Below are 57,671 nucleotides of genomic sequence, written 5' to 3'. Positions count from 1 at the left end.
AGAACTGTGCAATGACCTCGGCTTGGAGGAAGCCCGCTTCGTTTACCGCCTCCTTGACAACGAAACGGCAGCGGACGTACTGGTTGAAATGGACGAAGACATCCGGAAAGAATTCCTGGAACTTCTTCCTTCGGAGACCATTGCCAAGCGTTTCGTGGATTATATGGACACGGACGATGCCGTAGACCTGATGCGCGAACTTGATGAAGACAAGCAGGAGGAAGTACTTTCGCACATCGAAGATATAGAACAAGCCGGTGACATCGTTGACCTGCTGAAATACGATGAAGACACTGCCGGTGGTTTGATGGGTACGGAAATGGTGACTGTCAATGAAAACTGGAGTATGCCGGAGTGTCTGAAGGAAATGCGCCTGCAAGCTGAAAAGCTGGATGAAATTTACTACGTATACGTCATCGACGACGAAGACCGTCTGCAAGGGGTATTCCCATTAAAGAAAATGATAACTTCCCCTTCTGTCTCCAAGGTAAAGCATGTGATGCGGAAAGATCCTATCTCCGTCCATGTAGATACCCCCATTGACGAAGTGGTACAAATCATCGAAAAGTATGACTTGGTGGCAGCTCCTGTTGTAGACAGCATCGGGCGTCTGGTAGGCCAGATTACCGTAGACGACGTCATGGACGAAGTCCGCGAACAGTCGGAACGTGATTACCAGTTGGCATCCGGTTTGTCCCAAGATGTAGAAACGGACGATAATGTCATGCGCCAAACTTCCGCCCGTCTTCCATGGTTACTTATCGGTATGCTAGGCGGTATAGGCAACTCCATGATATTGGGTAACTTCGACACGACTTTCGCCGCCCATCCGGAAATGGCCCTTTATATTCCGTTGATTGGCGGTACGGGGGGAAACGTGGGAACCCAGTCGTCTGCCATCATCGTACAAGGCCTTGCCAACAGCTCACTGGATGCCAAAGACACCTTCAAGCAGGTAGCCAAGGAAGCAGTAGTGGCGGTCATCAATGCCACCATCATTTCCCTGCTGGTATACATCTATAATTTTATCCGGTTCGGAGCTACGGCTACGGTCACTTATTCCGTCTCCATCAGCCTCTTTGCAGTCGTCATGTTCGCCTCTATTTTCGGAACGCTGGTCCCCATGACTTTAGAGAAGCTGAAGGTTGACCCGGCCATTGCCACCGGCCCGTTTATCTCCATCACCAATGACATTATAGGCATGATGCTGTACATGGGTATCACTGTCTTACTGTCATAAAAACAAGAAAATAGAAAAAAATCAAGGCAAATTGTATGAAGTAATCATTTTATTTCATTAATTTGTAGCCTAATGTAACCCGAACGGGAGGAACCCGTTTCTAAAAAAGTAAATACAATGACGGACACTCATGACACTAATCTCCCCGAAAAGCCGGTGGAATTAGAAGAAGAAAAGAAGACAGCAGAGGTTTCTGAACCGGCAACAACAGAAACTCCCGCTGAAGAAATCGTTTCGGAAAAGCCGGTAGAGCCAGTTCAGAAGCTCACGAAAGAGGAAATACTTGCCAAACTCAAAGAGGTGGTTGCAGACGTGGAGAACGTGGCAAAACCTGAAATAGACGGTTTGAAGCAATCTTTCTACAAGCTGCACAATGCTGAGCAGGATGCGGCCAGAAAACTGTTCATTGAAAACGGAGGCGCCGCGGAGAACTTTGTTCCACAAACAGACTGTGTGGAGGAAGAGTTCAAGAATATCATGTCCGTCATCAAAGAAAAAAGAAGTGCACTCACAGCCGAACTGGAGAAGCAAAAGGAAATGAACCTGCAGGTAAAGCTTTCCATCATCGAAGAGCTGAAGGAGCTGGTTGAATCTCCAGATGACGCCAACAAGAGCTATACGGAGTTCAAGAAACTACAGCAGCAATGGAACGAAGTTAAACTCGTTCCGCAAGCTAAGGTCAACGAGCTTTGGAAAAACTACCAATTGTATGTTGAGAAATTCTATGACCTTCTGAAACTGAACAATGAATTCCGCGAATACGATTTCAAGAAGAATTTGGAAATCAAGACACATCTCTGTGAAGCTGCCGAAAAGCTGGCGGATGAAGCGGATGTAGTTTCAGCTTTCCATCAGTTACAGAAGCTACATCAAGAATTTCGTGATACAGGGCCGGTAGCCAAGGAACTACGCGACGAAATCTGGGCACGTTTCAAAGCTGCCTCTACAACCGTAAACCGACGTCACCAGCAACATTTCGAAGCGTTGAAGGAAGTGGAACAACACAATCTTGACCAAAAGACCGTAATTTGCGAAATCATAGAAGCCATCGACTACAAAGAACTGACAAACTTTGCTTCTTGGGAGAGCAAAACGCAAGAAGTCATCGCACTTCAAAACAAATGGAAGACCATCGGTTTCGCTCCGCAAAAAATGAACGTGAAGATTTTCGAACGTTTCCGCAAAGCGTGCGACGAGTTCTTCCGTAAAAAGGGAGAGTTCTTCAAGAGCCTGAAGGAAGGTATGAACGAAAACTTGGAAAAGAAGCGCGCCTTGTGCGAAAAAGCAGAAGCTCTGAAGGACAGTACCGACTGGAAAGCAACCGCCGATGAACTGACCAAACTTCAGAAAGAATGGAAAACCATTGGTCCGGTAGCAAAGAAATATTCGGATGCCGTATGGAAACGTTTCATCTCCGCTTGTGACTACTTCTTCGAACAAAAGAACAAAGCCACTTCTTCACAGCGCAGCGTAGAGCAGGAAAATCTGGAAAAGAAAAAAGCCATCATCGAAAAACTGAATGCTATCGATGACCAAATGGATACGGAGGAAGCTACCCAACTGGTACGCGACCTCATGAAAGAATGGAACGGCATAGGACATGTACCTTTCAAAGAGAAAGACCGAATCTATAAGCAATACCACAGCCAGGTAGACAAATTGTTTGAACACTTCAACATCAGCGTCTCCAACAAGAAGCTAAGCAACTTCAAGTCGACTATCAGCTCCATTCAGGAAGGTAGTCCACAAGCCCTTTACCGGGAACGTGAGAAGCTGGTACGTGCCTTCGACAATATGAAGAACGAGCTCCAGACATATGAAAACAATCTCGGCTTCCTGACCACTTCTTCCAAGAAGGGAAATAGTCTGCTGACAGAAATCAACCGCAAGGTGGAAAAGCTGAAAGCAGACATCGAGCTTGTGAAAGAAAAGATAAAAGTGGTGGACGAGAACATCAAAAACCAAGGATAACGTAACAAGATAAGACTTAATAAAAAAGGAACCCGCCCCTACAGCTATGCAGCCGTGGGAGCGGGCCTATTTTTATACCCCTTATCAATGATGGAACAGACGGATACCCGTGAACGACATGGCAATGCCATATTTATCGCAAGTTTCAATCACATGGTCATCGCGTACAGAACCACCCGCTTGGGCAATGTAATCTACTCCACTCTTATGGGCACGCTCAATATTGTCTCCAAAAGGGAAGAATGCATCCGAACCCAAAGAAACACCTTTCAATGTATCCAACCAAGCCCGTTTTTCTTCACGGGTCAGCACTTCAGGTTTCTCCGTAAAGAACTGCTGCCAAACACCGTCAGCCAGCACATCGTCATGGTCTTCACTGATATAGACATCAATCGTATTATCACGGTCGGCACGGCGGATTTTCTCTACCCATGGCAAATTCAACACCTTCGGATGCTGGCGTAAATACCAAATGTCGGCCTTGTTGCCCGCCAAGCGAGTACAGTGGATACGGCTCTGCTGGCCGGCACCAATACCGATAGCCTGACCGTCCTTCACATAGCATACAGAATTCGACTGCGTATATTTCAAAGTGATAAGGGCTATCATCAAATCACGTTTCGCTGCTTCCGGGAAATTCTTATTCCGAGTAGGAATATTCGCAAAGAGTTCATCTCCATTCAGCTTTATCTCATTACGTCCCTGCTCAAACGTGATACCAAAGACATCCTTATGTTCAATCGGGGCAGGCTTATAGCCGGGACTTATCTGAATCACATTGTAAGTTCCTTTACGCTTTTCCCTCAAGATAGCCAGTGCTTCGTCCGTATACCCCGGAGCAATAACGCCATCCGAGACCTCGCGGTTAATAAAACGTGCAGTAGCCTCGTCGCACACATCACTCAAAGCGATAAAGTCACCATAGGAAGACATACGGTCGGCACCGCGGGCACGCACATATGCGCAAGCAAGCGGAGAGAGCGGAAGATTATCCACAAAATAAATCTTCTTCATTGTCTCGTTGAGTTCCAAGCCGATGGCGGCACCCGCCGGACTGACGTGTTTGAATGAAGTTGCAGCAGGCATACCGGTCGCCTCTTTCAGTTCCTTTACCAACTGCCATCCATTCAAGGCATCCATAAAATTAATATACCCCGGACGTCCATTCAAAACCTCAATAGGTAACTCCCCCTCCTGCATGAAAATGCGAGCCGGCTTCTGGTTAGGGTTACAGCCGTACTTCAGTGCTAATTCTTTTGCCATAAAATTCTGCTTTAATGTTGAAATGCTACAAATTTACAGAATATTTCCGGCTTACAGAAGCCTTGTCACTGAATTTGCCACCGAATGCCTACACTGAAATTTTCGTACATGGTCGAAAAGCAACAAAAAACCACTAAAACTTGCGATTTTAGTGGTTTTTTGACTTAAATAAGGTAAGTTCGTTGGGCTACCTGGATTCGAACCAGGAATGACAGGACCAGAATCTGTAGTGTTACCATTACACCATAGCCCAATTGTTATTATTTCCGTTTTGCGGTTGCAAAGATACAAAGATTTCTATAAATCAAAACAAAAACGAGTATTTTTTTCGCAAAAAACTGATAAGATACCGTAATCCAAAGGATTATATAACTAAAAAAAATCAAAAATTGAAAGAGTTTTCCTCTTTTGCGTGTTTGATATGAGAAATCAACGTATATTTGTCAACTGTTTTAATATAATAATGTATAATGAACGAAACGAAGAAACTGATTCAACAGATAACAGAAGGTATTCAAGATAAAAAAGGAAAAAAAATCGTCATCGCAGATCTGACAAAAATCGACGATACAATATGCAATTATTTCGTCATCTGCCAAGGAAACTCTCCCAGCCAAGTGACAGCCATTGTAGAATCCATCAGGGACTTCACACGCAAGGGTGCCGATACCAAGCCCTTTGCCGTAGACGGGCTGCGCAATGCCGAATGGGTAGCTATGGACTACTCGGACATATTGGTGCATGTCTTCCTGCCTGAAACAAGGGAATTCTACAATCTGGAGCACCTATGGGCAGACGCCAAATTAACTCAAATTCCTGACCTCGATTAATCAAAACGTATGGACAATAATACCAACAAGAAACCCAATAAAGTGAATATGCCCAAGTTCAACCTGAACTGGCTGTATATGATTATAGCGATGATGTTGCTGGGGTTGTACCTGACCAATGAAAGTGGTACGGCAACTAAAAACATCTCTTATGATGAATTCCAGCAATATGTACGAGACGGTTATATAAGCAAAGTCATCGGCTACGACGACAATTCCGTCGAAGCATACGTCAAACCCCAGCACGTAGGAAACGTATTTCGTCAGGACTCCAGCCGCGTAGGCAAGAATCCGCTTATTACGACCGAGGCCCCCTCACGCGAGAGCCTAGGTAATTTCCTGCAAAAGGAAAGAGACGACGCCCACTTTGACGGCTCCATTAACTACGAAAAAAAGCGGAACTACTTCGGTGCCATTTTGTGGCAGATTCTCCCCTTTGCATTCCTTATCGGTTTCTGGATTTTCATGTCCCGCCGCATGAGCGGTGGTGGAGGCATGGGCGGAGGTGGAGGCATCTTCAGCGTAGGAAAGTCCAAGGCCCAATTGTTTGAAAAAGGTTCCCCCATCAAGATTACATTCAAGGATGTGGCAGGACTTGCTGAAGCCAAGCAAGAGGTAGAAGAAATTGTCGAGTTCTTGAAAGAGCCCCAGAAATATACCGATTTGGGAGGTAAGATACCCAAGGGCGCCTTGCTGGTAGGCCCTCCGGGAACCGGAAAGACCCTGCTTGCAAAGGCCGTGGCCGGAGAAGCCAACGTACCTTTCTTCTCTTTGGCAGGTTCCGACTTTGTGGAAATGTTTGTCGGCGTGGGAGCTTCCCGTGTCCGCGATTTGTTCCGCCAAGCAAAGGAAAAAGCACCTTGTATCGTGTTCATCGACGAGATTGACGCTGTAGGGCGTGCCCGTGCCAAAGCAGCCGCTATGGGTGGCAACGACGAGCGCGAGAACACATTGAACCAGTTACTGACCGAGATGGACGGTTTCGGCTCCAACAGTGGTGTTATCATCTTAGCCGCCACCAACCGTGTGGATGTTTTGGATAAGGCATTGCTGCGCGCCGGACGTTTTGACCGCCAGATACATGTAGACCTACCCGACCTTAATGAGCGTAAGGAAGTATTCGGTGTACACCTGCGCCCCATCAAGATAGACAATAGTGTGGATGTAGACCTTCTGGCACGCCAGACTCCCGGATTCTCGGGGGCAGACATTGCCAATGTATGTAACGAAGCAGCTTTGATAGCCGCCCGCCACGGCAAAAAGTTTGTCGGAAAGCAAGACTTCCTGGACGCTGTAGACCGCATTGTGGGTGGGTTGGAAAAGAAAACCAAAATCACTACCGAGGCCGAACGCCGTTCCATTGCCATACACGAAGCCGGCCATGCCAGTATCTCCTGGTTACTGGAATACGCCAATCCGCTGATTAAAGTAACCATTGTACCCCGTGGACGCGCTTTGGGCGCGGCTTGGTATCTGCCGGAAGAACGGCAAATCACCACTAAGGAACAGATGCTCGATGAGATGTGTGCCACCTTGGGAGGACGTGCTGCCGAAGACCTATTCTTAGGTAGAATATCCACCGGAGCCATGAATGACTTGGAACGCGTGACCAAGCAGGCGTACGGTATGATTGCCTATCTGGGTATGAGCGAAAAACTCCCCAACCTCTGTTACTATAATAATGAGGAATATTCCTTCAACCGCCCGTATAGCGAAAAGACTGCGGAACTGATTGACGAAGAAGTGAAGCAGATGGTCAACGAACAGTACGAACGTGCCAAGAAAATATTGTCCGAAAACCAAGAAGGGCACAACCGGCTGGCACAACTGCTGATTGACAAAGAAGTAATCTTTGCCGAAGACGTTGAACACATCTTTGGGAAACGTCCATGGGCTTCCCGCTCGGAGGAAATCAGTGCAAACAAGACTGCTGCCGAGCTGAAAAAAGCGGAGCAAGAAGAAGAGCAAAAAGCCATAGAAGCAGAAAAGGAAGTCAAGGAAGAAGAAGAAAAGCATGAAAAATAACTTTATCCAACGTGCCGTTACCGGCGTGTTATTCGTCATAGTATTGGTGGGCTGTATTATTTACAGCCCCCTTTCGTTCGGTATACTGTTCACCATTATCAGCGCACTGAGCGTACATGAGTTTGCCCAATTAGTCAGCAAAAGCGGCGAAGTAAGCATTAACAAGACCATCACTGCATTGGGGGGAGCCTACCTTTTCCTTGCATTAATGAGTTTCTGTACCCAGCAGTCTGTAGGAGCACGGGTATTCCTTCCTTATTTGGGACTATTGCTCTACATGATGATTACGGAACTTTACCTCAAGAAAAAGAATCCGACGGGTAACTGGGCCTACTCCATGCTAAGCCAATTGTACGTGGCACTCCCCTTTGCCCTGCTGAACGTACTTGCTTTTCAGAATTCCCCGGAAACGGGCAGTGTGACCTACAACCCTATTCTACCGCTTTCCATTTTCGTATTTATCTGGTTGAGCGATACAGGTGCCTATTGCGTAGGTTCGCTGATAGGCAAACACCGTCTGTTCGAACGCATCTCACCTAAAAAATCCTGGGAGGGCAGCATCGGCGGCGGAATATTCTCCATCGCTTCCTCTCTTGGCTTTGCACATTTCTTTCCTTTTATGCCAGGATGGCAATGGGTAGGTCTGGCAATCGTTGTCGTCATTTTCGGCACTTGGGGCGATCTGACCGAATCACTCATGAAACGCCAATTGGGCATCAAGGATTCCGGTAACATTCTGCCGGGGCATGGAGGGATGCTCGACCGTTTCGACAGTGCACTGATGGCAATTCCTGCAGCAGTTGTTTATCTATATGCCTTGACGATGTTCTAACGACGACTCACATGACCAAACTTACATAAAACAAATATAAAAAGAGCACCCGGGCAAGATGAATAACATCAAAATCCCGGGTGCTCTTTCTAACTATATACTCTCGCAAACTCTTTCTTACTTCAACTGCATATTGGACAAATCCACATTAGTAGTCAGCTTTTCATTACTCCCCGCAGTTTTCAAATCAAAGGTTACTTCCACCTCTCCATTCTCTTCTGAATTGAGTTTCAACTTGATGCCTTTGGTTTCAGAAGGGATGTCCAGACTGTTCAAGTTATAGGAGACAGCACCAGGACTACGACGTCCCGTCAGGTCATCATAGTCGTTATAGCGGAGTTCCAAATGGACGTATCCATCTTCGCCATACAAAGTATCATCTTCTTGCGGACGCACCAGGCTGATACGGTGTTTATTATCAGTCGAAGATGGCAGGTTCTGCATGAAAAAAATGTTCATATAGCCACCACTGATGGTAATATCACCTTTATATATACGCACGGGGTCATTACCGAATTCCTCTTCGGTTTCGGGAATCAGCATCTCCACCTCTTTCGTCAAGACGTTCTGCAGACGCAGCAGCTTCACAGCATGGTCATATCCTGCATAGTTGTCCCACAAAGGATTGAACACGGTAATCACACGCTGCCCATCCACAGCATCATACCACCCAATGTCCGTATTTACCGGCCAGAGTGTCCCCCAGACATCGCAGTTTAAATAAAAGGCATTTCCCGTAACACGCACAGTAGCCCACAAAGGCGGGGTAAAATTACCCAAAGAATATCCGTCGTTATCATCACATGATTGCAAAGCGGGCATCACTGCCAAACATATTGCCATAAATAACCAATGTAGCTTTTTCATAATCAAAGTTCTTTTCATTTGTTTCTGTATAGAAAATACAAAAGCCGGGCATTTACTGCACCGGCTTTCCCCATTTTAACAAATTCTTAATTTTTCGACTATTCCTCCCTGCTCCTCCTCAACAATGCCACCATCTTGCGGGCAGCATGTTTGGGTGCCCCTGCCTCTCCCAGACGGGATGCCATATACTCATATCCCTCGAGCATCTGACGGCGGTATTCCTTATCGTACAAAATGCGGTTCAGCTCCGAGCGTACCTGCTCTACCGTCATGGTATCTGCAACCAGCTCTTTCACCACCTCCCGGTTGGCTATGAGATTGACCAGGGAAATGTACTTCACTTTCAGTACATGCCGTTTCAGGAAAGCGATAACCTTCCCTATCGGAGTATGGTAGCACACCGCTTGCGGCACACGGAACAGAGCAGTTTCCAGCGTTGCTGTCCCCGAAGTGACCAGTGCAGCCTCTGCCTGCCTCAACAAAGGAAATGTCTTGTTGAAGATAATCTTCACGTCCGCCCCACCCACATAACGTTTGTAATACTCGGGAGAAATGCCCGGAGCACCGGCCAGCACCAGTTGATAATCGGGAAAAGAAGCTGCCGCACGAAGCATGTCGGGCAGATTGTCCTTGATTTCCTGCTTGCGGCTACCGGCCAGCAGAGCAATGACGGGTTTGGCCGAAAGTCCGTTTGCCCGGACAAAGTCGTCGAATGTCTCTGAGCTGGAAGCAAGAAAAGCCGTCACTTCATCCACTGTCGGATTGCCGACATAATGTATCGGATACCGGTGCTTCCCTTCAAAAAACTCCACCTCGAACGGTAGGATGGAGAACAGCTCATCCACATCCCGTTTAATATTCTTGATGCGGTATTCCTTCCATGCCCAAATCTTGGGAGAAATATAATAAAAGACAGGAATCCTTGTGTTGGCATGGACAAACTTGGCTATATCCAGGTTAAAGCCCGGATAGTCCACCAAAATCAGCACATCCGGCTGCCACGCAACAATATCCTCCTTGCAGCGCTTCATATTGGCAAAGATGGTGCGCAGATGCAGCAATACGGGAATGAACCCCATATACGCCAACTCTTTGTAATGCTTCACCATCACACCGCCCACTGCAGCCATGAGGTCGCCTCCGAAGAAACGGAACTCCGCTTGCGAGTCCTCCTCCTTCAATGCAGCCATCAGATGGGAGGCATGCAGGTCGCCGGAAGCTTCACCGACAATCAAGTAATACTTCATATCAATTGATAATTGTCAATTAATTCAGAACCATGCTTTCAGTTCATCAATCAAGCCGTATGCCGTTGCATCCACCGTGGTCGGGGTGATTGCCACATAACCGTTATCAAGCGCCCAATGGTCATTCTTCTCATTTTCGGCATCGTTGTTCTCAAACTCGCCGGTCAGCCAGTAGTAATGGGCATCTCCTCTATGGGCAAAGTTTTCCCATTCATTGGTCCATTGCCCCTTGGTTTGTTCGCAAATCTTCACGCCCTTCAGTTCTTTGGCATCAGGAAAATTGACATTGAGGCACGTCAACGGAGGAAGCCCTTTCTCCAATACCAGCCGGGCTATCTCGCGGATGTAAGGACCTGCGGGCTCAAAATCAGCGTTCGGCTCATGGTTGCAAAGGGAGAATCCGATGGAAGGCACTCCTTTCAGGCATCCCTCTATCACAACGCCCATCGTACCGGAATAATGCAGGTTTACAGAAGAATTGTCGCCGTGGTTGATGCCGCCTACCACCAAGTCGGGCTTGCGGTCGAGCACCGTATGAAAAGCCAGCTTCACACAATCGGTCGGCGTACCGGAACACTTGTATACCGTCAGCCCAACATCCTTACGGACCAACTGGTAGTGGATAGGTTCCGTTACAGTCAGCGCACACGCACTTCCAGAGCGGGGTGCATCCGGCGCCATTACCACAATCTCGCCCAGCGGACGGAGGAATTTGATTAACTCGCTAATACCTTTCGCAATGATGCCGTCATCATTGGAAATCAATATCAAAGGTCTCTGATTTTCCATAACTTTCTTTTTTATTATCGTGCAAAAGTAGCTAAAAAGGCTTTAAACAGAATACTACAAAGATAATAATTCTTTTGTATTCAAAGATATTTTCAGAAAAGGCTAACTTTGTACCGACAATAATTGGAATATAATCATTCATAAAATCCATGCTATAATGAACACTTTTTGCCATTCTACCATTGCTGCACGCATCGAGACGGCAGCTGCCGCAATTATTCTGTTTCTAACAACCCTGACAAGCTGTGGCAGGAGCAGTTCTCCCGAGCCACTTGACCAATGGAATGACGGGACATCTACGCTTCACACGGCAGACCCGGTCATTGCAGAAGGCCGGAAGCTCTTCAACGACAAAGAATACCAAAATTTCCGACTCACCGGAGAAGCCCTCACACAACCCGGCTCCGAAGCAGGCCTCCTCTTTCATACGGACGGCGAGTCCGGTTATGAAGTGATATTCCGTAACGGAGACATCGACGGCACACGCAAGAGCGGCTCACTCGCCTCGGTGCGCAACCTCTATCGCTCACTCGCAAAAGATGGAGAATGGTTTGACTTCGAGATAACCGTACGCGGACAAAACATCATTGTCTGCATTAACGGAACCGAAGTTGTCTGCTATACCGAACCCGAACATCCATATCGCACAGAGGAGCACGCCCGGCAACTGCTGAGTCAAGGTTCCATTGCCCTGCAAGGCATACACGGCGAAGTGTCATTCCGGAATCTCGCCATCGAACGGCTTGCCAAGGAAGCACGCAACGAAGCCGACACACTTGCTCCGGTAGACGAGCGCACGGATGAGATAATCAGGCTACAGCAGCACGATTTCCCAGTTATAGACTATCACGTTCACTTGAAAGGAGGGCTGACGAAGGAAATGGCACACGCCATGTCCATGAATTACGGTATCAACTATGGTGTCGCCCCCAATGCTGGAGAAGGAGGCGTAGGACGTATGCTGGCCGATGACAAAGAAGTGTACGACTATTTTAATGAAGTAAAAGGGATGCCATTCCTGTGCGGTGTACAAGGTGAGGGACGCAAATGGACGGCAACTTTCTCGCAGGAAGCCTTGGGGATTTTCGATTACCTGTTTACCGACGCCATGACCATCATAGACCACAAGGGACGTAATTCGCGCATCTACCGGGCCGAAGAAGCACTCTTTGATGACATTACGCTTGAACAGTATATGGACCACCTTGTCGACCAAACAGTCCTGATTCTGACCAACGAGCCTGCCGACATTTATGCCAACCCTACCTTCTTGCCCGATACTATGGCGCATGATTACGACAAGTACTGGACGGACGGACGCATTGAACGCGTATTGGATGTATTGCAACAACATGGAATCGCTCTGGAAATCAATGCACGCTACCGGATTCCCAGTTTCGAGATTATCCGTCGCGCCAAAGCACGTGGAATCAAATTCACATTCGGTACAAACAATGTCGATGCCGACTTCGGACGACTGGAATACTGCGCCGAAGCCATCAAGCAATGTGGCCTCACAGCCGACGATATATGGTTCCCGTCGATGAGCACACGCCGCTCCCGCCCCATTGTCATATACAACCGATTCGAGTAGCAGGGAACAACCGCTGTCATCTTCACCAACAGAAACGATACACCTATGGAGATTCTTCTCATCATCTTGGGCATCCTCTGCCTGATTGTCGGATTGGCAGGCTGCATCCTGCCTATGATTCCGGGACCGCCCGTAGCCTATGCAGGCTTGTTGCTTCTACATTTCACGGACAAGGCGCAGTTTTCCACCACGCAGTTACTTTTATGGCTGGCAGCAGTCGTCCTTGTACAGATACTGGATTATTTCGTCCCGATGCTGGGCAGCAAATACAGCGGAGGCAGTCGGTGGGGAACGCGCGGCTGCCTCATAGGCACCATCGTAGGGTTGTTCTTCATGCCTTGGGGCATCATCCTCGGCCCCTTTCTCGGAGCCTTTGCCGGCGAACTGATGGGAGGCAGCAAGACAGACCAGGCCTTGAAATCGGGGCTGGGCTCGCTGCTTGGATTCTTGCTGGGCACAGTAGTGAAATGTGTGATGTGTGCGTACTTCTGCTGGGAGTTCGTCAAAGCCTTGGTCTGACACCAGCTCCTCTCCTTCTGCCCGGGAACAACTTATCCCCCGACCATCTTCCACACGGTAGTCCATCTGCATGAGATGTACATCTCGAGCAACATGAGATGCACGTTTCAAACAACACGAGATGTACATCTCATGCAAGTAGAGAGAATAGTCCAAGCCAATGTCTTCCATTGGTTTACAAATCTTAATCTTCTGCAAGCGAGACAAAAAATCAGCTTCATTTCAAGATAAATACGTATATTTGCCCACTAAACAGAGAAAGAACGCTTTACGCGCAATTTACAAGAAGAAAAACAGCGGTAAACGTCTGTGAGTTATTAACAAAACAGCCGACTTATCAACCGTTTTTGCAATCTTTCTCCAAATTTGTAGGCGCTATCCGGAATTATCACTTATTTCGCTGCCAATAAATATTGAGATTATGGGAAAAATAATTGCTATGGCTAACCAAAAGGGTGGTGTAGGCAAGACTACGACGACAATCAACCTCGCAGCCTCACTCGCCACGCTTGAAAAGAAAGTGCTCGTTGTAGATGCCGACCCGCAGGCCAATGCCTCCTCAGGATTGGGTGTGGACATCAAGCAGTCGGAATGTACTATCTACGAGTGCATTATTGACCGTGCAGACGTACGCGAGGCCCTTCATGACACGGAGATAGACACACTGAAGGTAATCTCCTCCCACATCAATCTGGTAGGTGCCGAAATAGAGATGCTCAATCTGAAAAACCGCGAAAAGATACTGAAAGAAGTACTCGCTCCGCTGAAGAATGAGTTTGATTATATCTTGATAGACTGTTCCCCGTCTTTGGGTCTGATTACGGTCAACGCACTGACTGCCGCCGATTCGGTAATCATCCCCGTACAAGCGGAATATTTTGCACTGGAAGGCATCAGCAAATTGCTGAATACCATTAAAATCATCAAGTCCAAGCTGAACCCTGCCCTCGAAATCGAAGGCTTCCTGCTGACGATGTACGACTCGCGTCTGCGCCAGGCCAACCAGATTTACGATGAAGTGAAACGCCACTTCCAGGAATTGGTATTCAACACCGTCATCCAGCGCAATGTGAAACTGAGCGAAGCTCCCAGCTACGGCCTGCCCACCATTCTCTATGACGCAGACTCAACCGGAGCCAAAAACCACATGGCACTTGCCAAGGAATTGATAAGCAGAAACGAAAAGAAGTGATTATAGTGGTTAGTGATTAATGATTAGTGATAAATACCATATTTACAATGCACAAACAAATCATCCCGTATGGTTAAATTGTAAATCGTCAAATAGTAAATAAACAGATGGCACAAAGAAATGCATTAGGACGCGGGCTAGACGCCCTCTTCTCCATGGATGAAGTAAAGACCGAAGGCTCCTCCTCTATCAATGAGATAGAGCTGTCGAAGATTACGGTCAATCCCAACCAGCCCCGTCATGAATTCGACCCGGTTGCGTTGCAGGAGTTAGCCGATTCCATCTCCGAAATCGGCATCATACAGCCCATCACCCTGCGCAAGCTTAGCGACGACGAATACCAGATTATCGCCGGCGAGCGTCGTTTCCGTGCTTCGCAGCTTGCCGGACTGACAAGCATCCCTGCCTATATCCGCACTGCAGATGACGAGAACGTCATGGAAATGGCGCTCATCGAAAACATACAGCGCGAAGACTTGAACTCCGTAGAAATAGCCCTCGCTTACCAGCATCTGTTGGAACAATACGGACTGACGCAGGAACGCCTCAGCGAACGCGTAGGTAAGAAGCGTACCACCATTGCCAACTACCTGCGCCTGCTCAAACTGCCCGCCCCCGTCCAGATGGGACTGCAGAACAAGCAGATAGACATGGGACATGCCCGCGCGTTGGTAACGCTTGGCGATCCCAAACTGCAAGTGAAGATTTTCGAAGAAATCCTGGAGCACGGGTATTCCGTACGCAAAGTGGAAGAAATCGTAAAGTCACTGAGTGAAGGCGAAAGCGTGAAGAGCGGTGGTCGTAAGATTGCCCCCAAGCGCGCCAAACTGCCCGAAGAATTCAATATGCTGAAACAACAGCTCTCGGGCTTTTTCAGTACCAAGGTGCAGCTAACCTGCTCGGAGAAAGGAAAAGGTAAAATCAGTATCCCGTTCAATAACGAAGAAGAATTGGAACGTATCATCGGCATTCTTGATACGCTGAAGAAATAAATGAGGAAAAAAGGAAGAATATATCAGTTAGCCATTGCCCTGCTGCTCTGTTTTTTACAGATGGCAGGGATTGCTATGTATGGTCAGGACCGTCCACGTGCCGCTTCCAAGCGTGCGCAGCGGCATCAGGCCGATACACTCAACACCGTGGTGAACCGGGACAGCCTCACTGTTGCCGACAGTCTTGCAGCCGAAAACAAGCGGAAGATGCTGGAAATGACTGCCAGCCCCGACCTGAAGGAACAGCCCGTGCCTACAGACAGTCTGCAAAAGGCCATCGACCCCAAAAGGTGGGTACCTAATCCCACAAAAGCCACCTGGCTTGCCCTCGTCATTCCCGGCGGTGGACAAATTTACAACCGCAAGTATTGGAAACTGCCCATCTTCTATGGAGGATTTGCCGGTTGTGCCTATGCCCTTACGTGGAACAGCAAGATGTATAAGGACTATTCGGCCGCCTACAAGGATGCCGTAAATGGTAATTTCAACTCCAGTACCATTACCGACCTGCTGCCTCCCAACTATAACTATACCGAAAGCCAGCTGACGGAGACACTACGGAAGCGTAAGGATACCTTCCGACGATACCGCGACTTGAGCATCTTCGCCTTTATCGGTGTATACCTGCTGTCCGTTGTCGACGCATACGTAGACGCAGAGCTGTCCAACTTTGACATCACCCCCGACCTCAGCATGAAAGTGGAACCTGCCATAATCAACAGCCAGATGACTGGTTCCTCTAATAAGAACGTCGGCGTGCAATGCAGTTTCCGATTCTAAAAACGAAAATTAAAGCATAAATTATTACCTAATGACACACAAGGCCATATATATGAAAAGAATTATTCTCGGTTCCTCGCTTCTGTTTTGCGCCCTCTTCACCGCTCCGGCCATGCATGCGCAAGAAAGCGTGGAAGTGCTTATCCGCGAAAACGGCACGGAACGCCAGGAATCCATCGAGCTGCCCAAAAGCATGACCTATCCGCTGGACAGCCTGCTCAATGACTGGAAAGCCAAGAATTACATAGACTTGGGAAAAGACTGCAGCACCTCTACCGTAAACCCGATGTTCAGTGACTCTGTATACATAGACCGGTTGTCGCGCATGCCGACCGTCATGGAAATGCCATACAACGAGATTGTGCGCAAGTTCATCGACATGTATGCCGGACGTCTGCGCAACCAGGTTGCCTTCATGCTGAGCGCCTGCAACTTCTATATGCCCATCTTCGAAGAAGCGCTGGATGCCTACGGCCTGCCGCTCGAGCTGAAATACCTGCCCATCATAGAATCCGCTCTCAACCCTTCTGCCGTATCCCGCGCGGGAGCCTGCGGACTATGGCAGTTTATGCTCGCCACCGGAAAGATATACGGACTGGAAAACAACAGCCTCGTAGACGAACGCCGTGACCCGATAAAGGCGACCTGGGCGGCAGCACGCTACCTGAAGGACATGTATGACATTTACAAAGACTGGAACCTGGTGATTGCCGCCTACAACTGCGGTCCGGGCACCATCAACAAAGCCATCCGCCGCTCGGGAGGGAAAACCGATTATTGGGAAATCTACAACTATCTGCCCAAAGAGACACGCGGCTACGTGCCCGCCTTCATTGCCGCCAACTACGTAATGACCTACTACTGCAAGCACAACATCTGCCCCATGGAAACCGACATTCCGGAAGCAACCGATACGGTGCAAGTAAGCCGTAACCTTCATTTCGAGCAGATTTCCGACCTATGCGGCATCAGCCTGGACCAGATAAAGAGCCTGAATCCCCAATTCAAGAAAAGCATCATCCCCGGAGAGAGCAAGCCGCAGACGCTACGCCTCCCCATCAACTACATCAGTGCCTTCATTGACAAGCAAGACACCATCTATGCCCACCGCAGTAACGAGCTGTTCAAGAACCGCAGAGTCGTGGCCGTTTCCAATACACGCTCGACGGCACGTAGCAGCAAAGGCAGTACCGCTACGGGGAATGTCACCTACCACAAGATACGCAGTGGCGAGAATCTCGGCAGCATTGCACGGAAATACGGCGTCACTGTCAATCAGTTAAAAAGTTGGAATGGATTGCGCAGTACCAGAATCTCCGCAGGAAAGCGCTTGAAGATTTATAAATAAAGACATAAACGCTTGCCCGGTGTTGAAAATTGCTTATTTTTGCAAAAAGTGAAGTGAAGAAAGGAGAAAGCAGTATATGGAAGAAAATATAAGTCAGAAGGAAAAGGAAAAAGCCGAAGAGGAAATGATTGAACAGGCATTCCAAGAACTGTTGAACGACTATTTGGCCACCAAGCACCGCAAGCGCGTCGAAATAATAACCAAAGCATTCAACTTTGCCAACCAGGCGCATAAGGGCATTAAGCGTCGTTCCGGCGAGCCCTACATCATGCACCCTATTGCTGTGGCAAAGATTGTCTGTAATGAGATAGGACTGGGGTCTACTTCCATATGCTCGGCATTGCTGCATGATGTGGTGGAGGACACCGACTACACCGTAGAGGATATTGAAAACATCTTCGGTCCCAAAATCGCCCAGATTGTAGACGGGCTGACAAAGATTTCCGGCGGTATCTTCGGCGACCGTGCCTCGGCGCAGGCAGAGAACTTCAAGAAGCTGCTGCTCACCATGTCCGACGATATCCGAGTTATCCTCATCAAGATAGCCGACCGTCTGCATAACATGCGTACACTCGGCTCCATGCTGCCCAACAAGCAGTTCAAGATTGCAGGCGAAACACTCTATATTTATGCCCCGCTCGCCAACCGCCTCGGCTTGTACAAAATCAAGACAGAACTGGAAAACCTGAGCTTCAAGTACGAACATCCGGAAGAGTACCACGAGATAGAAGAGAAACTGGAAGCCACCGCCGTGGAGCGCGACAAGGTATTCAATGAGTTCACCGCTCCGATACGGGCGCAACTGGACAAAATGGGACTGAAATACCGTATCCTTGCCCGTGTAAAGTCCATCTACTCCATCTGGAACAAAATGCAGACCAAGCATGTCCCCTTCGAGGAAATCTATGATTTGCTTGCTGTCCGCATCATCTTCGAGCCCCGCAATATAGAGGAAGAGCTAAACGACTGCTTCGACATTTACGTCTCCATATCCAAGATATACAAGCCCCACCCTGACCGCCTGCGCGACTGGGTGAGCCATCCCAAAGCCAACGGCTACCAAGCCCTGCACGTCACCCTTATGGGTAACAACGGGCAATGGATTGAAGTACAAATCCGCAGTGAACGCATGAATGACGTTGCCGAACAAGGCTTTGCCGCCCACTGGAAATACAAAGAAGGCGGAGGCAGCGAAGATGAAGGCGAACTGGAGAAATGGTTGCGTACCATCAAGGAAATTCTGGACGACCCACAACCGGACGCCATCGATTTTCTCGATACCATCAAACTGAACTTGTTTGCATCGGAAATTTTCGTCTTCACCCCGAAAGGCGACCTCAAGACCATGCCGCAGAACTCTACGGCACTGGACTTTGCCTTCTCCTTGCATACCGACATCGGCAGCCACTGCATCGGCGCCAAGGTAAACCACAAACTGGTTCCCCTAAGCCACAAACTGCAAAGCGGTGACCAGGTAGAGATATTGACCTCCAAATCGCAACGCGTACAGCCGGAGTGGGAAGTGTATGCCACCACCGCCCGCGCCCGCGCCAAGATTGCCGCCATCCTGCGCAAAGAGGCGAAAGCCTATCAGAAAGAAGGTGAAACCATACTGAACGAATTCTTCAAAAACGAGGATATACGTATGGATGATGCTGCTCTGGACAAGCTGACCAGGCTGCACGGCTTCCACACCCGCGACGAGCTGCTCGTTGCCATCGGCAACAAACGGGTTGTGCTGGGCGATGCCGACAAGAACGTGTTCAAGGAAAAGCAGAACAGCAACTGGAAGAAGTTCCTGACCTTCTCCTTCGGTAACAAGGACAACAAGGATGCCAAAGAACAACCGGAAGAGAAAACACCGCAAGAGAAAATCAACACTAAGCAGATTCTGAAGCTGACGGAAGAGACCATCTCAAAGAACTATATTATGGCCGACTGTTGCCATCCCATTCCGGGTGACGACGTACTGGGATACATCGACGAGCAAAACCGTGTTGTCATCCACAAGCGCCAATGCCCCGTTGCCACCCGCCTTAAGAGTAGCTACGGAAACCGTATCATCGCCACCGAGTGGGACACTCACAAGGATTTGTCGTTCCTCGTCACCATATATATAAAAGGTATAGACAGCATGGGATTGCTGAACGAAGTAACTCAAGTCATCTCCCGCCAGCTCAACGTGAATATCCGTAAACTGACCATCGAAACCAACGACGGTATCTTCGAAGGAAAGATACAACTCTATGTACACGATGTGGACGACGTGCGCACTATCTGCAATAACCTGAAGCAGATACAGAATATAAAACAAGTGACGAGAGTAGAGGAATAAACGGAGTGGTATTTATTCTACTTCAGTCCTTGAATATTTTCCTTCAAGCTCTCCACATCCTCGTAAGTAAACTCATCCAATGCCAGTTTCATGCCTACCAGTTCTTCGCGGATAGCTCTCAGGCGATCTACGATTTCAAAGTTGCGTATCGTAGCTTCTTTATTGTCTTTCATCCGTTGGCGGGCGCCGGGCAAGGTCATTCCGCGCTCCTTCACCAGATGATAGATAAGTTTCACTGTCTCAATGTCCTCCTTACGGTACTGGCGTATTCCCCGCCCCCCCTTCTTCGGATTGAGTTGCGGAAACTCCTTTTCCCAGAAACGGAGCAGTGATTCGTTGACATCGAACATGGCAGCCACCTCGCTGATGGAGTAATATAACTTTAAATTCTTATCTGTATTCAGCATGATGTAATCCTTTCTCTATAAATCATCCGTCAATCAAGCACCTTACCATGGTTCGCCGCAATCTGTATCATGCGGTCATAATCCTCGGCACTGAGATCCATGAAGTAGTAGTTGACGGGATTCACAACTTTTCCCTTAACGTGTACTTCGTAGTGCAAGTGCGGACCAGTACTCTTGCCCGTACTGCCTACCCCGCCAATGACCTCACCACGTACCACTTTCTTGCCCAACTTCGTCCGGAAATCGCGCAAGTGTGCATACACCGTCTGATAACCGAAGCCGTGGTCTATCACAATTCTGTTGCCATAGCCCGATTGCCAGCCCATCTGCACCACGGTGCCATCTCCCGTGGCATAGACATCCGTGCCCTGGGGAGCCGAAAAGTCCATACCCTCATGGAACTTGCTGGTACCATAAATGGGGTCGATACGCGTACCGTAACCCGAAGCGGTCTTACGGAGGTCTTTATTGGAAACCGGCTGTATGGCAGGAATGCAGCGCAGCATTTCATCATGATTCTTGCACATCTCCACCACATCGTCAAAGGAGCGGGACTGGATATAGAGTTGCTTGCTAATCATATCCATTTTCTGCGTGGTATTGATAACCAAGTCGGAGTTAGCCATATCCATCAGATGCTCATAGCGGTTGGTACCGCCGTATCCAGCCTGACGGATGGCAGAAGGAATAGGGTCGGCCATGAAAATCACCCGGTACAGATTGTCATCACGCTGCTGTATGTCTTGCAGCACTCCCATAGCCTCGTCCAGCCGGCGGGAGAGGACGTTGTACTGCGCCTGCAGTTTGCTGTTCTCCTTTCGCAACTCCTTCTCCGACGGAGAGCCGAAGATAAGCAGCAATACGATGAAACTGCCTGCACCCAGCCCCATACCGATGAACAAACGGCGGAGAATGCTCAGCGCCCGCTGCCTCACGGTAGGATAAATACGGTCGTACGTCTGCGTCTGGGGATTATAAATGTAGTAAACTTTGCGCATCTTAGGAAATATTTCGCTTGTCAATGCGACAAAAGTAATAAAAACAAGCTATCTTTGCACAGTTTTTTCAAGAATATTAAGACTAAGTAGCAAGTAGTTAGTAGTAAGAAACGGGCAAAAAACGACAAGAGAAGGTAAATCAAATTAGAATCAGATAAATCAATAGAGAGTATGTTGACTGCAAACGAAATCAGAGACTCTTTCAAGAGTTTCTTCGAAAGTAAAGGTCACCAGATAGTGCCTTCGGCCCCGATGGTGATTAAGGATGACCCCACGTTGATGTTCACCAATGCGGGAATGAACCAGTTTAAAGATATCATTTTGGGCAACCACCCGGCGAAATACAAAAGAGTTGCTGACTCGCAGAAATGCCTTCGCGTAAGCGGAAAGCACAACGACCTGGAGGAAGTGGGTCACGATACCTACCACCACACCATGTTCGAGATGCTGGGCAACTGGTCGTTTGGCGACTACTTCAAGAAGGAAGCCATCTCCTGGGCATGGGAGTATCTGGTGGATGTATTGAAACTCGACCCTAAAGACCTCTACGCCACCGTATTCGAAGGTAGCGCCGAAGAAGGACTGGAACGCGACAACGAAGCCGCTTCTTACTGGGAGCAGTTCTTGCCGAAAGACCACATTCTGAATGGCAACAAACACGATAACTTCTGGGAAATGGGTGATACGGGACCGTGCGGTCCGTGTTCGGAAATCCATGTGGACTCCCGTTCGGAAGAAGAGAAGGCCAAAGTACCCGGCAGCCAGCTGGTGAACAAAGACCACCCGCAGGTGATTGAAATCTGGAACCTCGTGTTCATGCAGTTCAACCGCAAGGCGGACGGTAGCCTGGAAGGACTTCCCGCCAAGGTTATCGACACCGGCATGGGCTTCGAGCGACTGGTGCGCACACTGCAAGGAAAGACCTCCAACTACGACACCGACGTATTCCAACCGATACTGAAAGCCATCGGAGACATGGCAGGCAAGAAGTATGGCGAAGATGAGAAGTCGGACATCGCCATGCGTGTAATTGCCGACCACATCCGCACCATCGCCTTCTCCATCACCGACGGACAGCTTCCGAGCAATGCCAAGGCAGGTTACGTCATCCGTCGTATCCTCCGCCGTGCCGTGCGCTACGGTTACACGTTCCTCGGACAGAAGCAGGCATTCATGTACAAGCTCCTCCCCGTACTCATCGAGAACATGGGCGCCGCTTATCCCGAACTGGATGCACAGAAGGAACTGATTGCCAAAGTTATCAAGGAAGAAGAAGACTCCTTCCTCCGCACCCTGGAGACGGGTATCCGCCTGCTGGAAAAGACCATGGCAGACGCCAAAGCCGCCGGCAAGAACGAAATCAGCGGAAAGGATGCCTTTACCTTATATGATACCTTCGGTTTCCCGCTCGACTTGACGGAACTGATTCTCCGCGAAAACGGCATGACTGCCGACATCAAGGAGTTTGACGCCGAAATGCAGCAGCAGAAACAGCGCGCCCGCAATGCCGCCGCCATAGAGACCGGTGACTGGATTACGCTAAAGGAGGGTACTACCGAATTCGTAGGATATGACTATACGGAATACGAAACATCCATTCTGCGCTACCGCCAAGTGAAGCAGAAGAACCAAACCTTGTATCAGATTGTACTGGACAAGACTCCGTTCTATGCCGAAAGCGGCGGTCAGGTAGGTGACACCGGTGTATTGGTGAACGAGTTTGAAACCATCGAAGTGGTAGACACCAAGAAGGAGAACAACCTGCCTATCCACATCACCAAGAAGCTGCCCGAACACATGGAAGCTCCGATGATGGCATGCGTGGATACCGACAAGCGTACCGCTTGTGCCGCCAACCACTCTGCTACCCACTTGCTGGATGCTGCGCTGCGCGAAGTATTGGGCGAGCATGTAGAGCAGAAGGGCTCTTTGGTTACACCGGACTCCCTGCGTTTCGACTTCTCACACTTCCAGAAGGTGACGGACGAGGAAATCCGCAAGGTGGAACACATCGTTAATGCAAAGATTCGCGCCAACATACCTTTGAAGGAATACCGCAACATTCCTATCGAAGAAGCCAAAGAACTGGGCGCCATCGCTCTGTTCGGCGAGAAGTACGGCGACCATGTACGCGTTATCCAGTTCGGTTCTTCCGTAGAATTCTGTGGTGGTACGCACGTGGCTGCAACCGGAAACATCGGTATGGTGAAGATTATCTCCGAAAGCTCCGTGGCTGCCGGTGTGCGCCGTATCGAAGCCTACACGGGTGCACGCGTGGAGGAACTGATGAACACCATCGAGGACACGCTGCACGACTTGAAGGCGCTCTTCAACAACGCACCCGACCTTGCCGGAACCATCCGTAAGTATATTGACGAAAACGCCGGACTGAAGAAGCAGGTAGAGGACTTCATGAAAGAGAAAGAAGCACAGCTGAAAGAAAGACTGCTGAAGAACGTACAGGAAGTCAATGGCGTTAAAGTCATCAAGTTCTGTGCTCCCCTGCCGGCAGAAACAGTGAAGAACATCGCCTTCCAGCTGCGTGGCCAGATTACGGAAAACTTGTTCTTCGTGGCCGGAACAGAAGCCGAAGGCAAGCCGATGCTGACCGTCATGCTGAGCGACAACCTTGTGGCAGGTGGACTGAAAGCCGGTAACCTGGTGAAAGAAGCCGCCAAACTTATCCAAGGCGGTGGCGGTGGCCAGCCCCACTTTGCAACTGCCGGCGGTAAGAATGTTGATGGACTGAACGCTGCCATTGACAAAGTATTGGAATTGGCAGGATTATAATCGAAAATAATTGGCGAAACACTTGACATCGCCTCTGCGATGTTGTATATTTGTAACGTCATTTTTTAGATATTTAAAAATTAAACTACCGGGAAAGGAGGAGCATTGCTTCTCCTTTTCTTTTTACCCTCCACAGTATTCCATTTGAAATGCCACATGCCGGCTCCCCAAACTCCACACCTTACCATCCTAAATGCCACACCTTAGCAAGTGAAATGGCTGGCATTTACCCTCCAAAGCCCTGGGGTTTCCGTGAAAAGCCCTGAGGTTTGGGACAGTGAAGTGGAGGGAACGGATGATTAGTCCAGAACAAACAGACAATACATTCGAAGCAAACGAATGATGCATACAGAACAGACAGATGATGCACAACAGAAACAAAAACGGGAAGCCTAAGCCTCCCGTCTGTTAATCTTTCGTAAATCTACTCTTGACAAGATTTCCACTAAAACCTTATTCCATCCGAAGTATAAACATTTCGCGATAAACTACCAGTGCACCTTCGGGCAGCAAACTGGAAGGACAGAAAGGAGTTACATTTTCCGCAAGTACACATTTACCATTTCCCGAGACCGTCCGCGTAAAGAGCCTCTTCTCTCCATTATAAGTAAACTGCCACAATGCATATGTATCTCCGTTCTCATCTTCCACTGGAACTGTCTCGTATATCCCCATTAGCGGTTCCTCCTCTTTTCCCGTCGGATAGATTTCCAATACACCTTTCCACATACTATTGGAGAAATCTTCGGGCACCAACACATAATACCCGCCATCCTTCACCCAAGGACGCTCGGCAAGTGCCTTAGAAACATCACCCAGCAGTTCCGTCGGTGCACCACTACTGATACCATACTCGAAGCCCATTTTCGTCAACGTATATTGCCTACGACCTTTCACCGTGATGCGCAGTTGTGTTTCCTCACCGGAACCATCCATCACCTTCACAATCGTCTCCCCCTCTGCCAGCGGATGAATCTTGATACGCTGATACCCGTTGACATCATCGGTAAAAGTCACGGAAGCCACCGACTCGTGCTCGTTAATCACATTATAGGAACCGTCGCCGCCGTCAATGCCCAGCACTGTATCTTCGTTTGTTTCAGAAAGATAATAAGAAAGATTGGACACCAGATTGTCACATGTCCCAATCTGGTAGATAGGCTCCACACCTTCGAAAAGTACCATGCTTCGGTAATCGTCCTCGCAACCGGAAGCGGTAAACAGCAGTGCTATCAAGGCAAAGAGAGAGTATAGCTTCTTCATACTTGTTCAGTTATAGTTGTTCTATCTACAAAAATACAAAAAATGCCGGAATACTGCATCGGTACCCCTCTCTTTTTCAAACTATTTGTTCTTCCGGATAGTTCACCAAGTAGAGCGTTCCCGTGACACGGGTAAAGGCGGTGTAGAGCCAACGGAAATAATCGGGTGTCAGGTATTCATCCGTCATATACCCCTGGTCCAGAAAGACATTCTTCCATTGCCCGCCCTGCGCCTTGTGGCAAGTCACGGCATAGGCATACTTCACTTGCAAGGCGTTGTAGTACGGGTCTGCCTTCATCTTCTTCATCCGCTCGCGCTTCACGGTGATGTCGGCATAATCTTCGAGGACGGAGTAGAAAAGCCGGTCGTTTTCTGCCTTGGGCAGCGCAGGCGAGTCGGTATGCAGCGTATCGAGCAGCATGTTCACTTCCAGTTCAAAGTCGTTATAGTCGGGAAAGACCAGCGTCACGTCTGCAAAGCGGAAGCCATACAGCTCTCGCGTACGGCGCACGCGGCGCACCACGGCAGTCTCACCGTTGGCAATGAAATCCATCTCCTTCTCCTTTTCCGTCCAGAAGTAGTTATTTTTCGCCACCATCAACAAATCACCGGTGTTTAATTCATCCTCACGCCAGAGAATCTGCGCACGGATGCCTTTGTTGTAGATGTTCGCCCTCTTGTTGGAGCGGCACACCACGATAGTTTCATCCAGCCCGTCATGGTCGTAGCAAGAGCTCAGCGTTTCTATCAGCTCATTTCCGGGCAGAACTTTAATGTCGGCAAACCCCGAAACCTTTATCTTTGGCAGGCTGTAGCAATCGTCTTCCGCTATCAACTGCCTCAGGCGGGTGGCATTCCACAAAATGCCCGACTGCTGCTCCTGGCGCACCACCTGCGTCAAGTCCACCTCCACCACTTCCAGCCCGTAGCCTTTCAAGGCATCGGCAAAGAGGGCAGGGCTCTGCTCCTCCCCCACCGGCGGCAGCTGTGCCGTATCGCCCATCAGCAGCAGGCGGCATCCCTGGCCGGAATAGACAAACTGCACCAGGTCGTCCAGCAACCTGCCCGTGCCGAACATGGAACCGGACAGTCCCTCATTGGAAATCATTGAGGCCTCATCCACTATATATAAAGTGTGAGTTGTCAAATTATCGTTCACAGAAAAATTGCTCAGCTCATTGGAGAAAGATTGCTGTCTATAAATTTTTTTATGAATTGTAAACGCCGGATGCCCCGCATACGCCGAGAAAACTTTTGCCGCCCGTCCGGTCGGTGCCAGCAATACCGACTTTTGTTGCAACTTATCCAACGTCCGCACCAAGGCACCGACCAACGATGTTTTACCCGTCCCCGCATAACCACGAAGCATAAAAACCACCTCGCTACGGGGTGACAGAAGGAACTCCGATAAAGATTTTACAGCAATTTCTTGCTCAGGAGTTGGTTGGTAAGGAAAATTTTCCTTAATTTGCCTTTCTAAATAGTTATTTATCATTTTTGTAACAGAAAAAAGTAAAGGGAACTATCGTTTTTAAATTAATTTCTTTTATTTTTGCGGTGCGAATATAACAACTAAAAAACATATTTATCATGAAAACAGTATTTAATGTCATTTTAGGCTTATGTGCTTTGGTGCTAATTTATATTTGTTACACCAGCATTATGGGTCCTATCAACTTTGAAAAAGCAAAGAAGCACAGAGACGCAGCCGTCATTGCACGTCTGATTGACATCCGTAAAGCACAATTGGAATATCGTACTTTACATGACCAGCAATATACTGCAAGCTTCGACTCTCTGATTGACTTTGTTAAAAACCAGAAACTTCCGTTCATCTTCAAGCAAGGAGAACTGAACGATAAGCAGCTGGAAGACGGTCTGACTGAAAAGAAAGCCATCAACATCATCAATAAGGCAAAGAAGACAGGTAACTATGCTGACGTCAAGAAATGGGGATTGGAAAACTTCAAGCGTGACACTATGTGGGTAGCCGTATTGGATACTATCTTCCCGAAAGGCTTCAACCCCGATTCTATGAGATATGTTCCCTTCGGAAACGGTGCACAGTTCGAAATGGCCATCAAGAACGATACAGCTAAATCCGGTGCTCCTTTCTGTCTGCTCGAAGTGAAGACTCCGTACGAAGTTTATTTGAACGGTCTGGATGCACAAGAAATTGCCAACATCAAGGACGTACAAACCAAACTTGGCAAGTACTGCGGTCTGATGATTGGTAGCTTGGAAACAGCTAACAACAACGCCGGTAACTGGGAATAATCTCACCCCGACAAACGTATGATAGAAACGACTGATTTTAATAAATCGGAACAGTATACATTATCCATCCGTCTCAGTACGGATGGATTTTCTTTTTCTGTGTTCAACCCTTTGGGCGACGGCGAGTTCTCTTACTACGACCGTGCAGTGGACGAGTCCTTCTCCCTCACTGCCAATCTGAAACAGACCTTCCGCGAACTGGCATGGCTGGAACGCCCCTTCCGCCGTGTCAATGTGCTCATGGCAGACAAACGCTTCACGTTCATTCCCCTGGAGTTCTTCGAGGACGAACAAACGGAAATCATTTTCTATCACAACCATCCTAAACGGGAAAACGAAACCGTACAATACAACATACTGCATAAGAACAGCACTGTCGTACTGTTCGGCATGGATAAGAGTGCCTGCTCCTTCCTTCGCGAACAGTATCCCGATGTCAAGTTCTATTCCCAAGCCAGCCCCTTCATTGAGTTCTTCTCCTCAAAGAGCCGCTTGGGCAACAACCGGAAGATGTATGCACACTTGCGAAAAGATGCCGTAGACGTATACGGCTACGAGCGCGGACGCCTCCTTCTTGCCAATTCCTTTGAATGCAGAAGCACACCCGACCGTGTCTACTACCTATTATATACATGGAAACAACTCGGCTTCGAGCAGGAGCGCGATGAGCTGCACCTGACCGGTGACCTGAACGACAAAGAACTGCTACTGCCCGAACTGCGAAAATTCATCCGGCAGGTATTCATCATGAATCCCGCCACTAATCTTGACCTGCAAGCCATAACCCTATGCGAGTAATCAGCGGAATATACAAAAGAAGACGTTTCGACGTGCCCCACTCCTTCAAGGCACGCCCCACCACAGACTTTGCCAAAGAGAATCTGTTCAATGTGCTCTCCAACTACATGGACTTTGAGGACGGCATCCGTGCCCTCGACCTATTTGCCGGTACGGGCAGCATCAGCATCGAGCTTGTGTCCAGAGGCTGCGACCAAGTAATCAGCGTGGAAAAAGACCGCGACCACTATGCCTTCATCTGCAAAATTATGCAGGAATTAAAGACGGACAAGTGCCTACCCATACGCGGTGACGTATTCAAATACCTCAAAAGCGGACGCGAGCAGTTCGACTTTATCTTTGCTGACCCTCCCTACGAGCTTGCCGGGCTGGAAACCTTGCCCGATCTCATCTTCGAGAACAACTTGCTGAAAGAAGACGGACTCTTCGTCTTGGAACACGGGAAGAAAAACAGTTTCGAGGAACATCCGCACTTTGTGGAGAGAAGGGTATACGGGAGCGTGAACTTCACGATATTTAAATGAAGAATGGTACGATATGAATACACTTCAAGAAATTCTTCATTCATCATTCTTCATTATAACAGCGGCGCCATCAGCCGCACCACACTCTCTGCAGCCTTACGATACCAGGGGCGCTTCACCCAGTTCTTCAGGAATACTTGTACGCAGTCGCGCTGGTCTTGAAGGAAGATTTCGCGCATCTGAAGCGCTGTTTCTGTGTCATAGATGAAGGCATTCACCTCAAAGTTATGTTCAAAACTGCGGAAATCCACATTCGTAGAGCCTACCGTGGACAACTCATCATCCGAAACCATCAGTTTGGAGTGCAAGAAGCCTTTCTTATAGAAATAGACCTTGACTCCCGAATAGAGCACATCTGCCAGATAAGAGCAGGAACCCAGATGCGTCAAGCGGTTATCAGCACGCATGGGCAACATCAGACGCACATCGACACCTGACAAGGCGGCTGTCTGCATAGCAACAAGTACGGCTTCGGTGGGCAGGAAGTAGGGAGTCTGGATATAGAAATATTTCTTTGCGCTGGAAATGGATATGACAAGTCCCTGCATAATGTCTTTCCATGGGCCTACGGGCTCACTCGTTACAATCTGCGCCAAGGAAGTACCGCAGTTTTCTATTTTCGGGAAATAGCGGGTAGACGTAATCAGTGTACGGTCCACAAAGTACCAATCGAGTAGGAAGGCGGTCTGCAATCCGTGAACAGCCTTGCCCTCCAACAGCAGATGTGTGTCCCGCCAGATGCCCCATGAGAATCCGCGCATATAGCGTTCGGCAAGATTCATACCCCCCACAAAGCCGATGCGCCCGTCAATGACAACTATTTTCCGATGATTACGATAGTTCACCTTACTGGTGAAAAGCGGAAAACGTACCTTCAGAAAGCTGCGTACCTCGATACCGGCCTCGCGCATCTCTTCAAAAAAACGGTTGGGAACATGCCAGCAACCCACATCATCATAAATCACACGTACCTCTACCCCGGCACGCGCCTTTTCCATCAGGACATCACGCACCAAGCGCCCAATGGCATCGTCCTCAAAGATATAGAATTCCATGTGGATATGCTTCGTTGCTTTCCCCAGTTCGCGCAGCAGGGATTGCAGCATGGAGAGCCCCAGGGTATAGGCTTCCACCCGGTTTCCATCGAAGGGGAAAGCCTGGTTGGTATTACGGAACAAGGATATGAGACGACTGTAATTGATGGGAAGCGCACATGAGTCCTGCGCCAGATATTCCGCCATAGGTTTCTTCAACAAGCGGCTGTAACTCTTCTTCCCTATCATGCGCACACGGCGCTGACTACGCCCGAAGAAGAAGTAAAACACCAGCCCCACGATGGGAAGGAACATCAGTATCAGTATCCATGCCATGGTTTTCACCGGATTGCGGTTGTCGAGGATAATGACGACAATCGTTCCGATGATGGCACCGAAATAAACAATGTCGAAGGCTATCGTAGCAATCTGGCTGGCAATGAAGTTCCAATCAAGCATGTTCACAGACAATTAAGTGTGAAACAAATGTAGGAAAAACACAGAAACTTTCACCGAAGATTACAGAGATTAACATAAAAGTCCCTCTTCCCCCAACTTGTCTGAAAACTTATACTTGCTATCGCTTTGACGCGGATGACGCAGATGACGCAGATTTTTAATATTCTTATCTGCGTCATCCGCGTCTGAAAAATAATCAAAAAGAAACCTGCCACAGAATTGAGAGTGTATCAGAATGACAAGCTGATTAGGGGGCTGATCCCCTCCGCTTTAGAACGGCCTGCGTCCTCCGAAACCGCCAGGACCATGACCCGGACCGAAGCCCGGACCGCCGAAGCCGCGTCTGCCCTGCATCTTATCGCGGGCGGCCTTGCTGCCGAAAATATTCAGACGATAGATGAAGTGAAGCATGCAATAGCTGTTCACGCCGTTATATTCGTACACCGAGCGGCCGCTTGCAGTCAGCGAACGGCTGATGTTACTCTGCTTCTTCAGAATGTCGTACATCTCGAAGCTGACGGTGGCATTCCCTTTCAGGAAAGTCTGCGACAACTGTGCATTCCAGATAAGCTCGTTACGGTTCATACTGCTGTCCGTATATCCTCGACGGCTCTGGTTGGCAATGTTGGTAGAGAGCGTCATGTTCCACGGCATGGAAATCTGCGTATTGGCACCGTAGGAGAAGGTATAGGGCTCCTGATTATTGTCAGGCGTCAGTTTATCCTTCTCTATTGAATAGGAGATGCTTCCGTTCAAGCCGAATTCAAACCAGTCATTACGATAGGCGGCATTCAGACGTTCGCCCAGCGTCAGGTTGGTGGTTGTATTCTTCCGTTCCACGGCATCTGCTCCCTTACCGGACGTCAGATAAGCCACATTGTTCTGATAGTTGGCATTGGAGAAGGAGTTGATGGTATACTTCTTATTGGGCAGTGCCGTATTGAAGCCAAACATGCCGAACGCATTCCAATTACCGTTGATATTCTTCGGAGTTGTAGTCCATCCACCAGTCTCCGAATTGTACACACGGCTATTGCTGATGCTATTCTGCGTTGCCGAGAAGTTGACGTGCGACATAATACCGCGCTGCTTTTCGGCATTATACGTATTATAGAAGAATCGCATGTTGTGCGTGAAGGAAGGCTTCAAGCCCGGATTACCGATACGTACATTCTGCGGATTGGAGTTGTCCACAATCGGCAACAGATTCTCCATACTCGGTTGGCTGCTACGCCCGCGGTATGTCATACGCAGCTGGCTCACCTTGGAGAAACGGATGCGCAAGTCCAGGTTCGGAGCGAAGTTGAACACATTGCGGGTGGTATCAATCATATAGTCGCCGCGCTTATAGGACAATACAGAATGCTGCGGCTGGAACGACATACCTGCGCTCAACTGATACTTCTCGCGGATAAAGCGCAAAGACACGGATGCATCGTGGTTGTAGTAGCGGTATTCCGCATACTTACCCAGACTATCCACCGCATGCTCTTCATATCCCGTGGGAAGCTGGGTTGACAATCCCCAATCCGGAAAGCCCTGCAAATCATACGTCGTCTTGTCGCTCTCGCTATACTTGTACTGGAACTGATAGCTGAATTGCAAGAAAGTGGCGCGGGCTATCGGTTCGCTGTAAGTCAGCTGTGCACTGTAATTGTAGTTCTTGGTAGGAGTAGTGATGTACTGGTTACGAACCAAGATGGAGTCTCCTCCCAAAGCATTCAGTAACTGGAAGTAATGTGTTTCCGACTCCGTATACTGGTTGTTGTCATTATTGGTATAACCGAATCTTCCACGGAACGTGACATTGCGTCCTTTGTCATTCAGCTTTCTGTTCAACTGCAAGGTTGCATCCGTAGACACACTCTTGTTGTCGCTCAGCGAACCGCTGTTGATAGCATTTATACGGATACTCCTCAACGGGTCATCGTCCGGATTAAAAATCTTCTCCAGATTCAGCCAGTTATTGGGGTCACTCACCAGACTGTAAGGGTCGGAATTGAACGTACCGCTCTCAGAATTGGAGAGATTGTCCGTTTTGCCGTACGAGAAGTTGGGACGGAAAATGATATTCGTCATCGAGTCCGGCTTCCACTCCATACGGAAATCGGCATTGAAATTCTTGGCTTTGTTACGTTGCCTGCTGTTCGAGTTGGAGTAAGAGTTGCCGTTCGGCAGAAAGTCCTCGGTAGAACCGATACTTGCAATATCCCCATCCTGATAGTTGTAGCGTGCACTACCGCCCAGTTCCAGCTTATCGGTTTGGGTAGCGAAGTTCACACCCAGCATTTTCGTTGCAGTAAGTCCGTTGTTCCTGCGCCAGCGCGGAGGACCGCCACCACCCGAAAAGCCCTGGTCGTTCACGTTATTGGCAGAACCCACTACCGACACCTGGGTTTTGTCCACGAAGCGGTTCAGCATAAAGCGGCCCATATAGCGGTCTTCCGTCCCTCCGGCCACGTCGGCATTACCGAACCAACCCTGGTTCATGCCTTTCTTTACGGTCAGGTCGAGCACCGTCTCCTCCTCACCGTCGTCAATACCGGTGATACGTGCCAAATCGGACTTCTTATCGTAGGTTTTCAGCTTCTCTATCATATCTACCGGCAGGTTCTTCAAACCGGTCTTTACGTCTCCACCGAAGAACTCCTTGCCGTCGACCATAATCTTCGACAAGTCCTTACCGTTGATTTTCACATTACCCTCGTCGTCAATCTCCGCACCGGGCAGCTTCTTCACCAACTCCTCGAGCATGGCTCCCTCGGGGGTACGATAGGCAGATGAAGTATATACCAGTGTATCTTCCACCACCTGCACTTGCGGCGCTTCTGCCGTAACCACAGCCTCGGCCAGCATCACCGCATCCGTTTCCAATGTCAGTGTACCCACGTTCTTGGCAGTTGTCGTAGCATAAAGGTGTAAAGGGATGTACTGGCTCTTGAATCCGATGTAGGAAACCTTCAGCACGTATTTACCCGCACTGACTTTGGGAAGAGTGAAATAACCTTGTGCCGTAGTGGCCGTACCCGATGCCTGAACACTGTCTGGCAACAAAAGCAACTGCACGGTAGCTTGTATCGCAGGCTCCTTGGTGTCCTCCACGACACGGCCCGATACCGTAATGTTTTTGGTCTGTGAAAATGCAGACAGCGTTGTTACCAACAGCAACGCCATCCCCGTGATAATTTTCTTCATGTGTCTATTCTTTGTCTATTCTAAATGAACAATGCCTTTTATTCACTGTTTCATTTGACAGACTTCCGGGCAAAAGGTTTAATGCCCCACATGACGATTTGCTTTATTTATCGACTATTCCGCTTAAATAATCTATCAACTGTCGCTTTCTTTATACCAAATTCCAAGCAAAGCACATTCAATATAAGAAATATGAGAAAAGAAGAAGAATCGACCGAAAGGAGGTCACCCTGCGCCACCCGGTAGAGCATACCGCCGAAGATAAAAAGAACGGTCAGAAAGATGGCATTGCGCGTGGACTTGTTGCGCACCTGCTCTATCTCCTTATTCTCGTTCTTCGTCAAGGCAAAGATTATCATCAGTGCCCCCATCATCATCAGGAGTTTGGAGCATTCCTTGTAAAACAGCAAGTTGGCATCTGTCACTTTTCCCCACAATAGGAATATGAAAGGAAGGAACAACGCCAGAGCTATGATGAAATAACCCAGCGGACGGCAATAAACGGGAAGTAATGCTCTCATTTCTATCAATCAATTACAAATTACTAATTACAAATAGCGGGAGGCAGATGACGGAAACACCTTGCCACCCATAGAATTTCGCAGGACAAAGATAACGTTTTATTGCCAAAAGAGCTATCTTTGTGCCACAATATAATGAAGAAGGCTCCCTTTCCTTCATAATCCGTAACATCAGTAATTGGTAATTCGTAATTTGTAATTAACAAGATGAGTAAACAAGAAGTAATCCTTTGCGAAGGACTGGCAAACAGCCTGACGCATGCCATAGCGAAGTGTCCCCATGACAAGCTTTTCATCCTTACCGACGAGCATACCCACCGCCTCTGCCGCCCGCATCTGGACGGTATCCCCGCCCTGGAAGAAGCGGAAGAGATTATTATCGGGGCAGAAGACGTGCACAAGAATCTGGAAACGCTGGCTGCCGTATGGCAAGCCTTGAGCGAGAAAGGGGCCAGCCGCCACTCCCTGCTCATCAATCTGGGCGGCGGCATGGTGACCGACCTTGGCGGTTTTGCCGCTTCCACCTTCAAGCGGGGCATCGCCTACATCAACGTTCCCACCACGCTGCTCGCCATGGTCGACGCTTCCGTGGGAGGCAAGACGGGCATCAACTTCAACGGTCTGAAGAATGAAATCGGCGTCTTTGCTCCCGCCGCCTGCGTGCTGCTGGAAACCGAGTTCCTGCGCAGCCTCGATGCTCATAACTTCTTCTCCGGCTATGCGGAGATGCTGAAGCACGGCCTCATCAGTACCCCGGAACATCTGGCAGAACTGCTGGCCTTCGATACGGAGAAGATAGATTATGCCTTGCTGAAGTCCATGGTAGGACGTTCCGTGCAGGTAAAGGAACGCATCGTAGAAGAGGACCCACTGGAACATGGCATCCGCAAAGCCTTGAACCTGGGGCACACCGTGGGACACGCCTTCGAAAGCCTCGCCCTTGCCGAAAGGCGTCCGGTGCTGCACGGCTATGCAGTGGCATGGGGGCTGGTCTGCGAACTCTACCTTTCTTATATAAAGACCGGATTCCCGAAAGACAAGATGCGCCAGACCATCCAATTCGTCAAAGAGAATTATGGCAGCTTCACCTTCAACTGCAAACAGTACGACCAGCTGTACGAACTGATGAAGCATGACAAGAAGAATACCGCCGGAGTCATCAACTTCACCCTATTGAAAGAAGTGGGTGACATCTGTCTCAACCAGACGGCAGACAAGGAGACTATCTTCGAAATGTTCGACTTTTATAGGGAGTGCATGGGGGTATAACGCTCCCGCTCCCTCTTCGGCAGGCTCTCCACAACCAGCCGATAGGAGCGTGCCACCAGTTCTCGGATAATGCTGTCCGGTACATCCTGATTAAAATACACACTGTTCCAATACTTCTTGTTCATGTGCCACCCCGGCTTCACCCCCTCGTACCTTGCCCGCAGCTCCGTTGATTCCTCCGGGCGGCACTTGATGCAGCAGAAGTCGAACACTTCGATATTGACAAAGCAGAACCACTTGTCGCCCACATAAAAGCAAAGCACATCGCGGCTGTATCTGTCGGCCACATTAGGAAAAGGCATCTTCTCGCTCACTCCCGGCAAGGAGAGACAGTATTCTCTGAATTCTTCCACATTCATCGCTCACTCCTCCCCCACAAAGTCCTCCGTATCATTTTCCATCCCAACTGGGTCTTCATCCGGAATTCCCGTCTTTCCCTCGGCCCGCTCCTTTCGCAGCGTTTCCGGTCGCAACATATCGTGAGGGAAATATCGGCTAAGCGGATAACGGTAGAAATCCATCCCGCTGTTCAGCCTCGCCACCAGCGACTTATCCGGACGAAAATAGACACGGGATAAGCGTACCTTGCCCGGCATCACATCGTCGGGATGCTCAAACCCGTCACTCGTCACCGCCACATGGAAGGAACCCAGCCCCTTAATGGTCACCGACTCTCCCTCCATCAGCGCTTCCTCTATAAACTTCGGCAAATCTATCAATACACTCTGCACGTCTCCCGAACTCATCCCTTTTCTGGATGCCATACGCTGCGCCAGCAGCTCTGCCGTCACACCTCCACGCCGCTGTAACACACGCTGCACAGCATAATAGAGTTGCTTCACCCCTTCTGCCGTGCGGAAAACCTTCTTTCGAACCAAATAGACTATACTCATACTCTTTTCACAATGAACATAATGTTTCTTACTGCAACCAGACCGCTGACACCCCACCCGAAGGTTACTTCCCCTAAACAGAAAGCCAGTTTCCATACGGCCGGACAGCTATTCCCCAACATGCACGAGATGCACATCTCATGCAGTTCGAGACATACATCTCAACACACGCGAGATGTGCATCTCATACAGCAAAGGTAATCATATTCCACCTGATATACAAATATCTTTCATGTATCGGGGAATAATATTCCGCACCAGCTTACTCCGGCTCTTATCATTAATTAACAATGCTGCATGCAGGGTTTTCGCAAATATGCTATTTCTATAAAAGCAAGACCTATTCCAAATGTTTAATTTAAAAGAGTACACTATGAAAATGAAGTCAATCTTTAACAAGAAAATTTTAATCGCTATTGCAACCATCAGCTCCTTAAGCCTCCAATCGTGCCTGGACGACGATGATAATTATGCCATGAGATTCCCCAATGCCCTGGTAACGGTAAAGACCGATGCAGACCAGACAGTCTTTCTGCAATTGGATGACAAGACCACTCTGCTGCCTACCAACATGACGAAATCTCCCTACGGCGAGAAGGAAGTCCGCGCTTTAGTAAACTACAAGGAAGTGGACGAGCCCAGCGATATCTACACCCAAGCTGTACATATAAACTGGATAGACAGTATCCTTACCAAACCCATCGCCCCGGATTTGGGTGAAGAGAACGATACCGTATACGGCACCGACCCGGTGGAAATAGTGAACGATTGGGTAACCATCGCAGAAGACGGTTATCTGACCCTTCGCTTTAGAACTCAGCAAGGAGACTATCAAACAAAGCACTTTGTCAATCTGCTGCTGAGCGAGAATCCGGAAAACCCGTATGAAGTAGAATTCCGCCACAATGCCAAGGGCGACATTTACGGCAGGTATGCGGACGGACTGGTTGCTTTCAAGTTGGATGCCCTGCCTGATACAGAAGGCAAGACCGTTAAATTGAAACTGAAGTGGAAATCATTTAGCGGCGAAAAATCTGCGGAATTCGATTATTGTACCCGGAAATCCGTAACGCCCGAAAGTCCGGCTATCACTTCCGTAAGAAACAGCCTAAACCTGCAATAACTTCATTCAAAGTATGCCTGCCCGCTCAAAGCCATTGCCTTGCGAAGCAGGCATACAAGTAAAAAGAGAGCAGGACACGTTGACCGAAAGCCTTGAAACTGCAAAATATAGGTTCATTCAATAAAAAAAGCACTATAAATATTTGCTATTTTAAAATAAAGCCGTACATTTGCACCCGCAATTCGGGATGTAGCTCAGCCCGGTAGAGTACGCGTCTGGGGGGCGTGTGGTCGCAAGTTCGAATCTTGTCATCCCGACTGTTGAGCATTGAGGAGTTAAGTCTAAAACTTAGCTCCTTATTTTTTTACATTAACTCAATGTCCGATATTCATTCGGAGAACATCCTACAACTCTTTTGAAAGCCTTGCTGAAATACTGTGGATATTGATATCCTAAGGCATAAGCAACGTCACCGACAGATTTAGCGGGGTCAGTAAGCAACTCTTTTGCCCTATCCATTATTTTGGTTAATATATATTCTTGCGCAGAAACACCTGTCTCCTTTTTAATCAAGTCTCCGAAATAATTTGCAGACAGGTTCAGTTGGTCTGCACAATAAGCCACAGTCAGCGTACCCCGCTCAGCGGGTTTATCCGATACGAAATAGTCGTTCAGCAATGCTTCAAAAGAGCCGAGCATGCCCTTGTTCTCCTTTTTACGGGTAGTAAACTGTCTATCATAGAAACGAATGCAATAGTTGAGCAGCAGCTCGATGGCAGAAGCGATAATCAGGTTAGTGTGACGGTCTGCCTGGTTGTATGTTTCCTCGTCAATCTTTGTCAAACAATCAATGATGGTCTGTTGCTCTTGTTTGGATAGATGCAATGCTTCGTTAGCGGCGTATGAGAAAAACGTATAATCCTGCATATGCCGACCGAGCGGCGTACCGCGTAGCAGGTCGGGATGGAACAACAGACACCATCCGGAACCGGTAAAAGTCGACCCGTCGGCTTCATGCCCGAATACTTGCCCCGGAGCGATAAACACCAGCGTGTTCTCCTGAAAATCGTAAGAGCGACGACCGTAGGTCAAATCGTCCGTACATCGTAGTTCTTTCAGAAAAATCACATACATCCCCACGTGCTTGCGTGCATGGGGTACGGGGTGCGGCATACGGCTTCCCTCTATGACACTGACCAGAGGATGCCTTGTTTCCACACCCATATAGTCATTGTACTCCTTTATCGTTTTCAGTTGCATAACCTTCTCCATAACAGTCTATTTCAGTGGTTTCTATGCAAATGTAGAAAATATCTTCAGGTTATCTCTCCAATCAGTAAAAATTATCCTTTAAACCGTAATTCATGACCGGTCGAAGTGGAAAATCCAGCCTAATTTTGCAGCAAGTAAAACTTGATACATAATAATAAAGATTATGAAACTAAAAATGAGAATCATGACAACGCTACTCGGACTTGTCTTTGGATGCGGCATCGCAGCTTCGCAAACACCGAGAGCAGAACAAACCATGAACAGTAAACGACAATACATCGCAGAGGTCGCAGCCCTTACAAGCATGGGACACCTCGACCAATTAAGAACAGTCCTTATCGGTGGACTGAATAGCGGTATCACCGTCAGCGAGCTTAAAGAAGTAATGGTCCATTCCTACGCCTATTGCGGTTTTCCGCGTGCCCTGCGCGGACTGCAAACATTGGTTGCGGTACTTGACGAGCGTAAGGCAAAAGGCATCAGAGACAACCAGGGGCGCGAAGCGTCACCGATAACCGATACCCGCAGCAAGTACGAACGCGGACGTGACATTCTTGCAGAGATTTCGGGCACCCCGGCAGATGCGCCGAAAGCCAACTATGCCGTCCTGGCCCCGGAAATCGAAGTATTCCTTAAAGAACATCTCTTTGCCGAGCTTTTCGAGCGGGACGTGCTGACCTATGCCGAACGGGAACTGGCAACCGTTGCCATAATAGCTTCTTTGGGCAAAGGCGTGGAACCGATGCTGAAAGGGCACATGGGTATTGCGCTGAATGTAGGCATAACACCGGACGAATTACGCGGTGTGCTGGCTATCATTGAAAAGAATATCGGACGTAGCGAAGCCGATAATGGCAAACAAGTATTGAACGAATTATTGCAAAGCAAAGGGTTGACTACCAAACCGGAAACCCCGATTGTAGCAGTGGAGAATGACGTGAAGAAACAGAAAGTGACATTCCACAACCGTTTTTTGATTGATATAGTTGGCGACCTCTATTTCCCTGCAGACTATGATGCCACAAAGAAATATGCCGCCATCATCGTCGGTCATCCCTTTGGTGGCGTCAAAGAACAGACTTCGGGACTCCATGCCCGTAAGTTGGCGGAACTCGGCTATGTGGCATTAGCCTTCGATGCGTCCTATTATGGCGAGAGTGGCGGTTATCCGCGTCGTATGGAATCGCCCGAAGTGCGGGTAGAAGACTTCAGTGCGGCAGTCGATTTCCTCACGAACCATCCGGCTGTCTATGCTGATAAGATAGGAGTAATCGGCATCTGTGGCGGAGGCTGCTACTCTGTCAGTGCTACGCAGATAGACCATCGCATCAAGGCACTTGCCACCATCAGTATGTACGACATGGGCCGCGCCCGCCGTCAGGGTGTAGGCGACTCGCAGACTTACGAACAGCATATGGCTATCCTTGATGAAATCGGCCGCCAGCGTACGGTGGAATATGGTGGGGCTGTACGCAAGGATATCCGTGCCCTGCCCGAAAAAGTGGATGAGAACACACCGAAGTTTGCCATCGACTTCCTCGATTATTACGACAATCCACAACGCGGTCAGCATCCCAACTCTACGGGCTATTACTCCTACACGAGCCTCGCACCGATGATGAACTTCTTCCCCTTTGCGCAAATCGAGACTATATCGCCACGTCCTATGCTTTTCATCGTGGGAGAAAATGCAGTATCGAAATATTTTTCTGAGGACGCATACGCGAAAGCCGCCGAACCGAAAGAACTGTTTGTCGTACCCGGAGCTACGCACGTGGATTTATACGACCAGCCGGAATATCTGAAAATCACGCTTCCCAAACTGGACTCTTTCTTTAAACAACATTTAAAATAACTCTTCAAGATGAAAAAGATAACTTACTTATTTCTACTGGCTGCAACACTTGGTGCTTGCAGTCCGAAACCGGAAAACAAGATTGAAACACCCCCAAAAGCATCAGCCTCTCTCTTTCCCCAAGGAGATGCCATCGAGGGCAGCAATTTCAACGGAACGGCATACCTCCAACGGCTGATGACCGACAGTGAAACATTCGATGTGGTAGTCTCCGACGTGATATTCGAGACGAAAGCCCGAAACAGCTGGCATTCGCATCCGGGCGGACAGATTCTGATTGCCACCGCCGGAAAAGGTTACTATCAGGAAAAGGGGAAGTCTATACAAGTGTTGAATCCCGGCGATGTAGTCGCTATTCCGGCAGATGTGGTGCATTGGCACGGAGCGGCTCCCGACAGCGGATTCACGCATATAGCTATCAATACAAAAGTTCATTTGGGTGCTACACAGTGGTATGAACCTGTAAGCGATGAAGAATACACTAATCAATAAATATCTAAAAACAACTCGAATATGAAAAAGTTACTTCTTATTCCGCTCTTGCTCCTCTCTCTAACGACAATGGCAGCATGCTCTACCACCGACGACACTCCCGATACTCCATCCGGAAACGGCAATATGCTTGTGCTCTACTATTCTGCCGAAGGACACACCCAGGCCATTGCCGAACGTATCGTGAAACTTACAGGCGCAGATATCCATCGCATTGAGGCTGCCGAACCGTATGCTGCAAATCCTTACGATGACAGCGACCGCATTCAGCATGAAGCCTATAATGACCTGCGCCCCGGAGTAGCGAATCTGCTTGATAAAGAGGCATTGGCGAAATATGATACAATTTTCGTCGGTTCGCCTTGCTGGTGGCATCAACCCGCAATGGTAGTCTGTACATTCCTCGAAGCATACGACCTGAAAGACAAGGTAATCATTCCTTTCTTTACCTACGGGGCTACTACCTATCTGAACGAGTCCATGCAGAAAATTTACAAGGTAACATCCACTTCAAGACATATTCCGGAAACACTTCCCGAAGACCTTGATGCGGAGGATATTACGACACCAGGACGCCCTGATGATGCAGATATCGACATGCCGGGCAACGCTAATGGTACAGAAGGATGGTTACACCGAATCGGAATAGCAGTGCGTTCGGGAATATTCAATACATCTGCCGACTAATTGATAATATCTTTTTCTTCTTCGAGCACTCCGTCTGCCAATGCAATATCTTCCCCCATCTCCCAATACTTCATCCACTTTTACTGGAATTCTCGTAAGAAATCTCTATTTTTGCACTTTAAACAAGAAAAATTATGGGAGCAGCTAAATGGATAGGCGGCATCATCGGCTTCATGGCCGGAGGACCGCTGGGAGCCTTGGCAGGTTTTGTATTCGGTTCATTGTTCGACACCGATTCAAATGACGCAGGCAGTTATTATGGAGAAGCACCAACGCACAGCACTACCTATACCGGGCAACGGAACAGTTTCCTCTTCTCCATGCTCGTGATGGCTTCGTACATTATCCGTGCAGACGGGCGCATCATGCATAGTGAAATGGAATTCGTCCGCCGCTTTCTGAGAAGCACATTCGGTGAGGCTGCCGTGGGCGAGGGAGAACGGATACTGCTCAACCTCTTCGAACAGCGCAAGCAGATGGACAGACAAAACCCACTGGCATTTAAAAACACCATCCGTGACTGTGGAACGCAGATTGCCGCCAACCTGACATACGAGGAACGCTTGCAACTGCTGGTATTCTTGGTAGAAATTGCCAAAAGCGACGGACACGTCTGCAACGAGGAGATAGAAGCCTTGAAAGAAGTGGCCATGTACATGGGACTATCCGTCAAGGAAGTGGAATCCATGCTTAACCTAGGCGGTAGCTCACTGAACGAGGCCTACAAAGTACTTGAAATTGAACCCACTGCCACCAATGACGAAGTGCGTGCCGCTTACCGCCGCCTAGCCTTGAAACACCATCCCGACCGGGTGGCAACGCTGGGCGAAGACATCAAGAAAGCCGCAGAAGAGAAGTTCCAAAGCATCAACAATGCCAAAGAACAGATATACAAGGCACGAGGTATGAAATGACGTACCTCGCTCCTTGCCTTGTGGACAGCATCATGACGTTTATAAACATTCTATAATTAACATCAACCCACACACTTATGAAGAAAACCCTTGCAATCCTTGCACTAGGCCTTACTGCCATTGCCGGACATGCCGCCACGCCGCTCTGGATGCGCGATGTGCAAATCTCTCCCGACGGTACGGAAATCGCATTCTGCTACAAAGGAGACATCTACAAGGTGCCCGCCAAAGGTGGAACCGCCACACAGCTTACTACCCAAGAGAGCTACGAATGTACCCCCATATGGTCACCGGACGGCAAACAGATTGCCTTTGCCAGCGACAGATACGGCAACTTCGACGTATTCGTGATGCCGGCAGACGGCGGAACCGCCCAACGGCTCACTACCCACTCCACCGGTGAGATACCCTCCACATTCACTCCGGACGGAAAGTATATCTTGTTTTCCGCCTCCATCCAGGACCCGGCAAGCAGCGCTCTTTTCCCCACTTCGGCCATGACCGAGCTTTACAAAGTACCTGCAACGGGAGGGCGTACGGAGCAAGTGCTGGGCACCCCTGCCGAAGCGGTCTGCTTCGACAAGGCGGGCCATCAGTTCCTCTACCAAGACCGCAAGGGATTTGAAGATGAATGGAGAAAGCACCACACCTCCTCCATCACCCGCGACATCTGGCTGTATGATGCAAAGACGGGTATCCATACCAACCTCACCGACCGCGCGGGCGAAGACCGCAACCCGGTGTTGTCACCCGATGGAAGAACGGTTTACTTTTTGAGTGAGAGAAACGGCGGCTCATTCAACGTGTATGCCTTCCCGCTGGCACAGCCCCGAGAGGTAAAGCCCATCACCAGCTTCAAGACACATCCCGTGCGCTTCCTCTCCATGAGTGACGGCGGGACGTTGTGCTACAGTTACGACGGCGAAATCTATACCCAGCAGCCGGATGCCACCCCGAAGAAAGTCGCCATAGAACTGGTGCGCGATGACCGGCCGCAATTCGCCAACCTGCAGTCTTCCGACGGAGCCACCTCTGCCGTTGTGTCCCCGGACGGAAAACAGATTGCCTTCACGCTGCGCGGAGAAGTCTTTGTCACTTCGGCAGACTATGCCACTACCAAGCAGGTGACGCACACACCGGCACGCGAAGCGGGCCTCTCCTTTGCGACGGACAACCGCACCCTGGCCTACGCCAGCGAGCGAGGCGGCAACTGGCAGCTCTACCTTGCCAAGATAGCCCGCAAGGAAGACCCTAACTTCCCGAACGCCACGCTGATTGAAGAAGAAGTGCTGCTGCCCTCCACCACCGTGGAACGTGCCTATCCGCAATTCTCGCCCGACGGCAAGGAACTCGCCTTCATCGAAGACCGCATCCGGCTGATGGTGCTCAATCTGGAGACGAAGAAGGTGCGCCAGATTACGGACGGCTCCACCTGGTACAGCACCGGCGGAGGATTTGACTACGCATGGTCACCGGACGGTAAATGGTTTACACTTGAGTTCACGGGTAACAAGCACGACCCCTACTCCGACATCGGCCTGGTCAGCGCAGAGGGAGGCAAAGACATCATCAACCTCACCAATAGCGGCTACATGAGCGGCTATCCCCACTTTGCGCTGGACGGCAACGCCATCCTTTTCACCACCGAACGCTACGGCATGCGTGCCCATGCCTCATGGGGCTCGCTGAACGACGCCATGCTCGTCTTCCTCAACCAAGACGCCTACGACAAATACTGCCTGAGCAAAGAAGACTACGAACTGCGCAAGGAGCTGGAGAAGGAACAAAAGAAGTCTGCCGGAAAAGACACCCCCCAAGACAAAAACAAGGATAAAAAGAAGAAAGACGACAAGAAAGACAGCAATGCTGACGAAAAAGATGACCAGCCGAAAGACATCGTCGTAGAGCTGAAAGGCATCGAAGACCGTGTGGTGCGCCTCACCCCGAATTCTTCCGACATGGGCAGCACCATCATCTCCAAGGATGGCGAGACACTCTACTACCTGGCAGCCTTCGAAGGCGGCTACGACCTCTGGAAGATGAATCTGCGCAAGAAAGAGACCCGCCTGCTGCACAAGATGGATGCCGGATGGGCGGACATGCAGCTGGACAAGGACGGCAAAAGCCTCTTCCTGCTGGGCAGCCGCAAGATGCAGAAAATGGACACTTCATCCGACGCGCTGACCCCCATCACCTTCCAGGTAGATGCCAAGATGGACCTGGCTGCGGAGCGCGAATACATGTTCGACCACGTGTACCGCCAACAGCAGAAGCGATTCTACAATACCAATATGCACGGAGTGGACTGGGACAAGATGACCGCCGCCTATCGCCGCTTCCTGCCCCATATCAACAACAATTATGACTTTGCCGAACTGCTGAGCGAATGGCTGGGCGAGCTGAACGTATCTCACACCGGCGGCCGTTTCTATCCCAAAGGGCAATCCGAACCTACTGCCAGCCTGGGACTGTTCTTCGACTGGAACTACACGGGCCGGGGCATGCTCATTGCCGAAGTAGTGGAGAAAGGCCCCTTCGACACAGCCAACACCCGGGTGAAAGCCGGCACAGTCATCGAGAAGATAGACGGCGTGGAAATCACCCCCGATGCGGACTATTACACGCTGCTCAACAACAAGGCACGGAAGAAAACACTTGTTTCTCTCTTCGACCCGCAGACCAAGGAGCACTGGGAAGAGGTCATTATCCCCATTACGAACGGTGCGTTCAGCGATTTACTCTACAGCCGCTGGGTGAAACAGCGTGCGGCAGACGTTGACCGATGGTCGGGTGGCCGATTGGGTTACGTGCACATCGAGTCTATGGGAGACGACAGTTTCCGTTCCGTCTACTCGGACATCCTGGGAAAATACAACAACCGCGAAGGCATCGTCATCGACACCCGTTTCAATGGCGGTGGACGCTTGCACGAGGATATAGAAATACTTTTCAGTGGACAAAAATACTTCACCCAAGTGGTGCGCGGTCGCGAGACGTGCGACATGCCCAGCCGCCGCTGGAACAAACCCTCCATCATGGTGATGTGCGAGGCCAACTACTCCAATGCGCACGGCACGCCGTGGGTTTACAGCCACCGCGGACTGGGCAAGCTGGTAGGCATGCCCGTGCCGGGAACCATGACCAGCGTGTCGTGGGAACGCCTGCAAGACCCGTCATTGGTATTCGGCATCCCCGTCGTGGGCTACCGCCTGTCGGACGGCAGCTATCTGGAGAACTCGCAGCTGGAGCCGGACATCAAAGTAGCCAATTCACCCGAGACCATCGTGAAGGGAGAAGACACACAGCTGAAAGCTGCCGTAGAGGAACTGCTGAAGGAACTCGAAAAATAAGTACCGCCCTGCCCCACGCAGGAATACCGGTCATATAGGCCGATATATATATTAAGATGATGTGTCAAAACGGTTGATGGCACATCATCTTTTTTTATATGCCACAAGGAAGCAATACTTTTTCTATCTCACTTTTTTGCACTATCTTTGTGACATAAATTCCTAACTCTTTAACTGATTATGTTTGCTGACTTGTTAAACTCCTCCTATTTCGCGCTCTTTCTCATTGTGGCTTTAGGCTTCATGTTGGGAAGAATCAAGATTAAAGGGCTTTCGCTCGACGTCTCCGCCGTCATCTTCATTGCCCTGCTGTTCGGACACTTCGGTGTCATCATCCCCAAAGAATTAGGAAACTTCGGACTGGTGCTCTTCATCTTCACCATCGGCATCCAGGCCGGTCCCGGATTTTTCGACTCCTTCCGGAGCAAGGGCAAGACGCTTATCATCATCACCCTGCTCATCATCTGCTCCGCCGCCCTGACGGCAGTAGGACTGAAATATGCCTTCGACATCGATACTCCCAGTGTCGTGGGACTGATAGCCGGTGCCCTGACCAGTACGCCGGGACTCGCCGTTGCCATTGACAGCACCCATTCCCCACTGGCATCCATCGCTTACGGTATTGCCTATCCTTTCGGCGTTATCGGCGTGATTCTCTTCGTTAAGCTGCTGCCCCGTATCATGCGCATCGACCTCGACAAGGAGGCGCGCCGGTTGGAGAAGGAACGCCGCAGCCAGTTCCCGGAACTGACAACCTGTCTGTTCCGCGTAACCAACCCCGCCGTCTTCGACCGGAGCCTGATGCAAATCAATGCGCGCGCCATGACCGGAGCCGTCATCTCACGCCACAAGCACAACGAGCAGATAGCCATCCCCACCGCCCAGACCATCCTGCACGAGGGAGACTACATACAAGCCGTGGGTAGCGAAGAGGCCTTAAACCAGCTCGCCGTCCTCGTGGGCGAACGCGAAGAAGGCGAACTGCCACTCGTAGACATGCAGGAGATTGAATCCCTGCTGCTCACCAAGAAGGATATGATAAACAAGCAGCTGGGCGACCTCAACCTGATGAAGAACTTCGGCTGCACCGTCACCCGCATCCGCCGAAGCGGCATCGACCTCTCCCCCTCGCCCGACCTCGCCCTGAAATTCGGCGACAAGCTGATGGTGGTGGGCGAGAAGGACGGCATCAAGGGAGTGGCACGCCTGCTGGGCAACGACACCAAGCAACTGTCCGACACCGACTTCTTCCCCATCGCCCTGGGCATCGTGCTGGGCGTGCTCTTCGGCAAGCTCAACATCTCCTTCTCGGACAGTCTGTCGTTCTCTCCGGGACTGACGGGAGGCATCCTGATGGTCGCCTTGTTCCTGAGCGCCATCGGAAAGACCGGCCCCATTCTGTGGTCCATGTCCGGCCCTGCCAACCAACTGCTGCGCCAGCTGGGACTGCTGCTCTTCCTTGCCGAAGTAGGGACATCGGCAGGACGGAATCTGATGGCCACGTTCCAGGAAAGCGGCTGGCTCTTGTTCGGCGTAGGCGCCGCCATCACGCTGGTGCCCATGCTGGTGGCAGTATGCGTAGGCCTGTTCGTGTTCAAGATAAACATTCTCGACCTGCTGGGCACCATCACCGGCGGCATGACCAGTACGCCCGGCCTTGCCGCCGCTGACTCCATGACGGACAGCAACATACCGAGCGTGGCCTATGCCACGGTATATCCCATTGCCATGGTGTTCCTCATTCTGATAATCCAGGTGATAGCCTCCGCAGTCTATTGACGCATGAAGACGTACAGCCGGACAGAAACCATCGCCCGCATGAACGCACTGGCCGGAGCCAATGTGCCCTTCCTCTTCATCGTAGACTACGCGCAAGAGCAGTCGCACATTGAGCCCCTCGACCGGATAGACCCCGCCACCTGCCTTTTCCAATTCCCGAAGGCAGGCAACACGGAGACGGCTGCAACAGCCCTTGCCAGAAGCACAGCCGCCCGATGCGCCGGCCCTATCCAGTGGGACATCACTCCCCCTTCCCCCGCCGCATACAGACATTCGTTCGACCTCGTGAAGCAAAACCTGCTGGCAGGCAACAGCTACCTGACGAACCTCACTTGCCGGGTACCCGTCACCACCAATCTGACACTGGAAGAAATATTCCTCCACTCCGAAGCCTTGTACAAGCTGTGGCTGAAAGACCGGTTCGTCTGCTTCTCCCCCGAAATCTTTGTCCGCATAGAGAAGGGCAAGATAAAGTCCTTCCCCATGAAAGGCACCATCGACGCTACCCTGCCCGATGCGGAACAGCTCTTGATGCAGGACACCAAAGAGGCAGCCGAGCACGCCACCATCGTCGACCTGATACGCAATGACCTCAGCATGGTTTCGGAACACGTCGAAGTGACCTCCTACCGCTATATAGACCGCCTGCAAACCAATAAGGGCCCCATCCTCCAGACCAGCTCCGAGATATGCGGCACCCTGCCCGAAGACTACACCGCACACCTGGGCGACATCATCTTCCGCCTGCTTCCTGCCGGCTCCATCACCGGCGCCCCCAAGCCCAAAACCGTAGAAATCATCGCCCAGGCCGAAGACTACCGCCGGGGCTTCTACACCGGCATCATGGGGCATTATGCCGACGGACAGCTGGACAGCGCTGTCATGATACGCTTCATCGAGCAGGAAAACGGCCGGCTCCACTTCAAGGCAGGAGGCGGCATCACCGCCAAAAGCCGGTGGGAAAGCGAATACAACGAAGTAATACAGAAAATATATGTGCCTATTTATTGAAACCATACGCATCGACCACGGAAGGGTCTGCAACCTTTCCCGCCACAACCGGAGGCTGAACGATACCCGCGCCCACTTCTGGCCGGAAAGCACACCGCTGCAACTGTCCGATTATCTGTCGTCTCCCGGCTGTGGAGCAGGCATCACCGGGGCGGGCATCGTCAAGGCACGCGTAGTGTATGGTGAAAAAGGTATTGAAGACCTCAGCTACTCCCCCTACGCCGTGCGGCACGTGCATTCGCTGGCACTGATGCAGGCCGATACCATCGACTACACCTACAAAAGCGCCGGACGCGAACCGCTGAACTGCCTCTTTGCCCTGCGCGGCGCATGCGACGACATTCTGATTGTGAAACAAGGCCTGCTGACAGACACCTCCATCGCCAACATCGCCCTTTCCGACGGTACCCACTGGTACACGCCGGCACATCCCCTGCTGAAAGGGACCAAACGGGCAGCCTTGCTGGAAGAAGGAATCTTGCAGGAAAAAGATATCAGACCGGAAGACTTGCCTTCATTCTCTACTGTCAGGCTGTTCAATGCCATGATTGACTGGGGAGAACTGGAACTCCCCGTACGGAACATCATCCCGTAGAGCCTCTACTCGTGCATATCGTTGAGATGTATCTCCAAAGACTTCACCGATATATATATTTCGTACACCGATATGGCCAGCGAAATAATCAGCAATATCAGCGCCAAACCGAAGATATAGGCCGAAAGCAGATGGAGACGGATATAGACAAAGAACATGCTGACCACGCACAGCAGCAGGCTGCCGATGCCCGCCACCTGCATGGCACGCGTCAGGTAGAGCCGCTTCCTCAGGTTGGCAATCTGCGCCGCCTTCACCGAAGACGGGTTCTCCATGTACTGTTCCTTCAAGGTGCGCACCAGTTGGGCATAGGACAAGAAACGGTTGGTATAGGCCAGCATAATCAGCGATATGGCCGAAAACAGCAAGGCGGGGGTGGTTAAATCTATTTCCATAAGAATGATGCTTAATTATATCTATCCGTCCCGATAGCAGGACTTACCTCCGCAAAGATAAACGAAAGATTGAAACCACAGAAACAAGTTTCCTTTTTTCCATTTCCCAAAGATTTATCCTACTTTTGCAGTGACAATAAAAAAACTCCTTACCACCGTAACTTAACAAATACGACCATGCGATATACCATTTCTGCCCCTATCGCCCTGCATGCCGCCATACAACTCCCGGCATCCAAAAGCATCAGCAACCGCGCCCTCATCCTCCACTCCCTTGCCCATGGCAATATCCTGCCCTGCAATCTGAGCGACTGTGACGACACCATGGTGATGACCCGTGCCCTCGACGGAAATCCCGGACATATAGATATCCTTGCCGCCGGCACCGCCATGCGTTTCCTCACCGCCTACCTCAGCGTAACTCCGGGCACCCGCATCATCACCGGTACACAACGCATGCAGCAACGCCCCATCCGCATACTGGTAGACGCCTTGCGCGAACTCGGTGCTCAGATTGAATACGTCGGGAACGAAGGTTTCCCCCCACTACGCATCACCGGCACAGCATTGAAAGGCGAAGAAATATCCCTTGCCGGAAATGTAAGTTCCCAATATATATCCGCCCTGCTGATGATTGGCGCCGTACTCCCCCAAGGATTACGCCTGCACCTAACGGGCGACATCATCTCCCGCCCTTACATCAACCTGACCCTGCAACTGATGCGCGACTTCGGTGCCCAAGCCGACTGGGCCTCCAAAGATTGTATCACCGTCAGCCCCGGCGGATACACAGATACTCCTTTCACCGTGGAAAGCGATTGGAGCGCCGCCTCTTACTGGTATCAGATGATGGCAATAGAAGGAATTAAAAATGAAAAAATAAAAATGAAAGGGGGAGACAGAAGTAGCGCGAAAGAAAGTGAAGACAGCACGAAGGAAGAAGCGCACACGGCAGAAATCGAACTGCTCGGTCTCTTCGCCCACAGCTATCAAGGCGACAGCCGCGGCGCGGAAGTCTTTGCCCGCCTCGGCGTCCATACCGAATATACAGACCGGGGAGTAAAACTGATCCGTAAGGGTACTCCCGCCACCCGTCTCGACGAAGACATGGTGGACATCCCGGACCTGGCGCAGACCTTTGTCGTCACCTGCTGCCTGATGGACATCCCTTTCCGCTTCACTGGACTGCAAAGCCTCAAAATAAAGGAGACCGACCGTATCACCGCCCTCATTACGGAACTGCGTAAACTGGGTTACGTCGTGCGCTCCGAGCAAGACAGCATCTTGTTGTGGGATGGCGAACGCTGCCCGGCAGACGCTGACCCCGTCATCGCCACCTACGAAGACCACCGTATGGCCATGGCATTTGCCCCCGCCTGCCTTGTACTGCCCCAAATACGGATAAATGAACCACAGGTCGTTACCAAATCTTACCCTGCTTACTGGCAAGACTTGCAAAAGGCGGGATTTAAAGTCTGCCAAGATGCAATGCAATCTTAGAATAAAGCTTTTATTCCAAGAAATACAGCCTTTATTCTTAAGAATATAACCTTTATTCTTAGGAATAAAGGATACATTCTAAGATTAGGATGCATCCAAAGTAGTTTTATACTGCGTTCCAAGCAAGTAATGCCTGCGTCGGGTGGAAGTAATCTACTACCTGCAATCTGAATCATTATTTTGTCGTACAAAAAACAATATGTATCTTTGTCCGTTCTATTAATGGAACATGTTTTTCAAGAAAAGGAAGCCCATGTGGATATTGATTATTAGCCTGATTGCCCTTGCCCTCGTGGCAGCCACAGCCGGAATTATACGCAACCGGAAACTGCAGAAGAAGATAGACCGCGGCGAACTGGACGCCATGCCCGAAGTGCAGGAAGTGGATGCCGAGTGCTGCGGACAGCATGAAATCTGCGAACGTGACAGCCTGCTGGCAGCCGTCAGCAAGCAAATAGAATATTACGATGACGAAGAACTGGACAAATACATCGGCACCGCTCCCGATGCCTATACTCCCGAGCAGGAAGACGAGTTCCGCGACGTGTTCTACACCATGCAAGACACGGACGTAGCCGGATGGGTGCGCAGCCTGCAACTGCGTGGCATAGCCTTGCCGGACAACATCAAGGATGAAGTGTTCCTCATCATCGGCGAACGCCGTCTCACCCCCCATTCCTAACACTCCACATCCAACTTTTAATTTTTAATTCTTAATTTTTAATTGAATAAATGGAGCTACTGCAATACACTTTTTTCCAACATGCCCTCATCGGCAGTTTGCTGGCAAGCATTGCTTGCGGGCTGATAGGCACGTACATCGTCACCCGGAGACTGGTGTTCATCAGCGGCGGATTGACGCATGCCTCCTTCGGCGGTATCGGCCTGGGATTGTATACCGGCATTTCCCCCATTCTGTCGGCAGCCTTGTTTGCAGTCTTGTCCGCTTTCGGTGTAGAGTGGCTCAGCAAACGGAAGGACATGCGGGAAGACTCCGCCATTGCCGTATTCTGGACATTGGGCATGGCACTGGGCATCATGTTCACTTTCCTCTCGCCGGGATTCGCACCCGACTTGTCCGCCTATCTCTTCGGCAACATTCTCACGATTACCTGGAGCGACATCGCTCTATTGGGAGGGCTTGCCCTGCTGCTGATACTGTTTTTCGCGCTGTATCTCCATCCCATCATCTACGTAGCCTTCGACCGGGAGTTTGCCCGCTCGCAAGGTATTCCGGTGCAGGTATTCGAATATGTACTGATGATGTTCATTGCGCTGACCATCGTGGCATGCCTGCGCATGGTGGGCATCGTGCTGGTCATTTCGCTGCTCACCGTTCCGCAGATGACCGCCAACTTGTTCTCGCACCGGTTCCACCGCATCATCTGGCTTTCCATCGGCATCGGTTACCTCAGTTGCCTGGGCGGGCTGATGATTTCTTTCTACTTGAATGTCCCCTCGGGTGCATCCATTATATTCTTTTCCATCATTATCTATGCCATTTGCAAGACGGGAAAAAGTTTTTGGCTATATTTGCAACGCTAAATCAAAAGACACAATGGAAATCAAAATTCAGTCATTAGACCAGATTCACGAAGCCGCCCGCCAGTTCATCGCTGAAATGGGTGACAATACCGTCTTCGCCCTCTATGGAAAAATGGGGGCGGGCAAGACGACTTTCATCAAAGCCGTTTGCGAGGAATTGGGCGTTTCCGACGTCATCACCTCCCCTACCTTCGCCATTGTCAACGAATACCGTTCCGACACTGCCGGCGAACTGATTTACCATTTTGACTTCTACCGCATCAAGAAACTGGAAGAAGTGTATGACATGGGGTACGAAGATTACTTCTACAGCGGCGCCCTCTGCTTCATAGAATGGCCGGAGCTGGTAGAGGAGCTCTTGCCGGGTAACACCATTAAGGTCACCATCGAAGAAGTGGAGAACGGAGAGCGGAAAGTCACGTTAGAGAGCTTTGAATAAGGCATGCTTTTCCCCCGCTTTAATTTTTAATTCTTAATTGTTATTTCTGATGAGCCAATACATCGTTCAAGGAATTTTTGCCGTCGCGGGCATCACCGCCTTGCTGGCAGCCATATTGGACTGGAACTGGTTCTTTACTGCCCGAAACACCCAGTTTATCGTACAAAATGTAGGGCGGCGACAAGCCCGCCTGTTCTACGGTGTATTGGGTGTCATCCTCATCGGCACGTCCATCTTCTTTTTTCTGAATACGCCACCGGTTACATAAAAACAAAAAATCGCGGATGAAGCCATGCTCATCCGCGATTTTCCTATACTTTTGATACAGACTATTCTTCGTCCAAAGATTCCGTATATTCCATCTCACCTTGTACGATGAAAAGGATTTCTTCCGGATCATAGTCACCCATCTCATCCTTATGGGCTTCCTTGACAATATAGTCCACGATTTTCCCCAAATCAATTTCGATGTACCCATCCGCATCCGGCTGTGCATCAAGGATGCCGCTCTCGGAATAGTACTCGTCAATCAAATCGAGAAAATAATAGAACTCGTCGTCAGAGAACTTCTCTTTCAACTCCTGCGGCAAATAATTCTTGATGTACTCGATGGTCTTTTCATCATCGACATCATTCTGCAAAAAATCGTCTTCCATTCCCATACTTACTATTGCTTAAAGGGTTAATGTTATTGACTATTTGACGATTTACGATTTACTATTTGGCTGCGCTATGATGCCGAAAGGGTAAATCGTAAATAGTAAATCGTCAAATAGTACCTTATAATATCGCTTCTATCTTGGCCACGTAAGCAGATTTCGGAGCAGAACCTACTTGCTTGTCCACCAGCTCTCCATTCTTGAAGAACAAGACTGTAGGGATGTTGCGTATACCATATTCGGCAGCCACGTCGCCGTTCTCATCCACGTCACATTTGCCAATGATTACCTTTCCTTCATATTCAGTAGCCAATTCATCGATGATTGGTCCCACCATCTTACAAGGGCCGCACCAAGGTGCCCAGAAATCCATAACTACCGGTTTTCCCTCTGCCAGGATTTCTTGAAAATTGCTGTCTGTAATTTCTAAAGCCATTTCTTTTAATATTAAATGTCAACTATAATTATTAATTTACTGTCAATTGCGTTTTATCAACCTTCGCTTTCGAAGCAAAGATAGTGCAAACCGAATGCAAAACAAAATGAACTAGTTCATTTTTTATGCTGAGATGCAGCCTATCTTCGTTTTCCAACAAAGATAACTAATTAATCCTGAACTCAAGATCCGAACGCTCTTTTAAATAAGTAATCAGTTCACGCCCCACGGAAAGCTTCACGGGACGGGAAATCAAATCGACCGTCATCTTGCTATCCTCATCTCTGACTTTGAAATAAAGCTCCGTACTGCCCGGACGTTCCTTGGTCAGTTCCGCCAGTTCAGTTATCAAAGCCTTGTTCAGCACACTCAGCGGAATGAGAATGGTTATCTTCTCAATCAGTTTCTCCTTGACGTCAGGCAACAGTTCCATGGAGGTTATCTTCAGCTCCAACTCATCCTGCCGCCATTGCTTGGGCTGGCAACGGGCTTTGATGAACAAGAAGGTACGTTCACCCAGATACCCCTGATAGGTCACCCAATCATTTCCGAAGAAAGGAAGCTCTGCCGAACCGGAATAGTCTTCAATCTTGGCTATGCCGTAAGGATTTCCATTTTTGCTGATACCGCGACGCACGGCGGTCACGATGCCACCCATTGTTATTTCGCGTCCCACAAGTGCCGTCTTATCTTCCAGCTCTGCCATGTGAGTGTTGCAAACATGCTCCAGAACTACGGAATACTCATCCAACGGGTGTGCGGACAGATAGATACCTACCAAATCGCGCTCCCGGTTCAAACGGTCGAGGTCGCTCCAACGTTCCGCTACCGGTATTTCCGGAGTGGCGATATCCACCACATTCTCACCGCCGAACAAGGAGTTTGCAGCCGCAGCCTGGTCGGCCTGGTAACGGTTACCATACCGCACCAAGGTTTCGAGGAAGACCTCGTTCTTGGAATTTACGGCAAAATACTGCTCTCGCTTCAGCTCCGGGAAGCTGTCGAACCCGCCCGCCAAAGCAAGACATTCCAGATTCTTCTTGTTGCAGGCTGTCAGATTGACACGCTGCACAAAATCAAATATACCCTTGAAAGGACCATTCTTCTCGCGTTCCTCCATGATGCTCTGCACAGCACCCTCGCCTACCCCTTTCACCGCGCCAAGACCAAAACGGATATTGCCTTCCTTGTTCACGGTGAACTTCAGGTTACTTTCATTCACATCCGGCCCCAATGTATTGATGCCCATTGCCTTGCATTCGTCCATCAGTTTGGTTATATCGGTAATATTCGCCAAACTTCGGCTCATGACCGCCGCCATGTATTCGGCCGGATAGTTGGCCTTGAGGAAAGCCGTCTGATAGGCCACCCACGAATAGCAAGTGGCATGTGACTTGTTGAAGGCATAGGATGCAAACTTTTCCCAGTCGGCCCAGATTTTCTCAAGCACTTTCGGGTCGTGGCCGTTCTTTTGTCCGCCCGAAATGAATTTCGGCTTCATGTGGTCCAGCTTGTCACGCAGTTTCTTACCCATCGCCTTACGCAAGGCATCGGACTCACCACGGGTGAAGTCCGCCAGCAAACGCGACAGAAGCATGACCTGCTCCTGGTAGACCGTAATACCGTAGGTATCCTTCAGATACTTCTCCATGATGGGGATGTCATACTCGATGGGCTTGCGTCCCCACTTACGGTCGATGAAGTCGGGGATATAATCCATAGGTCCCGGACGGTAGAGGGCGTTCATGGCAATCAAGTCCTCGAAAGTGCTCGGTTGCAACTCACGCAGATATTTCTGCATACCGGCCGATTCAAACTGGAACGTACCGATGGTGCGGCCGTCGCAATAGAGTTTATAGGTAGCAGGGTCGGAAATGGATATCTTGTCGATGTCGAGTTCCAAGCCGCGGTGCAGACGTACATTGGCAACGGCTTCCTTAATGATGGACAAGGTTTTCAGTCCGAGGAAGTCCATCTTGATAAGTCCCGTATCTTCGATGACGGAACCTTCGTATTGGGTTACGAGCATCTTCTCGCCCGTCTCCTTATCATCCGCCGTGCTGACGGGTACCCAATCCGTGATGTCGTCACGGCAAATAATAGTACCGCAGGCATGCACACCCGTACCGCGTACATTACCTTCCAGCATCTTGGCATATTTCATCGTATCGCGCACCAGCGGATCGGGCGAAGCCTCCGCAGCCTGCAATTCGGGTACGTACGCGATAGCATTCGGCAGGTTGAGTTTTTTGTCGGGAATCTTATCCGGCACGAGCTTGCACAGACGATCCGATTCGCTCAAAGGCAGTTTCTGTACGCGCGCCACGTCCTTGATAGCCATCTTGGTCGCCATCGTGCCGTATGTAATGATGTGCGCCACCTTCTCTTGCCCGTACTTCTCCGTCACCCAGCGGAGCACTTCTCCACGCCCGTCATCATCGAAGTCCACATCGATATCAGGCAAAGAGATACGGTCGGGATTCAAGAAACGCTCGAACAGAAGGTCGTATTGAATCGGGTCTATTTTCGTGATGCCCAGGCAATAGGCCACCGCCGAGCCGGCAGCCGAACCACGTCCCGGTCCTACCGAAACGCCCAGCTGTGTGCGGGCGGCATTGATAAAGTCCTGCACAATCAAGAAGTATCCCGGGAAACCCATCGTCTTCATGATGTACAGCTCAAAGACCAGACGCTCCTTCACCTCGTCGGACAAGGGATCACCGTACAGCTTTTTAGCACCGTCGAATGCCAACTTTGCCAGATAGTCGGCTTCCAGCTTGATACGGTACAGTTTGTCGTAGCCCCCCAGACGCTTTATCTTGGCATTGGCGGCATCCTCATCCAGCACCACCTTGCCGTTTTCATCCTGGGTAAACTCATCAAATAAGTCCTTTTCGGTATATTTCTGCCGATAGCCCTCTTCCGTTCCGAAATCTTCCGGAATAGCAAACGTAGGCATAATAGGAGCGTGGTCGATGGAATAATATTCCACCTTGTCCAAAATCTCCAAGGTATTGGACAAGGCTTCGGGAACATCCTCAAACAAGGCGTTCATCTCAGCCTTTGTCTTCATCCATTCCTGCTTGGTATAAAGCATTCGGGTAGGGTCATCCAGATCTTTACCCGTGCTCAGACAAATCAGGCGGTCGTGCGCTTCCGCATTCTCTTCATCCACAAAGTGGACGTCATTAGAGCAGATAACCTTAATGTCATATTTCCGGGCAAGCTCCAGCAACTTGGCATTCGCCTTCTGCTGAAGCGGATAGGCTTCGTGGTTGGCACGGGGAACAGTGGCTTTATGGCGCTGAAGCTCCAGATAGTAATCATCGCCAAACAGATTCTTATACCAGCGTACAGCTTCTTCTGCCTCTTCCAGCTGGTCATTGATAATCTTCTTAGGAACCTCGCCACCGATACAAGCCGAGCA

49 protein-coding genes and 2 tRNA genes (2 of these 51 cut by a window edge) are annotated in these 57,671 nt (G+C 49.8%); 32 read left to right on the top strand and 19 right to left on the bottom strand.

Annotated elements, in window-relative coordinates; all coding sequences use genetic code 11:
• On the top strand, positions 1-1,240 hold the 3' portion of the coding sequence (gene mgtE / locus DW800_RS11400; RefSeq protein ID WP_005824027.1) for a magnesium transporter. It extends 107 nt beyond the left edge of the window; only the last 1,240 of its 1,347 coding nucleotides appear in the window; its start codon lies off the left edge, out of view; its stop codon occupies positions 1,238-1,240.
• 117 nt (positions 1,241-1,357) lie between these two features.
• Positions 1,358-3,211 (top strand): DUF349 domain-containing protein, encoded by a 1,854-nt coding sequence (locus tag DW800_RS11395; protein WP_117703483.1) that lies wholly within the window; start codon positions 1,358-1,360, stop codon positions 3,209-3,211.
• A gap of 84 nt (positions 3,212-3,295) precedes the next feature.
• On the opposite strand, the gene DW800_RS11390 is transcribed toward DW800_RS11395, so the two are convergent.
• Complete coding sequence (locus tag DW800_RS11390) at positions 3,296-4,474, bottom strand: phosphoribosylaminoimidazolecarboxamide formyltransferase (protein ID WP_044468380.1); 1,179 nt, start codon at positions 4,472-4,474, stop codon at positions 3,296-3,298.
• Positions 4,475-4,656: 182 nt separating this feature from the next.
• A tRNA-Gln gene (locus DW800_RS11385) sits at positions 4,657-4,727 on the bottom strand.
• A 217-nt stretch (positions 4,728-4,944) separates the two neighbouring features.
• Here DW800_RS11385 and rsfS point away from each other — a divergent pair.
• The 3 genes from rsfS to DW800_RS11370 are packed head-to-tail and all read left to right on the top strand — an operon-like array spanning position 4,945 to position 8,161.
• Positions 4,945-5,304 (top strand): ribosome silencing factor, encoded by a 360-nt coding sequence (gene rsfS / locus DW800_RS11380; protein WP_005824036.1) that lies wholly within the window; start codon positions 4,945-4,947, stop codon positions 5,302-5,304.
• A 9-nt stretch (positions 5,305-5,313) separates the two neighbouring features.
• Positions 5,314-7,329 (top strand): ATP-dependent zinc metalloprotease FtsH, encoded by a 2,016-nt coding sequence (gene ftsH, locus DW800_RS11375; RefSeq protein ID WP_016274133.1) that lies wholly within the window; start codon positions 5,314-5,316, stop codon positions 7,327-7,329.
• Complete coding sequence (locus tag DW800_RS11370; RefSeq protein ID WP_016274134.1) at positions 7,319-8,161, top strand: phosphatidate cytidylyltransferase; 843 nt, start codon at positions 7,319-7,321, stop codon at positions 8,159-8,161. Before ftsH ends, DW800_RS11370 begins: the two co-directional genes overlap by 11 nt.
• 117 nt (positions 8,162-8,278) lie before the next feature.
• Here DW800_RS11370 and DW800_RS11365 read toward each other — a convergent pair whose 3' ends face one another.
• From DW800_RS11365 to surE, 3 genes are all read right to left on the bottom strand, one after another.
• Positions 8,279-9,028, bottom strand: a complete 750-nt coding sequence (locus tag DW800_RS11365) for a NigD-like protein (RefSeq protein WP_044467428.1) — start codon at positions 9,026-9,028, stop codon at positions 8,279-8,281.
• Between the two features lie 98 nt (positions 9,029-9,126).
• On the bottom strand, positions 9,127-10,275 hold the full coding sequence (gene lpxB / locus DW800_RS11360) for a lipid-A-disaccharide synthase (protein ID WP_009037174.1): 1,149 nt from the start codon (positions 10,273-10,275) through the stop codon (positions 9,127-9,129).
• A gap of 24 nt (positions 10,276-10,299) precedes the next feature.
• Complete coding sequence (surE, locus tag DW800_RS11355; RefSeq protein WP_117703484.1) at positions 10,300-11,064, bottom strand: 5'/3'-nucleotidase SurE; 765 nt, start codon at positions 11,062-11,064, stop codon at positions 10,300-10,302.
• A 157-nt stretch (positions 11,065-11,221) separates the two neighbouring features.
• On the opposite strand from surE, the gene DW800_RS11350 reads away from it, so the two are divergent.
• From DW800_RS11350 to DW800_RS11320, 7 genes are all read left to right on the top strand, one after another.
• A complete protein-coding gene (locus DW800_RS11350) occupies positions 11,222-12,658 on the top strand; it encodes a DUF1080 domain-containing protein (RefSeq protein WP_117703485.1) in 1,437 nt (478 codons plus the stop codon).
• 45 nt (positions 12,659-12,703) lie between these two features.
• Positions 12,704-13,177: a DUF456 domain-containing protein gene (locus DW800_RS11345; RefSeq protein WP_119958079.1), complete on the top strand. Its 474-nt coding sequence runs from the start codon at positions 12,704-12,706 to the stop codon at positions 13,175-13,177.
• A gap of 421 nt (positions 13,178-13,598) precedes the next feature.
• A complete protein-coding gene (locus DW800_RS11340; RefSeq protein WP_008665665.1) occupies positions 13,599-14,369 on the top strand; it encodes a ParA family protein in 771 nt (256 codons plus the stop codon).
• 107 nt (positions 14,370-14,476) lie between these two features.
• Positions 14,477-15,361 (top strand): ParB/RepB/Spo0J family partition protein, encoded by an 885-nt coding sequence (locus DW800_RS11335; protein WP_005824054.1) that lies wholly within the window; start codon positions 14,477-14,479, stop codon positions 15,359-15,361.
• Entirely contained in the window at positions 15,362-16,141 is a 780-nt protein-coding gene (locus tag DW800_RS11330; protein ID WP_119958078.1) for a DUF5683 domain-containing protein, read from the top strand.
• Between the two features lie 52 nt (positions 16,142-16,193).
• Positions 16,194-17,489: a lytic transglycosylase domain-containing protein gene (locus DW800_RS11325; protein WP_371413539.1), complete on the top strand. Its 1,296-nt coding sequence runs from the start codon at positions 16,194-16,196 to the stop codon at positions 17,487-17,489.
• Between the two features lie 76 nt (positions 17,490-17,565).
• Positions 17,566-19,824, top strand: coding sequence for a RelA/SpoT family protein (locus DW800_RS11320; protein ID WP_005824059.1), 2,259 nt, complete (start codon positions 17,566-17,568; stop codon positions 19,822-19,824).
• Between the two features lie 17 nt (positions 19,825-19,841).
• Here DW800_RS11320 and DW800_RS11315 read toward each other — a convergent pair whose 3' ends face one another.
• The gene (locus DW800_RS11315; RefSeq protein ID WP_005824060.1) at positions 19,842-20,231 is read right to left on the bottom strand and encodes a MerR family transcriptional regulator; all 390 of its coding nucleotides are present in this window, start codon (positions 20,229-20,231) and stop codon (positions 19,842-19,844) included.
• A gap of 29 nt (positions 20,232-20,260) precedes the next feature.
• On the bottom strand, positions 20,261-21,229 hold the full coding sequence (locus DW800_RS11310) for a M23 family metallopeptidase (protein ID WP_005824061.1): 969 nt from the start codon (positions 21,227-21,229) through the stop codon (positions 20,261-20,263).
• Between the two features lie 171 nt (positions 21,230-21,400).
• On the opposite strand from DW800_RS11310, the gene alaS reads away from it, so the two are divergent.
• Entirely contained in the window at positions 21,401-24,019 is a 2,619-nt protein-coding gene (gene alaS / locus DW800_RS11305) for an alanine--tRNA ligase (RefSeq protein ID WP_119958077.1), read from the top strand.
• Positions 24,020-24,472: 453 nt separating this feature from the next.
• Here alaS and DW800_RS11300 read toward each other — a convergent pair whose 3' ends face one another.
• On the bottom strand, positions 24,473-25,282 hold the full coding sequence (locus tag DW800_RS11300; RefSeq protein WP_005824063.1) for a hypothetical protein: 810 nt from the start codon (positions 25,280-25,282) through the stop codon (positions 24,473-24,475).
• 76 nt (positions 25,283-25,358) lie between these two features.
• A complete protein-coding gene (locus tag DW800_RS11295; RefSeq protein ID WP_119958076.1) occupies positions 25,359-26,777 on the bottom strand; it encodes an ATP-dependent RecD-like DNA helicase in 1,419 nt (472 codons plus the stop codon).
• 95 nt (positions 26,778-26,872) lie between these two features.
• On the opposite strand from DW800_RS11295, the gene DW800_RS11290 reads away from it, so the two are divergent.
• From DW800_RS11290 to rsmD, 3 genes are read left to right on the top strand one after another with little or no spacing between them, the layout of a single operon-like run.
• On the top strand, positions 26,873-27,559 hold the full coding sequence (locus DW800_RS11290; protein ID WP_005824067.1) for a hypothetical protein: 687 nt from the start codon (positions 26,873-26,875) through the stop codon (positions 27,557-27,559).
• Positions 27,560-27,577: 18 nt separating this feature from the next.
• On the top strand, positions 27,578-28,357 hold the full coding sequence (locus tag DW800_RS11285) for a DUF3822 family protein (protein WP_119958075.1): 780 nt from the start codon (positions 27,578-27,580) through the stop codon (positions 28,355-28,357).
• Positions 28,348-28,881 carry a 16S rRNA (guanine(966)-N(2))-methyltransferase RsmD gene (gene rsmD, locus DW800_RS11280; RefSeq protein WP_005824070.1) on the top strand — a complete coding sequence of 178 codons (534 nt, stop codon included), beginning with the start codon at positions 28,348-28,350 and terminating at the stop codon, positions 28,879-28,881. Before DW800_RS11285 ends, rsmD begins: the two co-directional genes overlap by 10 nt.
• 53 nt (positions 28,882-28,934) lie before the next feature.
• Here rsmD and cls read toward each other — a convergent pair whose 3' ends face one another.
• The 3 genes from cls to DW800_RS11265 form a co-directional block, all read right to left on the bottom strand.
• On the bottom strand, positions 28,935-30,374 hold the full coding sequence (gene cls, locus DW800_RS11275; RefSeq protein WP_005824073.1) for a cardiolipin synthase: 1,440 nt from the start codon (positions 30,372-30,374) through the stop codon (positions 28,935-28,937).
• 270 nt (positions 30,375-30,644) lie between these two features.
• Positions 30,645-33,569, bottom strand: coding sequence for a TonB-dependent receptor (locus DW800_RS11270; protein WP_119958074.1), 2,925 nt, complete (start codon positions 33,567-33,569; stop codon positions 30,645-30,647).
• A 107-nt stretch (positions 33,570-33,676) separates the two neighbouring features.
• Positions 33,677-34,090, bottom strand: coding sequence for a hypothetical protein (locus tag DW800_RS11265; protein ID WP_005824079.1), 414 nt, complete (start codon positions 34,088-34,090; stop codon positions 33,677-33,679).
• A 207-nt stretch (positions 34,091-34,297) separates the two neighbouring features.
• Here DW800_RS11265 and aroB point away from each other — a divergent pair, with 207 nt between their 5' ends.
• Positions 34,298-35,359 carry a 3-dehydroquinate synthase gene (gene aroB / locus DW800_RS11260; RefSeq protein ID WP_117958600.1) on the top strand — a complete coding sequence of 354 codons (1,062 nt, stop codon included), beginning with the start codon at positions 34,298-34,300 and terminating at the stop codon, positions 35,357-35,359.
• On the opposite strand, the gene DW800_RS11255 is transcribed toward aroB, so the two are convergent.
• Both DW800_RS11255 and DW800_RS11250 read right to left on the bottom strand, forming a co-directional pair.
• On the bottom strand, positions 35,335-35,718 hold the full coding sequence (locus DW800_RS11255; RefSeq protein WP_005824086.1) for an MmcQ/YjbR family DNA-binding protein: 384 nt from the start codon (positions 35,716-35,718) through the stop codon (positions 35,335-35,337). The genes aroB and DW800_RS11255 overlap by 25 nt on opposite strands.
• Positions 35,719-35,721: 3 nt before the next feature.
• Entirely contained in the window at positions 35,722-36,252 is a 531-nt protein-coding gene (locus tag DW800_RS11250; protein ID WP_087333353.1) for an HU family DNA-binding protein, read from the bottom strand.
• Positions 36,253-36,625: 373 nt separating this feature from the next.
• On the opposite strand from DW800_RS11250, the gene DW800_RS11245 reads away from it, so the two are divergent.
• Positions 36,626-37,375: a NigD-like protein gene (locus DW800_RS11245; RefSeq protein WP_008665687.1), complete on the top strand. Its 750-nt coding sequence runs from the start codon at positions 36,626-36,628 to the stop codon at positions 37,373-37,375.
• A gap of 183 nt (positions 37,376-37,558) precedes the next feature.
• Positions 37,559-37,632: transfer RNA gene (locus tag DW800_RS11240), tRNA-Pro, on the top strand.
• A 52-nt stretch (positions 37,633-37,684) separates the two neighbouring features.
• On the opposite strand, the gene DW800_RS11235 is transcribed toward DW800_RS11240, so the two are convergent.
• On the bottom strand, positions 37,685-38,587 hold the full coding sequence (locus DW800_RS11235; RefSeq protein WP_005835132.1) for a helix-turn-helix domain-containing protein: 903 nt from the start codon (positions 38,585-38,587) through the stop codon (positions 37,685-37,687).
• A 163-nt stretch (positions 38,588-38,750) separates the two neighbouring features.
• Between DW800_RS11235 and DW800_RS11230 the strand changes: the two genes are divergently transcribed.
• The 8 genes from DW800_RS11230 to DW800_RS11195 all read left to right on the top strand — a co-directional run bounded on the left by DW800_RS11230 (position 38,751) and on the right by DW800_RS11195 (position 49,270).
• A complete protein-coding gene (locus DW800_RS11230; RefSeq protein ID WP_119958073.1) occupies positions 38,751-40,442 on the top strand; it encodes a carboxymuconolactone decarboxylase family protein in 1,692 nt (563 codons plus the stop codon).
• A gap of 9 nt (positions 40,443-40,451) precedes the next feature.
• Positions 40,452-40,934 carry a cupin domain-containing protein gene (locus tag DW800_RS11225; RefSeq protein WP_119958072.1) on the top strand — a complete coding sequence of 161 codons (483 nt, stop codon included), beginning with the start codon at positions 40,452-40,454 and terminating at the stop codon, positions 40,932-40,934.
• 21 nt (positions 40,935-40,955) lie between these two features.
• The gene (locus tag DW800_RS11220; protein WP_119958071.1) at positions 40,956-41,621 is read left to right on the top strand and encodes a flavodoxin; all 666 of its coding nucleotides are present in this window, start codon (positions 40,956-40,958) and stop codon (positions 41,619-41,621) included.
• Positions 41,622-41,755: 134 nt separating this feature from the next.
• Positions 41,756-42,535, top strand: a complete 780-nt coding sequence (locus DW800_RS11215) for a DnaJ domain-containing protein (protein ID WP_035450213.1) — start codon at positions 41,756-41,758, stop codon at positions 42,533-42,535.
• A 77-nt stretch (positions 42,536-42,612) separates the two neighbouring features.
• On the top strand, positions 42,613-45,885 hold the full coding sequence (locus DW800_RS11210; RefSeq protein ID WP_119958070.1) for a S41 family peptidase: 3,273 nt from the start codon (positions 42,613-42,615) through the stop codon (positions 45,883-45,885).
• A gap of 180 nt (positions 45,886-46,065) precedes the next feature.
• On the top strand, positions 46,066-47,664 hold the full coding sequence (locus DW800_RS11205) for an aspartate:alanine exchanger family transporter (protein WP_005824164.1): 1,599 nt from the start codon (positions 46,066-46,068) through the stop codon (positions 47,662-47,664).
• A gap of 3 nt (positions 47,665-47,667) precedes the next feature.
• Positions 47,668-48,675 carry an aminodeoxychorismate synthase component I gene (locus tag DW800_RS11200; protein WP_057258699.1) on the top strand — a complete coding sequence of 336 codons (1,008 nt, stop codon included), beginning with the start codon at positions 47,668-47,670 and terminating at the stop codon, positions 48,673-48,675.
• Positions 48,659-49,270 (top strand): aminotransferase class IV family protein, encoded by a 612-nt coding sequence (locus DW800_RS11195; RefSeq protein WP_005824168.1) that lies wholly within the window; start codon positions 48,659-48,661, stop codon positions 49,268-49,270. The genes DW800_RS11200 and DW800_RS11195 overlap by 17 nt, the downstream gene beginning before the upstream one ends.
• A 5-nt stretch (positions 49,271-49,275) precedes the next feature.
• Here DW800_RS11195 and DW800_RS11190 read toward each other — a convergent pair whose 3' ends face one another.
• On the bottom strand, positions 49,276-49,665 hold the full coding sequence (locus tag DW800_RS11190; RefSeq protein WP_005824170.1) for a DUF2721 domain-containing protein: 390 nt from the start codon (positions 49,663-49,665) through the stop codon (positions 49,276-49,278).
• A gap of 177 nt (positions 49,666-49,842) precedes the next feature.
• Here DW800_RS11190 and DW800_RS11185 point away from each other — a divergent pair, with 177 nt between their 5' ends.
• The 5 genes from DW800_RS11185 to DW800_RS11160 all read left to right on the top strand — a co-directional run bounded on the left by DW800_RS11185 (position 49,843) and on the right by DW800_RS11160 (position 53,417).
• Positions 49,843-51,165, top strand: coding sequence for a 3-phosphoshikimate 1-carboxyvinyltransferase (locus tag DW800_RS11185; protein ID WP_117588679.1), 1,323 nt, complete (start codon positions 49,843-49,845; stop codon positions 51,163-51,165).
• A gap of 253 nt (positions 51,166-51,418) precedes the next feature.
• Entirely contained in the window at positions 51,419-51,847 is a 429-nt protein-coding gene (locus tag DW800_RS11175; RefSeq protein WP_035450311.1) for a hypothetical protein, read from the top strand.
• Between the two features lie 50 nt (positions 51,848-51,897).
• Positions 51,898-52,710 (top strand): metal ABC transporter permease, encoded by an 813-nt coding sequence (locus DW800_RS11170; RefSeq protein ID WP_016274158.1) that lies wholly within the window; start codon positions 51,898-51,900, stop codon positions 52,708-52,710.
• 13 nt (positions 52,711-52,723) lie between these two features.
• The gene (tsaE, locus tag DW800_RS11165; protein WP_117703512.1) at positions 52,724-53,149 is read left to right on the top strand and encodes a tRNA (adenosine(37)-N6)-threonylcarbamoyltransferase complex ATPase subunit type 1 TsaE; all 426 of its coding nucleotides are present in this window, start codon (positions 52,724-52,726) and stop codon (positions 53,147-53,149) included.
• Between the two features lie 49 nt (positions 53,150-53,198).
• Complete coding sequence (locus DW800_RS11160; protein WP_081027348.1) at positions 53,199-53,417, top strand: immunity 17 family protein; 219 nt, start codon at positions 53,199-53,201, stop codon at positions 53,415-53,417.
• A 61-nt stretch (positions 53,418-53,478) separates the two neighbouring features.
• On the opposite strand, the gene DW800_RS11155 is transcribed toward DW800_RS11160, so the two are convergent.
• From DW800_RS11155 to dnaE, 3 genes are all read right to left on the bottom strand, one after another.
• Positions 53,479-53,811, bottom strand: a complete 333-nt coding sequence (locus tag DW800_RS11155) for a hypothetical protein (protein WP_005824189.1) — start codon at positions 53,809-53,811, stop codon at positions 53,479-53,481.
• 118 nt (positions 53,812-53,929) lie between these two features.
• On the bottom strand, positions 53,930-54,244 hold the full coding sequence (gene trxA, locus DW800_RS11150; RefSeq protein WP_005824191.1) for a thioredoxin: 315 nt from the start codon (positions 54,242-54,244) through the stop codon (positions 53,930-53,932).
• A gap of 166 nt (positions 54,245-54,410) precedes the next feature.
• Positions 54,411-57,671: the 3' portion of a DNA polymerase III subunit alpha gene (gene dnaE / locus DW800_RS11140; protein ID WP_009037192.1), read on the bottom strand. The gene runs 537 nt beyond the window's last position; only the last 3,261 of its 3,798 coding nucleotides appear in the window; its start codon lies off the right edge, out of view — the gene reads right to left on this strand; it ends in the stop codon at positions 54,411-54,413.

It is taken from the genome of Bacteroides sp. AM32-11AC, assembly GCF_003603515.1.
Classification (GTDB): Bacteria; Bacteroidota; Bacteroidia; order Bacteroidales; family Bacteroidaceae; genus Bacteroides; species Bacteroides uniformis.
The sequence above is the reverse complement of the archived record's forward strand: the minus strand, read 5'-3'. Positions and strand labels throughout refer to the sequence as shown.

Coding starts and splice junctions, on each gene's coding strand:
- DW800_RS11395 (WP_117703483.1), top strand. CDS start 1,358: ATGACGGACACTCATGACACTAATCTCCCCGAAAAGCCGGTGGAATTA.
- DW800_RS11390 (WP_044468380.1), bottom strand. CDS start 4,474: ATGGCAAAAGAATTAGCACTGAAGTACGGCTGTAACCCTAACCAGAAG.
- rsfS (WP_005824036.1), top strand. CDS start 4,945: ATGAACGAAACGAAGAAACTGATTCAACAGATAACAGAAGGTATTCAA.
- ftsH (WP_016274133.1), top strand. CDS start 5,314: ATGGACAATAATACCAACAAGAAACCCAATAAAGTGAATATGCCCAAG.
- DW800_RS11370 (WP_016274134.1), top strand. CDS start 7,319: ATGAAAAATAACTTTATCCAACGTGCCGTTACCGGCGTGTTATTCGTC.
- DW800_RS11365 (WP_044467428.1), bottom strand. CDS start 9,028: ATGAAAAAGCTACATTGGTTATTTATGGCAATATGTTTGGCAGTGATG.
- lpxB (WP_009037174.1), bottom strand. CDS start 10,275: ATGAAGTATTACTTGATTGTCGGTGAAGCTTCCGGCGACCTGCATGCC.
- surE (WP_117703484.1), bottom strand. CDS start 11,064: ATGGAAAATCAGAGACCTTTGATATTGATTTCCAATGATGACGGCATC.
- DW800_RS11350 (WP_117703485.1), top strand. CDS start 11,222: ATGAACACTTTTTGCCATTCTACCATTGCTGCACGCATCGAGACGGCA.
- DW800_RS11345 (WP_119958079.1), top strand. CDS start 12,704: ATGGAGATTCTTCTCATCATCTTGGGCATCCTCTGCCTGATTGTCGGA.
- DW800_RS11340 (WP_008665665.1), top strand. CDS start 13,599: ATGGGAAAAATAATTGCTATGGCTAACCAAAAGGGTGGTGTAGGCAAG.
- DW800_RS11335 (WP_005824054.1), top strand. CDS start 14,477: ATGGCACAAAGAAATGCATTAGGACGCGGGCTAGACGCCCTCTTCTCC.
- DW800_RS11330 (WP_119958078.1), top strand. CDS start 15,362: ATGAGGAAAAAAGGAAGAATATATCAGTTAGCCATTGCCCTGCTGCTC.
- DW800_RS11325 (WP_371413539.1), top strand. CDS start 16,194: ATGAAAAGAATTATTCTCGGTTCCTCGCTTCTGTTTTGCGCCCTCTTC.
- DW800_RS11320 (WP_005824059.1), top strand. CDS start 17,566: ATGGAAGAAAATATAAGTCAGAAGGAAAAGGAAAAAGCCGAAGAGGAA.
- DW800_RS11315 (WP_005824060.1), bottom strand. CDS start 20,231: ATGCTGAATACAGATAAGAATTTAAAGTTATATTACTCCATCAGCGAG.
- DW800_RS11310 (WP_005824061.1), bottom strand. CDS start 21,229: ATGCGCAAAGTTTACTACATTTATAATCCCCAGACGCAGACGTACGAC.
- alaS (WP_119958077.1), top strand. CDS start 21,401: ATGTTGACTGCAAACGAAATCAGAGACTCTTTCAAGAGTTTCTTCGAA.
- DW800_RS11300 (WP_005824063.1), bottom strand. CDS start 25,282: ATGAAGAAGCTATACTCTCTCTTTGCCTTGATAGCACTGCTGTTTACC.
- DW800_RS11295 (WP_119958076.1), bottom strand. CDS start 26,777: ATGATAAATAACTATTTAGAAAGGCAAATTAAGGAAAATTTTCCTTAC.
- DW800_RS11290 (WP_005824067.1), top strand. CDS start 26,873: ATGAAAACAGTATTTAATGTCATTTTAGGCTTATGTGCTTTGGTGCTA.
- DW800_RS11285 (WP_119958075.1), top strand. CDS start 27,578: ATGATAGAAACGACTGATTTTAATAAATCGGAACAGTATACATTATCC.
- rsmD (WP_005824070.1), top strand. CDS start 28,348: ATGCGAGTAATCAGCGGAATATACAAAAGAAGACGTTTCGACGTGCCC.
- cls (WP_005824073.1), bottom strand. CDS start 30,374: ATGCTTGATTGGAACTTCATTGCCAGCCAGATTGCTACGATAGCCTTC.
- DW800_RS11270 (WP_119958074.1), bottom strand. CDS start 33,569: ATGAAGAAAATTATCACGGGGATGGCGTTGCTGTTGGTAACAACGCTG.
- DW800_RS11265 (WP_005824079.1), bottom strand. CDS start 34,090: ATGAGAGCATTACTTCCCGTTTATTGCCGTCCGCTGGGTTATTTCATC.
- aroB (WP_117958600.1), top strand. CDS start 34,298: ATGAGTAAACAAGAAGTAATCCTTTGCGAAGGACTGGCAAACAGCCTG.
- DW800_RS11255 (WP_005824086.1), bottom strand. CDS start 35,718: ATGAATGTGGAAGAATTCAGAGAATACTGTCTCTCCTTGCCGGGAGTG.
- DW800_RS11250 (WP_087333353.1), bottom strand. CDS start 36,252: ATGAGTATAGTCTATTTGGTTCGAAAGAAGGTTTTCCGCACGGCAGAA.
- DW800_RS11245 (WP_008665687.1), top strand. CDS start 36,626: ATGAAAATGAAGTCAATCTTTAACAAGAAAATTTTAATCGCTATTGCA.
- DW800_RS11235 (WP_005835132.1), bottom strand. CDS start 38,587: ATGGAGAAGGTTATGCAACTGAAAACGATAAAGGAGTACAATGACTAT.
- DW800_RS11230 (WP_119958073.1), top strand. CDS start 38,751: ATGAAACTAAAAATGAGAATCATGACAACGCTACTCGGACTTGTCTTT.
- DW800_RS11225 (WP_119958072.1), top strand. CDS start 40,452: ATGAAAAAGATAACTTACTTATTTCTACTGGCTGCAACACTTGGTGCT.
- DW800_RS11220 (WP_119958071.1), top strand. CDS start 40,956: ATGAAAAAGTTACTTCTTATTCCGCTCTTGCTCCTCTCTCTAACGACA.
- DW800_RS11215 (WP_035450213.1), top strand. CDS start 41,756: ATGGGAGCAGCTAAATGGATAGGCGGCATCATCGGCTTCATGGCCGGA.
- DW800_RS11210 (WP_119958070.1), top strand. CDS start 42,613: ATGAAGAAAACCCTTGCAATCCTTGCACTAGGCCTTACTGCCATTGCC.
- DW800_RS11205 (WP_005824164.1), top strand. CDS start 46,066: ATGTTTGCTGACTTGTTAAACTCCTCCTATTTCGCGCTCTTTCTCATT.
- DW800_RS11200 (WP_057258699.1), top strand. CDS start 47,668: ATGAAGACGTACAGCCGGACAGAAACCATCGCCCGCATGAACGCACTG.
- DW800_RS11195 (WP_005824168.1), top strand. CDS start 48,659: ATGTGCCTATTTATTGAAACCATACGCATCGACCACGGAAGGGTCTGC.
- DW800_RS11190 (WP_005824170.1), bottom strand. CDS start 49,665: ATGGAAATAGATTTAACCACCCCCGCCTTGCTGTTTTCGGCCATATCG.
- DW800_RS11185 (WP_117588679.1), top strand. CDS start 49,843: ATGCGATATACCATTTCTGCCCCTATCGCCCTGCATGCCGCCATACAA.
- DW800_RS11175 (WP_035450311.1), top strand. CDS start 51,419: ATGTGGATATTGATTATTAGCCTGATTGCCCTTGCCCTCGTGGCAGCC.
- DW800_RS11170 (WP_016274158.1), top strand. CDS start 51,898: ATGGAGCTACTGCAATACACTTTTTTCCAACATGCCCTCATCGGCAGT.
- tsaE (WP_117703512.1), top strand. CDS start 52,724: ATGGAAATCAAAATTCAGTCATTAGACCAGATTCACGAAGCCGCCCGC.
- DW800_RS11160 (WP_081027348.1), top strand. CDS start 53,199: ATGAGCCAATACATCGTTCAAGGAATTTTTGCCGTCGCGGGCATCACC.
- DW800_RS11155 (WP_005824189.1), bottom strand. CDS start 53,811: ATGGGAATGGAAGACGATTTTTTGCAGAATGATGTCGATGATGAAAAG.
- trxA (WP_005824191.1), bottom strand. CDS start 54,244: ATGGCTTTAGAAATTACAGACAGCAATTTTCAAGAAATCCTGGCAGAG.